Raw genomic sequence first — 57671 nt, forward strand, 5'->3', positions numbered from 1 at the left:
AGCCATCGAGCCACGCATCCGGTTGGTCCAGGGCCAGGGCACTGACCCCGGCCGGGATCGGCAAGCGCGCCAGCAACGGTGCCTGGGTCAGCAGCAGGGCCAGGCCGCTGTCTTGCATCATGTAGGCTAGGCGTTCCTCGGGGTACGCCGGGTCCAGTGGCACATAGGCGCCACCGGCCTTGAGAATCGCCAGCAGCCCGACCACCAGGTCAACGCTGCGTTGCACCGCAATCCCCACCAGTACATCCGGGCCGACACCGGCCTCGATCAGTCGATGGGCCAGGCGGTTGGCCTGCTGGTTGAGTCGGGCAAAGGTCAATGACTGGGTGTCGAAGACCAACGCCACGGCATCCGGGGTGCGGGCGGCCTGGGCTTCGATCAGGTGGTGGATGGCACTGTCGCGAGGGTAGTCGGCAGTGCTGGCGTTCCAATCTCGTAGGATCTGCTGTCTTTCCATATCACTGAGCAGCGACATACTGTTGATTGGCTGCTGTGGCGCTGCAATGCAGTGTTCCAGCAAGTTCAGCCAATGTTTCCCAAAGCGCTCAATGGTGCTGGCGTCAAACAGGTCGGTGGCATAGTTCAGCGTTGCAGACAGACCCTGTGCTGATTCAAAGGTGTTGAGGGTCAGGTCGAATTGAGCGGTATGGTGTTCTCTGCTCAGACTCTCGACGTGCAAGGCGGAAGGTGATGACGGCTGGCCGGCTGAGGCGCCCTGGTGTTCGCTGAGGTGGTTGAACATCATCTGGAACAAAGGGTTGAGGCTCAGGTTACGTTCCGGCTGCAGGGCTTCGACCAGTTGCTCGAAGGGCAGGTCCTGGTGGGCTTGGGCTTGCAGCGCAGTTTGCTTGACCTGTGCCAACAGTTCGCTGAAGGACAGCGGTTCATCGAAGCGTGCCCTGAGCACTTGGGTGTTAACAAAAAAGCCCAGCAAACGCTCGGTTTCTACCCGGTTGCGATTGGCCACAGGCACGCCGACACGAATGTCGGCCTGACGGCTGTAATGGTGCAAAAGTGCCTGGAACGAGGCGAGCAGCAGCATGAACAGTGTCACATTGCTCTGCTGGGCAAGCTGCTTGAGTTTTTGTGCCAGCGCCGGGGGAACCGTGACCGTGATGTTCGCCCCACGATAGCTCTGCACGGCAGGTCGCGAACGATCTGTGGGCAACTCCAGGACCGGCTGTTCGCCGCCCAGTTGGCCCTTCCAGTAAGCCAGCTGGCGTTCACTTTCCCCTGCCTCCATCCAGCGGCGCTGCCAGATCGAATAATCGGTGTATTGAATCGGCAGTGCTTGCAGCTCGACGGATAGGCCCTGGGAATAGCCACCATATAGTTGAACCAGTTCCTGGACCATCATGTGCATTGACCAATCATCGGAGACAATATGATGCTGGACCAGCAGCAGGACATGATCCTCTTCAGAAATGCGTAGTAACTTCACCCGCAGTAACTGATCACGGCGCAGGTCGAAGGGTTGACGGCTCTGCTGTTCAACGAAGTCCTTGATAAAACTATCTGTGGCGCCGTTCTTGCTAATGACGTCGAGGAACAGGCCGCTCAGGGGGTCGATCACCTGTATCACGCCTTGAGGTTCTTCGACAAATCGGGTGCGCAAGCTTTGGTGGCGTTCGATCAGGGTATCGAAGCTGCGTTGCAATGCATCGACGTCCAGTGGTCCCCGCAACCGCAGTGCGGTTGGCAGGTTATAGGCGGCGCTGGCAGGATCGAGCAACCACAGAAACCACTGGCGCTCCTGGGCAAACGACAAGGGTATTTGCGCAAAGAAATGCCGGGTTTGTGGGATCGGCAAGCGCGACAAGCTCATGCCCTTGGCGCTCATTTGCTCATAGAGGGTTTTGCGCTGGGTAACTGGCAACTTGATAAAGCGGTCTATCAAGTCATTCAGGGCGTTGGATTGCATTTATTGGGTCTCCAGCACATCGAGCAGATCAAACAGATCATTCAATGAGTCATCAGGGGCTTGTTCGCCAGCGGGCTCGATACGGGATGCATAGTCTTGCAGCGAGGCACTTTCGAAAATCGTGGCCAGTGGTACCTCAATACCCAGGTGCAGGTGCACGCGGGACGTCACCTGCGTGGCCAGCAGCGAATTGCCACCAAGGGCGAAGAAGTTGTCATCCAGGCCAATACGCTGGGTTTTCAGCACTGCTCGCCAGATATCGGCAATGTCGCTCTGCAACCCGCTTTGCGGTTCACGGTGTTCCTGGGCTTCGCTTTGCACGTCTACGCAGGCCAGAGCCTTGCGGTCGAGCTTGCCGTTGGGGTTGCGTGGCATCTGCTCCAGCACATGCACCTGGGCAGGAATCATGTAGGCCGGCAGGCGGGCCTTGAGGAAGGCCCGCAGCGCATCGATGCCTGAGTGAGTGTCACCTTCTTCCAGGGTCAGATAGGCAATCAACTGCTTGCCCAGCGGGTTCTCGCCGACCAGTACGGCCGCTTCGCGAACCCCGGGGAACAGCGCGATTTGCGCCTCGATCTCGCCCAGCTCTATACGGAATCCGTAGATTTTTACCTGCTGGTCCACACGCCCCAGGTACTCCAGGGCGCCGTCTTCCTTGCGTCGGCGCGCCAGGTCACCGCTCTTGTACAACCGCTCGCCCGGTATCAGGGCAAAGGGGTTGGGCACAAAGCTGGCGGCGGTGCGCACCGGGTCACCACAGTAGCCGCGCCCTACGCCGACGCCGGCAATGCAGATTTCACCCGTTGCCCCGGTGGGGATCGGCGACAGGTCGTCGTCCAGCACATACAGACGATTATTATCGGTTGGGTAACCGATCGGGATGTAGGTGCGTTGAGTCGAGGCCGGGTCGATGTTGTAGAACGCCACATCATCAGAACACTCAGCCGGCCCGTAGGCGTTGACCAGCTTGATGGCCGGGTAGCGTGCCAGCCAGTCGGCGGCAGTTTCTGCCGGCAGCGCTTCGCCCGTTGGTAGTAGCCAGCGCAGGTCGGGAAGGTCGCTGTGTTGTTCGATTAGCAGCGCCTGGATCAGCGCCGGGACAATTTCCAGCACGGTAATACGTTGTTCTTCAACGTGCTTGAGCAGAGCCTGAGGGTTCTTCGAAATGTCGTCAGCAAAAATACATACCTTGGCGCCGCACAGCAGTGCGGTGAGGAACTGCCAGACAGAAATATCGAACGACTGGGAAGCGGTCTGCGCGATGATGTCCTGCTCGGTCAGTTGCAGGTAAGGCACTTTGCTCAACTGATTGTTGAGCATGCCGGCCTGTTCCACCATGACCCCCTTGGGCTGCCCGGTGGAGCCTGAAGTGAAAATCACATAAGCCAGGTTGTTCGGGCCGCTGTAGCGTCCTGGGCGTTGCCGGTTGGCCAAATCAGGCGGCAGATCTTCCCAGACCAGCAGGCCCACGCTATGTTCGGGGGCGCTGATGGCCAGTTCGCCAAGCAGCATCTGGGCCTGCTCGCGGTACTTGGCCGTGCAGACCAATAGTGGCGTCTTGCTAAGGCGCAGGACGCTCTTGATCCGTTCGCCAGGATGGCTTGGGTCCAACGGAAGATATCCTGCGCCGGCCTTGAAGGTGCCGACAATCATTGCCAGCAGCTCCAGGTCGCGGTCGGCCAGCAGGGCCACGGGTTGGTCCAGGCCCACGCCGCGCTCGATCAAGCGATGGCCGAGGATGTTCGCCTCATGGTCGAGTTGCTCGTAGGTCCAGGCACGGTCCTGGCAAACCGCTGCCACGCGTTGCGGGCTGGCATCGACGTGCTGTTCGAACTGCTCGACAAATGAGCGCTGCAGATCGTGGGGCACCTGCGATTGATTGTGTTCAAGGGCCCACTCACTTAGACGTTCCGGAGCCACCAGAGTGATCTGGGCCAACGGTTGGTGCAGGTGATGACGTAGGGCGATCAGCCATTGCTTGAACTCTTCGAGCAAGCTGTCCATGGTCGACTGCTCGAAAAAGCGGGTGTCGTATGACAGATGCAGGCCAATCTTGTCGCTTGGGTAGACCACCACGGTCACCGGATAATTAGTGTGGGTCCGCGAAGATTCGGAGATTACGCCCATGTCCTGAGCGTCCTGGCCGACGGAGTCTTCCATCGGCGCGTTTTCGTAGACGAAGAGGCTGTTGAACAGCGGCTGGCCTTTGAGGATCTGGCTACACTCCTGAATGTTGACCAGGGGCAGATAGTCATATTCACGCACTGACACGTTCTTGTGCAGGATGGTTTGCAGCCAGGCGAGGGTGCTGAGTTGACTGTCCGGGGTGGGGATAGCGACCCGCAACGGTACGCTGTTGATAAACAGCCCTACGGTATTTTGCATCTCGGGAATATGCGCTGGGCGACCGGAAACCGTAACACCGAACACTACGTCCCGCGAGCGACTGTGGTTATGCAGGGTCAAGGCCCAGGCAGCCTGGACGAAGGTGTTGAGCGTGAGGTGGTGGCGCGTCGCGGCCTCTTGCAGTGCGGTGCTGTCTTGCTGGCTGAGCCAGGTGTAGTTGTCGCCAATCACCGACACCGAGTGCGCAGGCACTTGCGGATGATCCACCGGGAGTGACGTGGTGTGCTCCAGGCCTTCCAGTTGATCTTGCCAGAACGTCGTGGCGGCGGTGCGATCCTGTTGTTGCAACCACTGGATAAAGTCGCGGAAGCGGTAGGGCGTGGCGAGCTCACAGGGTTTACCCGCCAACATGGCGTGGTAGATCTCGAAGAAGTCCGACATCAGCAACGAGCGGCACCAGGCATCTAGCAGGATATGGTGGTTGCTCATGACAAACCGGTGGGAGTGGTCGGCCAGCAGGATCAGCTTGAAGCGGATCGGAGGCTGCAAGGCTAGATCGAAGCCGGCTTCCCGCTCTACCTTGAGCAAGTGTTCGATCTGTGCTTGTACCCGGTCCATCGGCACATGGCTCAAGTCCAGCCGTTCGACCTGCACGTTGCTGTTTTTGTGGATGACTTGCAGCAGCGTGCCGCCGGTATTCCACAGGAATGACGCCCGAATCGCTTCATAGCGTTTTACCACCTGCTGCCAGGCCGCCTCGAAGCGCGGATAGTCCAGCGTTTCCTTGATGGTGTAGCACTCTTGCATGAAGTAAATGCCGGAGTTTTTTTCCAGTAACGTGTGCACCAGCAAGCCTTCCTGCATCGGCGACAACGGGTAAATGTCTTCGATCTGCTGGACCGGGATGCTCAGTGTGTCCAGTTGTGCCTGGCTCAACCCAGCCAATGGGAAGTCAGAGGGTGTTGCACCTTGGTGATCGGTATCGCAGCAATAGCCGATCAGTTGCTCGAGCGCATGCAGGCAGTTGTTGGCGAGGTTCTGGATGACTTCAACAGGGAAGACGTCGTCGCTGAACGTCCAGCTCATGCTCAACTGGCTGCCATAGACCTGGCTATTGATGGTCAGCCAGTTGCCCAAAGGCGTTTCGCTGCTTTTTTCGGCACCACGCTCCTCGCCAGTAGGCACAAACAGCGCGCCTTCGGCACTGTCGAAGCTACCGTCGAACTGGCCCAGGTAGTTGAAGGTAATACGTGGCACGGGCAATGCGCTCAGGCGTTCCCGAGTCTGAGCGTCACCCAGATAGCGTAGAACGCCAAATCCAATGCCTTTGTCAGGAATGGCCCGCAGTTGTTCCTTGACCTGTTTGATTGCTTCGCCCAAATCCGGATGGGCGCTCAACTTGACCGGGTACAGGCTGGTGAACCAGCCGATGGTGCGGGTTAGGTCAATGTCATCGAACAGGGGTTCGCGGCCATGGCTTTCCAGTTGGATCAGCACGTTGTCGCGCGTGGTCCATTGGCTGACTGCACGGGTTAGGGCCGTCAGCAGCAGATCATTGATTTGTGTGCGATAGGCCGCGGGCGCGACTTGCAACAGTTGTTGGGTCAGGGTTTTGCTCAACAGGATATCGACAGTCGTTGACCGGCTATGCTGCTGGCTGCCGTCAGGATTGGATTGCGGCAGGTCGTGGCTGGCGGCGTCCAGTTGCTGTTCCCAGTACATCAGTTCCTGTTGCAACTCGGCACTCTGCCCATAGCCCCGCAACCTTTCGCCCCATGTCTTATACGCACTGGTCTTCTCCGGCAATTCAATCGCCTGGCCCGCCTGCACTTGCCGGTACACGGTTTGCAAATCATCAAACAAAATCCGCCACGACACGCCATCCACCACCAAGTGATGAATCGCCAGCAGCAAGCGCTGGCTACCGTCACCCAGGCTGACCAGCACCGCGCGCAGCAGCGGCCCGTCTTGCAGGTTGAGGCTGCGTTGGGCTTCGTCGCCCAAAGATTGCAGTTGCGTTGTGTCCTCAATCCGGGTCTGCCACAACACCGACGCCGTGGCCGGGCGGTATTCGGCGTTCCAGCCAGAATCAGCCTGAGTGAAGCTCAGGCGCAGGGCGTCGTGGTGTTGGATGAGGGCGTTGAGGGCCTGTTCCAGCAGGTGCGGGTCCAGGGCCGTGGCGGGCTTGAGCAGTACCGATTGATTCCAGTGGTGGCGCTCGGGGATCTCGGTATCGAAGAACAGGTGTTGGATCGGCAGCAGTGGTGCGCTGCCGGTGACCGGACCTTGATCGATCGCGAGGCCCTGGCCGTGGGTTTTCGCCACGCTGGCCAGGCCCTGGATGGTCTGGTGCTGGAACAGGTCCTTGGGGGTGAAGTGGATGCCGGCCTGGCGGGCGCGGCTGACCACCTGAATGGAGATGATCGAGTCGCCGCCCAGTTCGAAGAAGTTGTCGTTCAGGCCGATTTTTGCAAGTTTGAGCACGTCTTGCCAAATGGCTGCGATGCGTTGTTGCAGATCGTTTTGCGGGGCCACGTAGGCGTGCAGGGCCTGGCTCGCGTCGGGGGCGGGCAGGGCCTTGCGGTCGAGTTTGCCGTTGGGGGTCAGGGGCAGTTGCGCCAGGATCAGCAAATGACCTGGGACCATATAGTCTGGCAGCTGTTCGCCGAGCCAGGCTTTTAAGACCTCGCGCAAGGCGTCCTGGCGGTTAATGTCTGTTGCCGGTTCCGTCGGCACCACATAACCCACTAACTGCGCGCCGCCCGGGGTTGGGTGGGCGATGACCACGGCTTCGCGCGCCGCCTTGTGTTGCAGCAGTTGCGCTTCAATCTCTCCCAGTTCGATACGCAGGCCGCGGATTTTTACCTGATGGTCGATACGCCCGATGTAGTCGATGACCCCATCGGCACGGTAGCGCGTCAGGTCGCCGCTGCGATACAGGCGTGCGCCATTGCCTGCAAACGGATCGGGAATAAAGCGTTCGGCGGTCAGTCCCGGGCGCTGGTGGTAGCCCTGTGCCAGGGAGTCGCCGCCGATCAGCAGTTCGGCGCTGGTGCCCACCGGGCACAGCTGCAGGTCGTGGTCGAGCAGGTAGGTACGCACGTTGGCGAGGGGGCGGCCGATAGGGGCGATGGCGCCTTCGGGCAGGCTGGCGACATCAAAGAAGGTGGTGTCGATAGTGGCTTCGGTTGGGCCATAAAGGTTGCACAGGCGGCCGTTCCAGCGTTCGCGCAATTGTGCGACCAGCGGAGTACCCAAGGCTTCGCCGCCCAGCAGCAGCAAGCGCAGGGATTGCATCTGCGCGCCCTGTTCGTCGACGAGCAAGGCTTGCAGCAGGGAAGGGGCCATTTGCAGCACGCTGATGCGCTGGGCGGCTACTTCCGACCACAGCACTGACAAATCGTCGGACAACTCGCGGGAGGCGAGGACCAACTGCGCACCGTTGAGCAAGGGCAACCAGAACTCCCACACCGAGGCGTCGAAGCTGAAGGCGGTTTTTTGCAAGACCCGGTCCGCAGCGTTCAGGCCCAATTCGCCCTGCATCCACAGCATATGATTGGTCAGAGCGCCGTGGCGCACCTGCACGCCCTTGGGCTGCCCGGTGGAGCCAGAGGTATAGATCATGTAGGCCAGATTTTCGGCGCTGACTGTTAGCTGCGGGTTGGCGCTGTCATAGCCTTCCAGCCAGTCGCTGTCCTGGTCCAGGCACAGGGACGGCAGGCTGTCCGGGGCGGGCAATGCCAGGCTGCTTTGGGTCAGCAGCAGGCCGATGCCGCTGTCGTTGATCATGTAGGCCAGGCGGTCAGCGGGGTAGGCCGGGTCCAGCGGTACATAGGCGCCGCCTGCCTTGAGCACGGCCAGCAGGGCGATGACCATTTCCAGGCTGCGCTCAAGGCCCAGGCCCACGCAGACGTTGGGGCCAACGCCCAGCTCCAGCAGCTTGTGAGCCAGTTGGTTGGCGCGACGGTTGAGCTGATCCAGGGTCAACTGCTGCTCGCCGAGCACCACAGCGGCGGCATGTGGCAGGCGTTCGGCTTGCTCCGCGACCAACACATGCACAGGGGCTGCGTTGAGGTAGTGGACGGCCGTGGTATTCCACTGCCCCAACTGCCGCTCACGCTCCTCATCACTGAGCATCGCAAGCTCGCCGATCAGTGCCTGCGGTTGCTCAACCATGGCTTGCAACAGGTTCTGCCAGTGCCCGGCCAGAGTGGCGATGGTCGCCGGGGTGAAGCACCCGGCGTCATAGTCGAAATGCGCGGTGATCTGCTGCTGGCTGTACTCCACGTCCAGCGACAGGTCGAACTTGGCCTGCAACGGGTGGCTGTCCATAAACGTCAGTTGCAACGGGCCCAGGTGCAGGGGCGCGTCCTGCGCGGCGCCGGCGCGCCAGTTGAACAGGGTCTGGAACAGCGGGTTGGCCTGGGGGCTGCGTTGCAGGTGGAGGTCTTCGAGGATCAGCTCGATGGGGTAGTCGGCATGTTCCAGGGCGGCGAGGGATTGCTGGCGCAGGGCCTGGAGGAACGCGCTGCACGATTGCTCGGGTGCCAGTCGCGCGCGATACACCTGGCTGCTGACGAAAAAGCCCACCAGGTCCTGGATCTGTGCCTGGTTGCGTGTGGCGTTGGGCACGCCGACGGTGAAGTCGGTCTGGCCGCTGTAGCGTCCCAGCAGCAATTGCCAGGTGCCGAGCAGTACTACGAACGGGGTCAGGCCCTGTTGCTGGCAAAAGCTCTGGAGCTGCTCGTTCAAGTATGCAGGCAGGGTGTGGGCATGATGGCCGGCACCTGCGTGGTTTTCCAGGCGCTCGCGAGGCAGTGTCAGGGCCGGGATATCATTGCCAAGGATGGCCTTCCAATACTGGGCGGCTGCGGCGTGTTGCGGTGTCAGCGGGTAGTCTTGGCGTTGCCACTGGGCGTAGTCGGCGTACTGGATGGACGGGCGCGGCAGGGCCCGGCCTGGTTGGCCAAGGGCGCTTGCCAGGTCGTGCATCAGGATCGGATTGGACCAGGCGTCCGAGACGATGTGATGCATATTGAGCAGCAGCACATAATCCTGCGTGGCGCGCTTGAGCAGGGTGCTACGAATCAGCGGCGCCTGGCTCAGGTCGAAGGGCTGGGTGGCGTGCTGGCGGATGCGATCTTGCACTTGCTGTTCGCGCTGGACGCTGTCCAGGGCGCTCAGGTCCTCTTCGAGCAGGTTCAGCTGTGCGCCCTGGTCGATGACTTGTAGGGGCGTGCCGTCGGTGTTGCGAAAGGCGGTACGCAGGATATCGTGGCGATTGATCACCTGGTTAAGGGCCGCTTCCAGGGCGCACGCGTCCACCGGTCCCTTGATGGCAATCGCCCGTGGCAGGTTATAGGCATGGCTTTGCGGATCGAACTGTTGCAGGAACCACAGACGCTGCTGGGCGAACGACAGCGGCACCGGATCACGCCCGGCGAGGCTCTGGATGGACTGCCCGGCGCCGGCTTCATCGGCCAGCAACAAGGCCAGCAGGTCGTCATCGGGAAGTTGGTTCAATTGGTTCATGATCGATCTCGTCGCCGTCGGCAGAGGAAATAAGCTGTGTCAGGAAGACGAAGTTCGATCAATGAGATTTAGGTGCAATAGCAGGCGGGGAGCGTTGTAGTAGCCGGCAAGCCGGCTGCTACAGGGGAGGTCAGGCGCAGGCTTTTTCAGTGATGACTCGGCCGGCCTGCATGCGTACCAGTTGGTCGGCGACGTCGAAGTAACGGTCGTCGTGGGAGATGACGATGATGGTCTTGCCCAGGCGCTTGAGGTCCGGCAGCAGCTCGGTGTAGAAAATCCGCCGGAAGGTCGGGTCCTGGTCCGCCGCCCACTCGTCGAACACCAGCACCGGGCGCTCGTCGAGCCAGGCGTTGACCAGGGCTAGACGCTTGCGTTGCCCGGTGGACAGGTCGGTGGTGGTGAACGCGCCGTCGCGCACGCTGACCTTGTGGGCGATTTCCAGGCGCTCCAGGTATTGAGTGGCGTCGTCGGGCAAGGCCTTGTCGTTCTGCACCAGGTCGTCGAACAGGAAGTAGTCGGCAAAAATCGTGGTGAACATCTGCCGGTAGTCATCCAGCCCCAGGGCGTCCACGGGCAGGCCGTTGAGACGGATTTCACCTTGCTGCGGGGTGTACAGGCCCAGTAGCAGCTTGATCAGGGTGGTCTTGCCGCAACCGTTTTCACCGACGATAAACAGAATTTCCCCAGGCTCGATGCTCAGGTTGACCGGCCCGAGCTTGAACGGCTCGCTGCCTTCGACCGTTGGGAAGGCGTACTGCACGTTGCGCAGTTCCAAGTGCTTCATCACGGGCACGGTTTTGTCGGCGTCATCGAGCAGCAGGTGTGGTTCCGGCGAGGAGAAACGCTCCGACAGGTCGGCAATGCGGCGGAAGGCAATTTGCGCGCGGCTGATGATCGGCAGGTTGCCGATCAGGTTTTCCAGCGGACCTTTCATGTACAGCAGCACCAGGACAAAGCCGCTCATCACCGCCGGGTCCGAACTGGGCCAGAATTGTTGCAGGGTCAGGGCCAGACCGATAACCACGAAAAACAGCATCGAGCCCAGGCTCTTGGCAATCACGAAGATATTGATCGAGCGGATGTGGGTGTCGCAGATTTTGTCGGCGGTGCCCTGGATATTACGGGTGTGCATGGCATGCCGACGTGGGCGGTGGATGCGCAGTTCCTTGGCACCCTCGGCAATCGCCGAATAGTGTTTTTGCAGGTTGTCTTCGGCGTCACGTGCCGCGTAGAACCCTTTGATGCCTTTGCTTTGAGCCACGTACTGCACCGCCGAACCAATGCCGATGGCCAGCAGGGTCATCAGGAAGATCGGCCAGGACAGCACCGCCAGATAGCCCAGGCAGCCCAGGATCACTGTGGTGGAAATCGCCAGCGGGGCGAAGGCGAAGGCAAAGTCGCTGATGGTGTCCACGTCGTGGGTCAGCACCGGGATCAGGCGGTGAGTGCGGTAGCGCTCGATCTGTTCGATGGGGGCGGCGAGCACTTTGGCGCCGAGGTCCTTGCGCAGTTTGGCAATCACCTTCTGACCGACGAAATTGGTGCCGATGTCGGCGCCGATACTGCTGAGCAGGGCCAGTAGGCACAGCCCGGCGAAGGCCAGCACCACGCCGGTGCCCATGCCGTCGGCGCTGTGCAGGCCGCGGTTGACCGTGGCCAGCAGCGCCGTGACGCTAAGGCCGCCGATGATGCCCAGCGTGATGGAAGAAATAACAATCCGCCGATAGGGCTTGAGCAGGCTCAAGAGTTCTCGAATGGCGCTGCGCGGTGCTGCGGTCATGAAACTACCTCGATCGCGACGTGGCTACGTGCTGTGGGCAAGTGAAGGCCTGCGCGCGGAGGTTTACCGTTGGCAGGCCGATAGTAGGAGGACGAGTCGGGCGGGGCGCGATTTAGCCGCGTCCCGAGGTGCGTAGGCTCAGAGATCCCGTGCCACGCGAAAGCCCAGCCAGTCGCCGCGCACGTTGGAGTTGAGGCTGTTGCGGTTGCCGGAGCGGGAAAACACCGGCGCTTCGCCCCAGTCGTTGCCGCGAATCTGCCGCACTTCGCACTGCCCGGTCAGCCAGGCGCTGCCATCGCTGGGCGCACCGACATAGCTGTCGTTTTCACAGTCTTCGACCCATTCGTAGACGTTGCCATGCATGTCATACACGCCGAACGCATTGGGCGCATAGCTGCCGGCCGGTGCGGTATAGCTGTAGCCATCCGCCGGCCCGTAGGTATTGGCGTGCTTGGCGATGCTGTATTCCTTACCCTCATCGAATGGAAATGGGAACGGGCCGGAGGTGCCGCCACGGGCGGCGTATTCACGCAGGGACTCGCTGACCATGCGGTACTGCTTGCCGGTTTTCTTCGACAGCCAGGCGACATAGGCATTGGCTTCTGCAAAGTCCATGCACACTGCCGGATGTTTGGGGCTTGTCTTGTAGGTGGGTTTGCCGGCCGTGCATTTGCGCCCTGGACGGTCGTCGCCGTCGGGCATCTTGTAGCCGGTTTCTTGTACGTAACGGTCCCATTCGCCGGCCAGCACCTGGAAGCGGCTGATGGCCACGGGTTTGGCGAAGGTCACGTCATGGATCGGCCCTTCATCGGGCTGGCGACCGACCTCATCATCCGGGGTGCCCATTTTGAACGTGCCGGTGGGCAGCACCACCATTTCCGGGCAGTTTTTGCAGTCCTTGAACACGGTGCCGGGCTTGGGCGGTGTCGCGGCTTGGGCGGATGGCAACAGGCAGGCCATCAATGCCGTCAGGGCCAGGGATTTGAGGAGCGTCGGGGTGAGCGGTTCATCGTTCATGAGTCGTCTCTTGGGCAAGAAAAAAGGGTGTCAGAGGGCTTTGTCGAGCAGGACCAGGAAGCGGTCGACTTCATCTTCGGTATTGAGCAAGCCGGGTGCGGTGCGCACCACCGGGCCGACGTCGCGGTTCACTGCGTCGCTGACCACACGGTTGCGCATCAGGTAGGCGGCCACCTTGTCACTGTCCTGGCCCTTGACCCGAAAGAAGCTGAAGCCGGCTGAGAGCTGCGGGTTGTACGGGGTGACCAGCTCGATGTTCGGTCGCGCTTGCAGGCGGTCCTTGAGGTAGGTGTTGAGGCTGTGGATACGCTGCTGAACCTGGGCCTTGCCCAGCTGCAGGTGCAGCTTGAAGGCCTCGTCCAGCGCCCAGCGGTGTTCATAGGCGTGATAGCCACCGGGGGAGAACGAGGTGGCGAAATCACTGTCTTCGGAGAAGGTCGGCACGCAGGGGGTGAGGGTGGTCACCTGCTCTGACGCGGCGCATACCAGGCCGGTGCCGCGTGGGCCGAACATCCATTTATGGGTGCCGGCGATAAAGAAATCGCAGTGCATGTCGGGGAAGGCCAGGTCTTCGACGCCAAAGCCATGCACGCCATCGACTACGTAGAGAATGCGGTCTTTTTCTTCGCGCCCCTGGTTGTGGCGCTTGACCAGTTGGCCGATTTCGCCGATCGGCAGCTTCACGCCGCTGCCCGATTGCACCCAGGTCATACCCAGCACCCGAGTGTTGGGGCGGATATTGCGCTCGATGGCCGTTAGCACCTCATCGATCGACACTTGATTGGCGTTGGCGAACAGCTTGATCTTGCGCACCTGAGTGCCGTCGCGCCGGGTGCGGAACCCCAGGATGCTGTCGGTGGAAAAATGCTCGTGCTCGGTGGTGAGAATCTCCTGGTCGGGCCGCACATGGATGCCGCCGTAGATCATCGCCAAGCCCTCGGTGGTGCTGCCGGTGAGGGCGATCTGGCCGGGTTTGGCTTGCAGGTAACGACCTGCCCATTCGCGCACCTGGCGTTCGCGTTTCCAGGGTTCCTGCAGGTCCCAGTCCATGGTCAGGCCGGGGTTGCGGTCAATGGCGGCGCGGTGCCGTTCGATGGCCTCGCGCACGGGCCTTGGGTGTGAGGTGATCAGGAAGTTGGAGAAGTGGATGTAGCTTGGGTCCTGGTCGAACAGGTGGCGCATGCCCGTCCATTTGTCTGCGGGTGCCGGGATGGGGGCTGCCTGGGCCTCAAGGCCGGCCCCCAACGGCAGGCTGGCGGCGAGGATGCCGGCCTGCTTGAGAAAGGTACGGCGGTCGGTCATGGCGTCGGCTCGCTTGGCAAGACGCCAGGTTTGGCGGATTTTTGCGTCTGCTCCCACACCCGCAGGAAATTGCCGCCCCACAGCTTGGCGATATCGGCTTCGGAGTAACCGCGGGTGATCAGTTCGGCGGTCACGTTGCGTACTTCGCTGACATCGTTCCAGCCTTTGACGCCGCCGCCTTCGTTGAAGTCCGAGGCAATGCCGACGTGGTCGATGCCGATTTTGCGCACGGTGTAGTCGATGGCATCCCCCAGGTCCTTGAGGCTGGCCTTGGGTTCCTCTTCGAGAATGGCGTAGAGCTCGCTGGCGTATTCACCGAACTTCTGTTCTGGCCAGGCGGCGATGATCGGATCCCCCGGCATCAATGCCATCGCCAGGTTGGGCAGTGGCGGTAGGTCGAAACGCGCGCGCAGTGCGTTGAGCTTGTCCTGGATCGGCTGGCTCAACGGTCGCAGGTAACCGCCGAAGGCCACCACTTGCACCACGCCGCCGCTGTTTTTGATCAGTTGCAGTTCTTTGTCGCTGAGGTTGCGTGGGATATCCACCGATGCGCGGGGCGCAGAGTGGGAAGCGACCATGGGGGTGCGGCTAAGCTGGGCGACTTGCTCGAGGGCGGTGGTCGACATTTGCGATACGTCGATGATCACGCCCAGGTCGTTCAGGCGCTGTACGGCTTGCTTGCCGATATCCGAAAGGCCGCCGAGGGCGTCCGGTGAATCGTTGAAAAACGGCAGTGGGCGCGAAGAGTCCGACCAGCTGTTGTTGCCGATGTAGCTGAAGCCGAACATGCGCATGCCGCGTGCGGTCCACATGTCCAGCAGGTTCAGGTCATTGCCCAGCGGGTAGGCGTTGAGCATGCTGATAAAAATCGCAAACTTGCCTTCGCCATGCAGGCGGCGAAAATCGGCGGGGGTATAGGCAATGCCGACCTGGTTGGGAAAGTCGCGGACCATACCGGCGATGATCTTGTAGCGCACCTCTTGCTGATGCCGGGCCTCGTCGACAAAGCCTGCGGTCGGTTTGTGGGGCGCGTTGGCGCCGTTCCACAGTTCGGGCCAGCCGAAAATCGTCAGCGCCGCCCCCGACAGGCGTCCGCGACTGGCCTTGGCCAGGTCGAACTGGCCGCTGCCGTCCTTGTCCGCTTCATGGCCTGCGGTGCCGAAGTCCAGGGGCACGGTGATATGGCTGTCGAACGAGATCAACCGATCTTGCAGTTCATTGGCTTGCTTGATCACTTCCAGCGGGTAGCCGGCATTGCCGCGAAACCAGTGATCCCAGGCAAAGCCTGCGCCGGCAGCAATGGCCAGGGCCAAGGGCAGGCCGATGGATAGAGCCTTTTTCGAACGTGGTTTTGTCATTGCCATCTCAGTCGGTTCGCCTTTGAGGTGCAGGCGCAAGGGGCCTTTGCTATCTGGGAAGAACGAGTGATGGGCAGGGAAATTTAAGCGCGCCAACGATCACCTGCAGGAGCCGGCTTGCCGGCGATAGCGGTGGGTCAGGCAGTGATGCATCGACAGGAAGACCGCCATCGCCGGGCAGCTGGCGCCTACAGTAAATTTGCCACCCGGCTAAACGTTCTAGCTTGGATAAAGCCTGCTCCAAGGCTGACACAGGTAGGAACATGACGATTTCTCGACGAGGGTTTATCGCAGGCCTGGCGCTGACCGGCGCCGCCGTACCTGCGGCCTTTTATGCCCATCGTGAGTTGACGCGTGAGGAATTCCCCATCACGCCCGAAGAGGCCACGGTGGACCTGGCGGACACCGCCGGCCAGCAATTGGCGGACAGCCTGCGGGGTGTCTGGAGCCTGCGCCTGGAAGGGGCTGATGCCGGGCTGCAAGGCTTGCCCCTCGACGGCCTGGAACTGTTTCTTGATATTGCGCCGCGTGGCCGAGGCCTGCGTGGCTACCTGGATACGGCCGGGCAACTGCGCGCAGAGGGTGAGCCGCGCTATCAGGTGCTCGGCGACCTGGCGCCAGGCAATGCGGCGCTGCTGTACTGGCGCCTGATTGACCGCGACTCGCCAGACGGCAGGCCGGCCTATGAATTCAAGATGCGCCTGGACGAAGTCTGGGGCAGCTTCGGCAATGCCGGTAGCGGCACCCTTAGCGGGCAGATCCTCAGTCTCGACCGCCCGCTGGCGCTGCTGGAGCGGGACAACCGTTTTGTCGCTACCAAGCAGCTTTTTCCCGAAGCCCGCGAGCGTATCGGCCTGAACCCGACGCTGCTGGCGTGGTTGGTTGCGCCCGAGCACCGCCTGTTTCATCAGCTCTGGCACGCCTCGCGGGACCAGTGGCACAAGCTCCCTGAAGACAAGCGTAATGCCCTGCGCGGTATCGGCTGGCAGCCCGGGCCACGAGATAAAGAGCGCGACGCCCGTGGCCCGCGCAAGGACCGCAACGGTTCGGGGATCGACTTTTTCTTTATGCATCGGCACATGCTCGGTACTGCGCGCTCCATGCAGGACTTGCCGTCATGGCCACGTTTCCCTGGGCCGCAGCCGGCACTTGAGGCTGATCGCCGGGGTTTTGCGCGCTACTTCGACAATCACGATGGCTTTGCGCTGCCACCCACTTGGATGGCCAGCGGTGACGAGCAGTACACCCAGTGGGTCAGTGAGATCAAGGCGGCCGAGACTTATCACAGCAACTTCCAGGTGTGGGAGTCGCAATACCGTGACCCGCGTTACCTGGCCAAGTTGACTCTGGGTCAGTTCGGCTCGGAGCTTGAGTTGGGGTTGCACGATTGGTTGCATATGCGCTGGGCTTCGGTGCCGCGCGATCCTTCCAATGGTGCGCCCGTGCCATTTGCGCGAGATCCGGCGGACTTCGCGGCGCGTTGGTATGAGCCTGAGAATGACTTTTTGGGCGATCCGTTTTCCTCCCATGTGAACCCGGTGTTCTGGCATTTTCATGGTTGGATCGATGATCGGCTCGAGGACTGGTTTCGCGCCCATGAGCGCTTTCACCCGGGTGAACTGAGCCGCCTGGAGGTCAACGGTGTGCCGTGGTTTGCGCCGGGGCGCTGGGTCGAGGTGGGTGATCCGTGGCTGGGGCCGGACACCCATGGTTGCAGTACCACCCCGGGATTGCAGATGGGGCGCACCGTGGAGATGGATCCGGAAACCATGAAGCTGGCCTTGCGCATCACCTTTGGCGCTGATGATGACAAGTTACAGGACTTGTTCCGCAAGGTGCCGAAACGGCCGTGGTATGCGCGGCATTTGAAGGTCAGGGAGCGGATCATTTGACCGACGCGCCATCAACCTGAATGCACACTAAACCATGTGGGAGCTGGCAAGCCAGTTCCCACATTAGATCTTCATCGTTGAAGGTCGGGTGCCTGCCAGCCTCCACCCAGCGCCTTGTACAGCGCCACACTGGCCTCCAGCCGCGCCTGGCGCAGTTGCACGTTCAGGTCCTGGGCGGCATACAGTGTGCGCTGGGTTTCCAGCACCGTCAGCAAGTCTTCCGCGCCGGCCTCATAACGGCTTTGGGCGATGCGGAAGGCGGTCTGTGCCTGGCTCAACTCCTCACGCTGCCACTGGCGTTGTTCGTCGAGCTGGCGAATGCTGCTCAGGGCCTTTTCCACATCGGCAAAGCCATTGATGATCGCCCCGCGATAGGTGTGCAGCAATTCATCCTGGCGTGCCGTCGCTCTGTCGCGTTCGGCGCCGAGGCGACCGTTGTTGAAGATTGGCGCGACCAGCCCGCCCGCAAGGTTGTAGAACGGGTTGCGCAGCATATCGGCAGTGCGATTGGCGCCGGAGCCGAGGTTGGCGGTCAGGGTGACTGTGGGCAGCATGGCGGCGCGGGCGACGATGATGTCGGCCTGGGCCGCCGCCAGTTGTGCTTCGGCGCGGGCGATGTCCGGGCGACGGCTGAGCAGGTCGCTGGGTACTCCGGCGGCAATGCTGGGCCAGCGCAGTTGGTCAAAGGATTGATCGGTAAATTGCAGGGTCTGTACCGGTTGGCCGAGCAGGGCGGCCAGGCTGATCCGGGCGGCTTCGGTGCGTTGACGGACTTCTGGCAGCTGCCGTTGTTGCGCGGCGACCAGGCTCTTTTGCTGCGCAAGTTCCAGCTGGGTGGCAGAGCCGGCGTCATGGCGGGTCTGCACCAGTTTCAGGACGCTTTGCGCATTGGCCAGGTTCAGTTCGGCGATACGCTGTTGTTCATGCAGTGCCAGCAGTTGGGTGTAGGTCGTGGCCACGCCGCTTAGCAGGGTCAACTCCACCGTGGCGCGCTCGAATTCGCTGGCGCGCACGGCCAGTTCCGCGCTGTCGCGTGCAGCACGCTTGCCGCCCCAGAAGTCGATTTCGTAGGTGGCGGTGAGGTTTGTACTGAAGTAGTCCCCCGCGTCTTTGTTGCTGTTGCTCTGCGGTGGGTTGTTGCCCGTGCCACGCAGCTGTTTCTGCCGGCTGGCGTTGAGCCCGCCGGTGAGCGCGGGCAGCAAGGGCGCGCCGGCGACCACCGCGCTGGCCTGGGCCTGGCGTACCCGGGCCATGGCGCTGGCCAGGTCGTAACTGCCGGCGCGGGCCTGTTCGATCAATTGGTCGAGTTGCGGACTGGCAAATGCCGTCCACCATTGCTGGTTGACGTGCTGGGCCTGGGCCTTGCTCGCCGTGTCCCACGCGGGCGGTGGCTGCAAACCGCTCTCCGGGCGCTGCGCCGGGCTGCTGCACGCGGCCAGCAGCAGGCTGGCGGCAACGAGGGTCAAGTGCGCTTTCATAGGGCGATCATTCACTGGTAAGGGCCGTGACCGGGTCGAGCCGGGCTGCTTTGCGGGCCGGCATAAAGCCGAAGATGACGCCGGTGACCAGCGCGCAGGCGAAGGCGCCAAGGGCGGCTGGCAGCGAAAAGGCGACGGCCACGCTGCTGAGGATCAGCGCGCCGCCGACCAGCAGGGCCAGGCCGATCCCCGCCACCCCGCCGACCACCGTGAGCATCACCGCTTCGGTGAGGAACTGGCGCAGGATGTCCCGCTGCCGGGCGCCGGTGGCCATGCGGATGCCGATTTCCCGGGTGCGTTCGCGCACGGTCATCAGCATGATATTCATCACGCCAATGCCGCCCACCAGCAGCGAGATGGCGGCAATCGAGCCGAGCATCAGCGACAGGGTGTTCTGGGTGCGGGCCTCGGCCTGGATCATCGCGGCGTTGTTGGTCAGTTCGAAATCCCGCTTGCCGTTGTGCAGGCGCAGCAGCAGTTGGTCGATGGCTTTTTCCGCTTCATGCACCTTGCGTGCGTCGGCGGCGGCAATCACTACATATTCGGGGTTGTAGGTGCCAAACAGGCGGATACTCGCGGCGGAGTAGGGGATGGCGATACGGTCGTCGCTGTCCTTGTCGCCGGAGCTGGCGCCTTTTTCGGCGAGGACGCCGATCACCTGGAACGGCACGTTTTCGATGAGGATGTATTGGCCGATGGGGCTCGGCAGGTCCTTGAACAGCTTGTCGCGCACCCGTTTGCCAATCACCGCGACGGTGGCGGCGCTGCGTTCGTCGGCTTCGGTGAAGTAGCTGCCCTCGACGACCGGCCAGTTGAAGATCGCCGGGAAGTTGGTGTCGTTGCCGCCGACATAGGCCATGTGGTCGACATTGCCGAAGCGCACCCCGGCTTCCGCGCCGTTGACCGGCATGATGCGCTTGACCTGGGGCAGGGCAGCCATGGCGCTGACGTCGTTCATGGTGATAATGCCGGGCGGCGTCCGCGGGTTGGGCGCCGAGCCACTGACATAGAGGATATTGGAGCCGAAGGCGCCCATCTGCGCCATGACCTGGCGCTTGCTGCCTTCGCCCACGGCGAGCATCACCACCACCGAGGCCACGCCAATAATGATGCCCAGCAGGGTCAGGGCGGTGCGGAAGCGGTTGATCCACATGACTCGCCAGGCTGCTTGTACCGCGTCCAGCAGTTCGCCTTTCCACGCACCATTGTGCTCGGCGCCATCGGCCAGGCGTTGGCGCAGGTCCACGGCTTGCAAGGCCTTGGGGTTGGCGTCGGCGTTAGCGTGGGAGTGGGGGTTGGGGGTGTCGCTGATGATCAGGCCGTCGCGGATCTCGATGATGCGCTTGGCCCTGGCCGCCACTTCGCGGTCGTGGGTGATCAGGATCACCACGTGCCCCTGGCTGGCCAGTTCGTCGAGCAGGGTCATGACCTCGGCGCCGCTATGGCTGTCGAGGGCGCCGGTGGGTTCGTCGGCGAGGATGATATGCCCGCCGTTCATCAAGGCTCGGGCAATCGACACCCGTTGTTGCTGGCCTCCGGACAACTGGTGCGGGCGGTTGCCGCTGCGCCCGGCCAGGCCCAGGCGGGTGAGCAGGGCGGCGGCGCGGGCATGGCGTTCGGCGGCCGGCGTGCCGGCATAGATCGCCGGCATCTCGACGTTTTCCTGGGCCGAGCCGGACGGGATCAGGTGGTAGCCCTGGAACACAAAACCAAAGGCTTCGCGGCGCAGCCAGGCCAGTTCGTCGGTGTCCAGTTGTGCGACGTTTTCCCCGGCGAACAGGTATTGGCCGACGGTGGGGCGGTCGAGGCAGCCGAGGATATTCATCAAGGTCGACTTGCCTGAGCCGGAGGCCCCGACAATCGCCACGAATTCCCCGGCATGGATCGACAGGTCGATCCCGCGCAATACGTCGACCTGGGGCGTATCACCGCCACCGTAGGATTTGCGGATATCCCGAAGTTCGATCAGCGGCGTCAACATTCAGCCTCCGCTGCTTTCGGCGGGGCCGATCAGCAGGTGATCGCCTTCGTTGAGGCCATCGAGGATCTGGATGCGCAGGCGGTCGCTGATCCCCACCCGTACTTCACGGTCTTCGATGCTACCGTCCTTGGCCACCACTCGCGCCAGTTGCGTGTCGGGCCGGGTGCTGCCTTGCAGGGCCGCGACGGGTGCAGTCAGCGCATCGCTGACGCGGCTGGCGACGAAAAACACCTGGGCGGTCATTTCCGCCATCAGTGCGTTATCGGCGTTATCCACATCCAGCAGCACGGTGTACAGCACCACCCGGCCGCTGCCGCTTTTGCTCGAGCTGCTGGGGCTGCCGCCGCCCTGGCTGGTTTCGTTGAGGGGCTTGGGCGGCACCGGCAGGATCTGGCGCACAGTGCTGGTCCAGCGCCGGTTGCCACCGCTCAGGGTGGTGAAATACGCCTGCATGCCCGGTTTGACATGGCCGATATCGGCTTCCGAAACTTCCGCCCAGACGGTCATGGGTGACAGGTTGGCGATGCGCAAAATCAGCGGCGTCTGCTGCTGGCTGTTGAGGGTCTGGCCTTCACGGGCATCCACGGCGACTACCGTGCCGGAAATCGGTGCATAGATGCGCGTGTAGCCCAGCTCGGCCTGATCAACCCGCAGCGTGGCCTGGGCCTGGCTGATCTGCGCCTTGAACATGTTGATGCGCGCCTGGGTGGCGTCCAGTTCGGCCTGGGCGGTCTGCACGTCTTCATCGCGGGTCGCGCCACCGGCGGCCAGGCGTTGCTGGCGCTGGTATTTCTGCTGTGCCAGGCGGTTTTGCGCGTGCTGCTCCTGCAGTTGCGCCTGCAGATTGGCGATGGAATAACGGGTGGCGTCGAGCTTGGCCTGCTGGGTAGCCGGATCGATCTCTACCAGCAGATCGCCTTGCTTGACCTGGGCGCCGGCTTCAACGTGAATCTTGCGGATCTGCCCGGACGCCTGCGCGCCGACATCCACGTAACGCCGTGGTTGCAGGGTGCCGAGGGCGGTCACGCTGCTTTCGATATCGCCCCGGCGCACTTCCAGGGTGGCGAACTGATCGCGGCCGGGCGGGATCAGTTGCCAGGCGGCGAAGGCGACCACGGGGATCAGGCAAAGTGCTGCCAGCAGCGCGCGCCGGGTGTGTCGAGGACGGTTCATGCACGGGTTCCAGCCAGGAAAGTTCGGACCGCTGCTCAAACGCCCTTGAGGGCAGAGACAGAAGCGGGAAGCTGTCAGGTAAACGAGGTATTTGCCCTGAAATTTAAGTGCTTACATACGGCGTTACAGCTGGGCGAAACGCCAGTATTCGAGCGCGTTTACCAGTCTGTTTAAAGCCACATGAGAATAATTCTAAGTTAGATGACTTCAAACTGCCATTACTGCATTGCCACAGCCGTCGCCGCCACGCCTGCCCGGACGAATCCTGCACCGGGCTTAAATTTTTTTTCATTGTCCTCGTTTCCTATCAACACATGGCCTGTTGTTCAGCAGGTCGCCCAGGCTTTCCGCCCCACTGCCACGGGGCTTATCCAGAGGACACTGGAATGACACAGGCAATTGCATCGCCCGCGGTTCACGACCTGATCGGTATTGGTTTCGGTCCTTCGAACCTGGCGCTGGCCATCGCCCTGCAAGAGCGCGAGAAAGCCCAGGGCAAGCTCGATGTGCTGTTTCTCGACAAGCAGGCCGACTACCGCTGGCACGGCAATACCCTGGTGAGCCAGAGCGAACTGCAGATTTCCTTCCTCAAGGACCTGGTGACCCTGCGCAACCCCACCAGCCCTTATTCCTTCGTCAACTACCTCAAGGTCCATGGGCGTCTGGTGGACTTCATCAACCTGGGCACGTTCTACCCGTGCCGCATGGAGTACAACGACTACCTGCGCTGGGTCGCCGGGCAATTTACCGCGCAGAGCCGCTATGGCGAGGAAGTGCTGGCCATCGAGCCGATCCTGCATCAGCAGCAGGTCGAGGCGCTGCGGGTGATCTCCCGTGATGCCCAGGGCGAGCAACTGGTACGCACCGCGCGCTCGGTGGTGGTCAGCGCCGGTGGTACGCCACGGATTCCCGAGGCGTTCAAGGCGCTCAAGGACGATGGGCGGGTGTTCCACCATTCCCAGTACCTGGCGCGCATGGCCCAGCAGCCGTGTGTCGAGGGCAAGCCGATGCGCATTGCAATCATCGGTGGCGGGCAGAGCGCGGCCGAGGCGTTTATTGATCTGAATGACAGCTTCCCCTCGGTGCAGGTGGATATCATCCTGCGCGGTTCGGCCCTCAAGCCTGCCGACGACAGCCCGTTCGTCAATGAAGTGTTCTCCCCGGAGTTCACCGACCTGGTGTTCCAGCAGCCCAGCAGCGAGCGCGAGCGCCTGGTCAACGAGTACCACAACACCAACTATTCGGTGGTGGACCTGGACCTGATCGAGCGCATCTACGGGATTTTCTACCGCCAGAAAGTCTCCGGCATCGCCCGTCACGCCTTCCGCACCCTGACCACCGTGGAAAAAGCCAGCGCCGGGCCCCTGGGCATCGAGTTGCTGGTGCGCCATAACGCCACCGGTGAGACGGTGCTCAATCACTACGATGCGGTGGTCCTGGCCACCGGCTATGAGCGCCAGATGCATCGCCAGTTGCTGGCGCCGCTCGAGGCCTATATGGGTGACTTTGAAGTGAACCGCGACTACCGCGTGGTCACCGACGAGCGTTGCAAGGCGGGTATCTACATGCAGGGCTTCAGCCAGGCCAGCCATGGTTTGAGCGATACCTTGCTGTCGATCCTGCCGATTCGCGCCGACGAGATTGCCGCGTCGCTGCATGAGCATGATCGCAGCCGCGGCCAGGACCGTTCGGTGCGTGACGTGCTGCTGGCCACCGCGAGCTGATACCGGCTGCCGGTCGCTCCCGCGCCTGCGGGGGCGACCCTGGCTGAACCCTTGCTGAAGAACCCGACGATTCGCCGCGCTGTCACTTTCCTCCTGCAGACTGCAGGCGTAAGCTGCGCCGGTTTTCAACCATAGCGCAGACCTTCGTGAACAGACTTTCGAGTGACAGTTGTCGACCAGGCTTGGCCAGCTGACGCGCATCTCCATGCCGTTGCCTCGCCGAGCAAGCGAGAAGCGGCCTTTCGGTAGCGAACCGTCCTGGTTCCTGCCTGATCCCCCTTTTTTCGACGCTGATTCTGCGGGCAATCAAAGGGAGATTTACCATGCAAGCCCTCAACAATATCAATCTGGATTCCTTGATCGACACCGTGGTCAGCCTCAGTGCGGCCTTTATCCTGGGTGGGCTGATCGGCTTTGAGCGCCAGTTCCGCCAGCGCACGGCCGGGCTGCGCACCAATGTGCTGGTGGCGGTGGGGGCGGCGATCTTTGTCGACATGGCCAACCGCCTGGCCGGGGCCGAAGGGGCCGTGCGGGTAGTGGCGTATGTGGTGTCCGGGATTGGCTTTCTCGGCGCCGGGGTGATCATGCGCGAGGAGGGCAACGTACGCGGGCTCAATACCGCCGCGACGCTGTGGACTTCTGCCGCCGTGGGCGCCTGCGCCGGTGCCGACCTGATCCTCGAGGCGTTCCTGGGCACCTGTTTTGTGCTGGCGGCCAACACCTTGCTGCGGCCGATCGTCAACAACATCAACCGCCAGCCCCTGGACGTGGTGTCGGCGGAGGTCACCAACATCCTCTACGTGATTGCGCGGCGTGCCCAGCAGCAGGCGGTAATGGCCCTGCTGGAATCGGAGCTGGCGCGCTGTAACTACCCGGCCAGCGATGTCGATGTGCGGCCCTTTGGCAGTGAGGAAGTGGAGATCGAGGCCACCCTGGCGGCCAACTCGGTCGATGGTGACGAACTGGATGCCCTGGTGGCGCGGGTCTCCCAGTCGACCCTAGTGGTGCAAGCCTTCTGGAGTCCCAGCACCACTGATTGACAACCCCCCTTTGTTCGGCTGGAAAAGCTGCCTCCCGTCATGGGGGGCGGTTTTTTTCGGTGATTTTGACTACGCTTTAGTGAGGATTAATCCTACATATGCGCCGGATTTTCCCTTCGGGCGAAACATCATTCCGTTGTTAATGTTGAGCCGTTGCACCTAACCAAATTCCGTTGAAACGTTCTGTGTAGACAGTACCGCTGGTCGGAACTGGTACTTCTCACAGGTACAGGGGTTTCGTGTGATGTGTAAGGGTATTGGCGCCCTGAAATGAGTGGTCGCCAATGAAGCAACTAAACAGTCGTGGTGTTCTGCCAGGGAGTCGCATGAGCAAAGCGCTAATTGTGGATGATCATCCGTTCATTCGTGCAACCGTCAAGTACCTGTTGCGCCAGGAGGGCTTCGAGAAGATTTTCGAGGCTGCCAATGGTGCCGATGCATTACAGATTGCCAGGGAGGAACGGCCAGACCTGGTCATTCTCGACCTGGCCATGCCCAAGCTGGGCGGGCTGGAAGTGATCAGCCGGATCAAGGCCTTGGGCCTGCCCTGCAAGATACTGGTCCTGACCTCCTATCTGGCGGTGTTTTTTTCGACGCGTTGCATGCGGGCCGGGGCGATGGGGTTTGTCGCGAAAACCGGCGAGCTGGATGAGCTACAAAAAGCCATCAAGGCCGTCATGTCCAACTACAGCTGCTTCCCCAGCCTGCCCACCAGTTCCGTACGCAAGGACGACTTGCAAACCACGGAACAGCAACTGGTAGAAGCACTCTCTGACCGGGAGTTGATGGTGCTACAGAAGTTGGCCCTGGGTTTGGGCAACAATGAAATCGCCAAGGACATGCTGTTGAGTCACAAGACCATCAGTACTTATAAAACCCGGTTGAAGGAGAAACTGCGTATGTCGTCGGTGGTGCACTTATCCAAGTTCGCCCAGCGTAATCATCTGATCTGACATGTCGAGATCTCTGGGGAAATGGCTCACCGCACTCTGGCTGGTGGGTCTGGCGCTCACCGTCAGTGTGGCTCAGGGTGAGCCACACCCACTGCGTTTGCTGGGGCACTCCACCCTTGACACACTGCAAGTGAACCTGGATGAGGCCGACTGGCGCTGGCTGCGCGAGCGCCGCACATTGGTGATGGGGGTTTCCGCCCCCGATTATGTCCCCTTCGATGTGACGGGCAGCAACGGCGAACTGGAGGGGATCACCGCTGATTATGCGGCGCTGCTCGCTGAGCTACTCGGCATCCCGATCCAGGTGCAGTGTTACGAGCACCGGGATCGACTCATCGCAGCCCTTAAACGCGGCGAGGTGGACTTTGTAGGCACGGCCAATGGCTATGAGGCGGCGGACCCTCAGTTGGCACTTTCGCGCTCGTACGCCAACGACCAGCCAACCCTGGTGACGCGTATTGATGACAGTCAGGCGCTGAGTGCCGATCTCGACGGTAAACGCCTGGCCATGCTCTCCCACTACATGCAGCCCGAGGTGGTAGCGGCCTTTTATCCCAATGCCTCCTTGCAGACCTACCCGTCGACTTTCGAGGCGATTGGGGCCGTGGCCTTTAGCCAGGCGGATGTCTATCTGGGCGATGCAATCAGCACCAACTATCTGATTAACAAGAACAACCTCAACAACGTGCGGATGGCGGACTTTTCCAGCTTGGAGGTCAACCCTTTCGCGTTCGCGCTTGCCCGGGACAATATCCGGCTGCTGCATATCATCAATGCGGCACTGGCGGTGATTCCGGCCGATGAACAGATGGAGATCCTGCGCCGCTGGAGTGCCGGTAATCTGGGGATCGTTGGCCGTGAACGCCTGCGTCTGAGCGACAGTGAACAGCGCTGGCTGGACAAGCATCCAAGGGTCAGGGTGACGGCACTGGACAAGTTCCTGCCGTTGTCGTTTTTCAATGATCGAGGGCAATTCCGGGGCTTGAGTGCCGATGTCCTGGCCCAGATCAGCCTGCGTACGGGCTTGAAGTTCGATGTGGTGCGCGCAGGTTCGTTGCCCCGTCAAATCCAGCAGGTCAGCGATGGCGAGGCAGAGATGATCGCGTTCATCACACCGAGTGTGGCTCGCGAGGAAAAGGTCCGTTTTTCCCGGCCCTATTTGAGCAACCCATTCGTGCTGATCACGCGTGACGATGGCAGCACTCCGGTCACACTCGACGATATGGCGGGCAAGCGCCTGGCGGTCATTGGCAGTAGCGTGCAGCGGGAAATCATCAGCCGCGACTACCCCAACGTTCTGTTGGTGAACGTGGAGAATTCCGCGCAGGGCATGGCTTTGGTCGCCAGCGGGGGTGTCGATGCCACGGTCAACGCACTGATCATTGCGCGCTACATGATTGCCCATCAATACCGTGACCGCCTGCGCATCACCAGTACGGTGGGCTCGCAGCCGGCGCGAATCGCTTTTGGCGTGGGGCGCGGCCAATTGGAGTTGTATTCGATCCTGGACAAGGCGCTATTGAGCATCACCCCCCAGGAGATGGATGAGTTGACCAACCGCTGGCGCAGCGAGTTGTTGATCGATGACAGCTATTGGCTACGCCACCGCAACACGATTATCCAGGGCTTCTCCCTGGCCGCCGTGTTGTTGCTGATCACCCTGGGCTGGGCCATTTACCTGCGCAGCCTGATCCGCAAACGTGCCCAGGCCGAGCGCGCCCTGAGCGACCAGATGCGCTTTATGAGCGTGCTGATCGACGGTACGCCGCACCCGATCTACGTGCGTGATCGCCTGGGGCGGTTGATGGCCTGTAACAGCGCCTATCTCAATGTTTTCGGCTTCCGCCTCGAAGACGTGATCGGTAAGACCGTGATGGAGACCGACACGGGGAACCAGCCCCAGGCCCAGTCCTACCATGAAGACTACTTGCGCTTGATGGAGCGCGGCGAACCGCAGATTCACGACCGGGTACTCAAGGTGCCCGGCGGCGCGACCCTGACCATTTATCACTGGATGCTGCCGTACCGTGACGGGGACGAAAGGGTCGTGGGCATGATTGCCGGCTGGGTCGATGTCAGCGAGCGCCAGCGTTTGCTGGGGCAGTTGCAGGAGGCCAAGGAAGGGGCCGACGCCGCCAACCGCGCCAAGACCACCTTCCTGGCGACCATGAGCCATGAGATCCGCACGCCGATGAATGCGGTGATCGGCATGATCGAACTGGCCTTGAAAAATGCCGAGCAAGGGCGTATCGACCATGACGCCCTGGCAGTGGCTTCCGACGCTTCGCGCGGCATGCTGGAATTGATCGGCGATATTCTCGATATCGCGCGGATTGAATCCGGCCACTTGTCCCTGACCCTGGAGCCGTCGAACCTGCGCGAGCTGCTGGTTTCGGTGGGGCGAATCTTCGAAGGGCTGGCGCGCACCAAGGGCCTGGTGTTGCAGGTGGAGCTGGACCCGCTGGTCGATCGCTACGTGTTGATTGATCCGCTGCGCTTCAAGCAAGTGGTCTCTAACCTGTTGAGCAATGCCATCAAGTTCACCGCCCAGGGCCATGTGCGCTTGAGTGCCAGTGGCTCGCCGGCAGTTGCCAGTGGTTACCTGAGCCTGCGGCTGGTGATAGAGGACAGCGGCATCGGGATCAGCGTCGAGGACCAGATGCGCCTGTTCAACCCGTTTATTCAAGGGCGTAACACTGACCAGTCGGCGCGTAGTGGCTCAGGGCTTGGGTTGGTGATCAGCCGCAGCCTGTGTGAAATGATGGGGGGCCAGCTGAAATTGAGCAGCGTGCTGGGGCAGGGCACACGGGTCGAGGTCACACTGCCATTGGCGGTGGCCACCTCGGCCAGCGCACCGTCCGAACCGGTTGCTCTGGAGGCGCCGCCAGCCCATGCGTTGAATATCCTGGTGGTGGACGACTACCCCGCCAATCGTCAATTGCTGACCCGCCAACTGAGTTTCCTGGGGCACCGGATCACTACCGCCAACGATGGTGTGCAGGGCCTGGAGCGTTGGCAGACCGAGCGTTTTGACGGGGTGATCACCGACTGCAACATGCCGCTGAAAAATGGCTATGAGCTGGCCCGAGACATCCGTGCCGATGAGCGGGCCCGCGGCTTGGCCCCTTGCCTGTTGCTGGGGTTTACCGCCAATGCGCAGCCGGAGGAAACCGAGCGTTGCCTGGCGGCGGGGATGGACGGCTGCCTGTTCAAACCCACCGGGCTTGAGGACCTGCATGCCGCACTGGCTTCTCGCACGGCCATGCCTTCGGTCAATGAGCCGGTGCAGGCCGACCCGGTCAAGGCCCTCGACTTGAGCCGCTTGTTGAAGCTGACCGGCTCCGACACGGGGGCCGTCAAGGAACTGCTGGCACAACTGCTCGACAGCCTTGCTGCAGACCGTACGCAACTTCAGGCATTGCTTGAAAAACACGACTACGCCCAGCTACATGACCTGGCCCACAGGACCAAGGGCGGGGCGCGTCTGGTCGAGGCGCAGACCTTGGTGAACCACTGCGAAGCGCTGGAAGCGGCTTGTGAACAGCGCGATCCCGAGGCACTGGTTTGTGCAGTGGCGGCTGTGCAAGAGGCCATTGATCAATTGCATCAAGCCCTGACGGATTACTGCAACCAGGCATAGAGGCAGGTCCGGCGCAGGGAATTTGGGAGAACTCCTACATGTAGAGGGAACTACGCTGATTTTTTCGTCGAAATATGTCTGGAAAAGTAGGCCGCTCCTTCCTTCCGCGAGCGATGCCTGCTCAGGGACTTGCGATGCCAACCAAAGCACTGACCATCCTGATTGCCGATGAACGGCACCTGCAACGGTTGCACATCGAAAAAATGCTCAACCAGCTGGGCTATTACCGGATCGTCCCGGTGCAGACCTTCGATGAAGTGCTGATCCTGACGGATATCCCGGCTGAGCCATTTGACGTGTTGATTATCCATGCCGGACTGGCTGCCGCCGCGGGCGGCGCATTGGCGTTCCAACAGCAACATCCGCAGGTGCGCCATGTGCTGGTGTATGACGACCAGGACCTGGGGCCGTCTGCTTGCGTGGTGCCCCTGGCCCTGGTGCGTTTGCCGGGAGCGCCCGACAGCATCACCCTGGAACACTTTATGGACATCGTCGACCCGCCGTCACCAGCCAGTGGCTTGCGGGTCTTGCCCTGGCTGCGGGAGCTGGCGCGCAACCCGGCGGTTTAGCTCAGTCCCACTGCGGCGCAATACCCTTGGGGCTGGTCAGGCGATGGCCGCGCTCGAGGCCCTCGATTTGCGCCATATCGGCTTGGCTCAACGTCAGTTGCACAGCCTTGAGGTTGCTCTGCAGGTTGGCGCGCTGGGTCGAGGACGGAATCACCGCATACCCCAGCTGCATGGCCCAGGCCAGGGCGACCTGTGCCGGTGTGGCCTGGTGGCGTGTGGCGATTGCCTGGATCACCGGGTCTTTCAGCACTTCGCCGTAGGCCAGGGTCATGTAGGACGTAATCTGGATACCGTGACGCGTGGCGAAATCCACCACCTTACGGTTTTGCAGGTAGGGGTGCAGCTCGATCTGGTGGGTGGCGATATTCTCGGCACCGACGGCGGCGATGGCTTCTTCCATCAGCGCTACGGTGAAGTTGGAGATGCCGATCTGCCGGGTCAGGCCCAGGCGCTTGGCTTCCAGCAACTGCCCCATGAACTCGGCGACGGGTACCTGGTTTTCTGGCGACGGCCAATGGATCAGGGTCAGGTCCAGGTAGTCGGTCTGGAGCTTGCGCAGGCTTTCATTGAGGCTGGGGATCAACTGGCCTTCGGCAAAATTGGCGATCCAGATCTTGCTGGTGATGAACAGTTCATCGCGGGGGATACCGCTGGCAGCGATGGCCTGGCCGACCTCGGCTTCATTGTCGTAGATCTGCGCGGTGTCGATGACCCGGTAGCCGAGATCGAGGCCGGTGCTGACGGAATCGATGACCACCTGGCCCTGCAGGCGGAAAGTGCCAAGGCCGAATGCGGGAATAGACATGTGTGACTCCTGTTGTGGCATGGACAATGGCGTTGAGTATCGGCTGCCGGCGCCAGGCGAAACACCCATGCTTGTTCAAATGACTCTTGACCAGAAGTCATGAGTGGCCCGCGCCTACAGGGTGTTGAGCTCGTGGGCCAACTCCAGCACCACTTTGCCGCTGCCGACAGTGGGCACCAGGTGCGTAAACGGGATATCGATCATGCGGTTTTCCCGCACCGCCCGCAGGCGCGACAGCACCGGGTCGCGGGTCAGCAACTGGCGTTTGCGGCTGGCAGGGGACCACACGGCGTCGGCCAGCAGGATCACATCCGGGTCGCTCATCAATAACGTCTCACTGCTGACCGTGACCCGGTACTGGTTGATCCCAGCCAATATATTGTGCGCTCCGGCAGCCGCCAGCAGGGTGGTGACGAAACCTTGCCGTCCTTCGCTGTCCAGGCCGTTGACTTCACTGTCGAGGTAAAACACCGACAGCGGCTTGGCGGGCTTGGCCAATGCCTGGGCGCTGGCCAGGTCGGCGTCCAGGGCGTCAATCAGCTCGCGGGCCCGCTGCGGTGTATGCAGCAGCTTGCCCAGGGTCAGCAGGTCATTGCGAATGTGCCCGAAGTAATCCAGGGAATGCCCGGCACACGCCGACTCCAGCAGATACGAAGCCACGCCATTACCCGCCAGCCCGGTGCGTGAAGTAATGCCGCTGCCAAAAGCCGTGGCAAAGCCGCCCACTACCAGGTCCGGCTGTTGCCCGTACAGCACCTCGCTGGCCGGGTAGCGCGGAGCAATCACCGGCACAGCGAAATATGTGCCCTGCTTATGCGCGGCGCCGTTGTCATCCAGGTACGCCACGCCCACCAGCGCCGGGCCGGCCTCCAGGGCCAGCAGCATATCGGCGGCGTGCTGGTTGAGGGCGACAATCCGCGCCGGCGGCGTATGGGGCAGGTGCCACTCCTGTTGGCAATTGCGATAACTGTCCGCCAGGGCCGAGGCGCTGCACACCAGGGCGATGGCAAATCCTCCCAAGCGTTTCATGGGCGCTCCCGGATCAATAACTCTTCGAGCACCTCGCCGCCCACCAGGTGCACATCCACCAGGCGTACGGCATCGGCCTTGCTGCGCACTCCGTACCAGCAGCGCTCCGGGTACACCGTGAGCACCGGCCCCAGGTTGCAGGGGAACTGGCAATGGGTGCGGGTCAGCAGCACGCCGCCGGGCACTTCGATGTGCTGGTGTTCCAGCAGCCGTCGGCGCAGGGTTTTCCAGAGCTGCAGGGCGCCGCGCTGGGTGCAGCGCGGGCCGGTGCACAGCAGCACATGGCGGGCATGCTCGGGGATATGGGACCAGTCGGGGTGGCTGTCCACCCCGTCGATTTGTGTGATTTCAGTCATCAGAAGCGATACGTGTAACGCACCTCCGTGGTGAACGGTCGGCCCAGGTTGTCGACATTGCTGGAGCGGCTGGTGACATAGTCGCGGTCGAACAGGTTCTCTACCAGCAGGCTCACGCGGTGTTGGTGGGCGTTGTCGAGGTAGCGGTAGGCGTCGGCGTCCACCACCGAATAGTGGCCGTATTCGACTCTTTTCGAGCTGATCACATCGTGGATATAGCGGATGGCCGCGCCGGCGCCCCACAGGCGATTCTGCGACTCGAAACCCACCCGTGAACGGGCGAAGAAGCTTGGCACATCATTGAGAGTGACGCCGGCGCGCGACTCGGTCAGGTTGCGGGTCATGTCCGCCTGCAGGCTCCACTGCTGGTTGAGCGCCAGCTTGGCGTCGGCCTCGAAGCCACGCACCTGGATCTGCCCCTGGCCGTTGACCCAGTGGCTATCGTCGAGGGTGATCAGGTCGGTGATCTTGCGCTTGAACAGGGTCACGCTGGCGCTGAACTCGCGGTCGGCCAGCAGGCCCTTGTAGTCCAGGCCCAGCTCGGCGTTGCGGCTTTTTTCCGGCTTGAGGTTACGGTTGCCGATCTCGTCGCCGGGTTCATTGACAAACAATTGCTCGGCATTCGGCAGCTTGTAGGCGCTGCCGTACTGGCCGCGCAGGGCCCAGTTGGCATTGAGGTCGTAGAGCGAGGTGAGCATGCCGACCGTGGCACTGTCGCCGCCGCTCATGGTTTCGTGGCGCAGGCCGATGCTCGGGTGCCAGTCGGGCAGGGCGTCGATCTGCGGGCGCAGTTGGCTGTACAGGGCGTGGGCTTCGGCCTTGTTGTTGTCGATGATCAGTACATCGTCCTGGCCCTTGAACCACTGGTTGTCGGAGCCGAACACCAGCACATGGCCGCCTTCAAGCTCAGCCTTGCCTTCGGCTTGCACGCCCCAGTCGGTGAACCCCCAGTAGTCATCGCGGTTACGCACCACGGTGCCACCGTCGGCGGTGTTGTTGATCCGCGAGTAACGCGTGTCCCAATCGTTGATATGGCCCTTGACGAAGTAACTCAGCCGTTCATTGAGGCGTTGCTCGAAGGTCGCCGTGGCGATCTGTTGCACGCGGTCGTTGGTGGTCTTGCGGTTGTTGGTGGCGCCGGCGAAGTCCAGGTTGGCGTCGGAGTACTGGTAGAACAGCTCCAGGCGCGAATCATCGCCCAGGGACTGGATGGCCTTGGCGCCGAAGGTGGTGACTTCGTAGGAGCGTTTCTTGTCGCTGACGTTGCTCATGTCACGGTTGCGAAACGGCTGGTAACCCTCGGACACGTTGTGGCTGACGTACGCCAGCAGGCCCAGGTCGCCCAGGCCGTTAGTGAAAATCCGCTCGGCCCGGGCATCGCCGGTGGTGCCGCCAAAGGTATCGACGCCCAGGTTGGTTTCGCCGGACACGTCACGGGTCTGCGGGCTGCGCGTGACGATATTGATCACACCCGCCACCGCCTGGGTACCGAACAACAGGCTCTGGCCGCCCTTGAGCACTTCGATGCGCTCCACGGCGTTGGCCGGCAGGGTGTCCAGGTACAGGCCGCCGTACAGGCGGTTGTTCAGGCGCACGCCATCGAGCAGGATCAGGGTGTCGTCATTGCGCCCGCCCAGCAGGGAATAGGTGCCGTAGTCGAAGGGGCCGTTTTTCGGCGCAACGTAAAAGCCGGGAATAAACATCTGCATCGCCCGGGTGATATCGGCGCTGGGGCCGGCGCGTTCGATCTGTTCGCGGCTGACAATCTCGACTTTGCTGCCGTATTGGGCCATATCGGCCACGGTGGTGGATTCCACCGACGGCGCAGAGACGATCTGCTGGTTGAGCACCAGGGCTGTGTCATCGGCGAGCAGCAGCGGGCTGAACAGGCAACCCAGGAGCAGGGTCGGGCCAGAGGTAGAGCAACGTTGGAAAATCATAGTCTTCTCGAAAGTATCTTCGCAGAAGCACGCAGGAGAAGGCACCGGGCACACACCGATACCGGCCCATGCCCGCCCACCGCAGGATTATGCCAAACAGAAATTCCAGGCCGGTCTCCGGGCTCTCGCGTATCGAACCCTTCACCTTCCCATGGCGCTCTGGCCACAGTGGTGTGTCGAAGGGGTCACGCGAATACCGTTGCGGGGGCAGCACCGGACTTGCTCGAACGAGCGTACCGGTTTCCCGTTTCACCCTATGCACGGCGGCATAAGGCACCTGAAACAGGGCGGCATCTGAACATTCGCAGGCCCTTTCGTCAATCTGGCGCAGCGATTGTGCAGTGCCGCCAGTGTGCTGGTGCTCAGCGGTTTGCCGCGGTGGCGCCGGTGCGGGGCGGGAAATACACGGGGTAGTAGGAGAAGAGAATATATTCGAGCGGGTTGCGGATCAGGGAAATACCCGTGCGGTCCTTGACCGTGTCCACGCTGTCGTATTGGGCGTAGGTGTCACTCACCAGTTTTGGGCCTTTCTGCGCCCCATGCATCTGGATGCCGGTCTTGAACTCGGCGGTGACCAGCTCGGGGCTTGGGGTCACGGTCACGGTGCCCACGAAGGCCTTTACTGGCTTGTTGATCAGCCGCTGGAACTCGGCGGCGAAGGAGTTCTCGGCGCCATTGCCGGAGTAGCAGACAAGCAAGCGAACGTTGTCGAACTGGCTGGGATCAATGCCTTTGGCGAGCAAGTGGGCATGCAGTTGCTCGGCGGTATGCTCAGCACCGTCATACAGGATGGTCGAGCTTTTACCGGACAGTTGTTCCCTGACGCTGAGGTCGCGACCATGAGCGTTGATGTTGAGCCGAGGTTTGCCTTTGTATTCATCTTCAAAGCTGAACAGGTTGCCTTTGATCAGTTGCATCTTTTGCATGTTGCCCTTCATCACGATCAGGCGCCGGACCTTTTCGCCATTCGGCGCCTCGATGATGCTGTTGTGGCTGCCACTGCGCAGCGCTGCCAGGGTCACCTCCGGCGTCGGTGGGGGATCGACCGGCCTGCGTGAGGAGCGTGCTCGAGAGTGGGTCACCAGCATTGCAAAGTTGAGCAGCAAATCCGCCATGGCCGTTTCTTTGTCCGGCGTGGCGTTGTCCGCCAGCGTTTGCAGGTCGCTGAGAATGCCCTGGAACTGCAGCGCCGTGCCAATGGCAGCGCCGGGGCCGCGCAGGGCCGGCAGTACCGCGTTGAGCAACAGATAGCCGCCTTCCTTGAGCGTTGCCCAGCGACTTTCGGCGTCGGAGACAGATTGTTGTTCGGCCATGCTGATCAGACCCTGGGCATTGGCGTCGTACAGGTGGTTCATCAATTGCCCGGTTTGCAGTTTGGCCTTCAGGGCATCGGCAGCGGCATAGCCGCCCACCGCCAGTGTGGGCGCAGCGGGAACGGTTTCTCCGTCGCCCACGCCAAACAGGCTGGTGGTCTGGGTGGAGGGCTCCTTGAAACTCCATGCCTTGTAGTAGTCGCGGGTCGCGTTGTCGGGAAACCAGGCCAGGATGTCGTTTTGCAGGCGCCCCGGTTGCTGGATGGCCTCCAGCAAGGCCTGGCGGGTGGGGAATTGCAGCAGCGGTGCGTCGGCGATCAATGGGCGGTAGAGAATATGCGGGCCGCCGCTGCTGTCCTCGGGTTCGATCAGGTACATGTTGTCGACCACCTCGGGTGTGGCGCCTGGCCCGGCAATGAACGCCAGCGGGCGGACGACGATCTCTTTGCCATCGACGGTCTGCGCACCGGGTTGCGGGTTGATGGCCGCCTGCACGTAGCGCAACCCTGTGGTATCGACCCCCGATTGTTTGTTAACCGCCAGCTCCAGGGCCTTGATCTGCAGTTCCACGGGGACTTGCTGGGCAAACAGGGACTGGCGTTGGGCTTTTTTGACGGGATCGTCCAGCAGTTCGCGCTTGAGCAGCTCGGGGTAGCTTTTACCCACGTCGACCTTCTCGATCAGTTTCTGCAGTTCGCCATCCTTTTCCAGCTCCGGAACCCGCGTGTTACCCGGTTTGAGATAAACCTCCACGTCGCGGCTGGGCAGCCCCGACAGGTTTTTCAGGAGCACGTCGGTCATGCTCATGCGTTCGCGATGGAGGCTGCCGCTGACCACCCCACCTGGCGAGTTGCCGCCGACGGGCACCTTGAACACCACCTCCAGGTTTTTCGCCGGGTGGCTCACCGCCTTCAGTTGATCGAAAGCCTGTTCGGCAAAGGGCCGGATATCCGGGATATCGCTGTTGTAGGTCCGCCCTTTATTGCGCTGGGTGATACTCGCCAGTTGCAGGCTCAGTTCACGCAAGACAACACGTTCGGCCTCGGTGGCGTTGCTGACCCAACTGGGCATCTTGCGTGAAGGCTGATCCAGTGTGTCCAGGTTCAGCCAGTTGGGGTCGGGAGCAAGGCTGTTATCCAGACGCTGAGTGATCACCGTCTCGGCCTGGGTCTGGAAAGCATTGCCGTCGATCTTACGCAAGGTGTTGAGAAGCCGTTGTTCAGGGGCCTGCGCTTTGAGCTGTTGCTCCCGTGCCGCGTTGAACGCTGCGTAGGAGTCATAGGGGGTGACTTTGCCGCTGGGTTCGCACAGCAGCAGAATCGTGCGCTCGCCGACATGGCGCTGAATCAGCAGGTTGGCTGAAGTGGACTCTATCGCGCCCTGGTTGGGCTCTGAAATGCTGCCGAGGTTGAATACCGTCACCTCGGCACTGTCGTTGGAGCCTGGGCGCGTCGATCCGTTGGGGTAGCGCACCACCAGGTCCAGGGTTTCGCGCTGCAGATCGTCCAGGCCCGGCTGCTTGAGTATGGCCAGTCGCAGGTTGTCCCGTAACAGGTTACTGATCAGTGTCCGGCGACTGCCGGCAAACGGGCTGAGGCTTGCACGGGTGGGGGCGCCGAAGGCGGGCTGGTCCCAATAGTTGGATACGTCGGTTGTCAACGCCTGCGCCAGTTGGCCTGGCAGCGCACGGAATGCGCTTTGGATCGCGCCCATGTCAACGGCGAGTGGGGTGTCCGGGGTGTTGCCGGTATGGGTCAGGACGTCTGGGCGGGTGTCGACCAGTTTGCTGTTGGCGGGCAAGTCGGGGACCGCACCGTCTACCAGGTATTCCAGGGCCAGCGTCGTCAGCGGCTTGCGTTTGAACTGACCCGGGTTGTCCGGGTCGGGCTGGGCCAAGTCGACCTGATTGATGTCGAAGTCCAGCCCGGGTGATGCACTCTTTATGGCGTCCGTCAGCAGCCGTCCCACGACCGCTTGCAAACCGGGCTCGCCGGCAAACTGCTGCCTGGCGATCTCGGCGGTCGGGGAGCGGCGGGGAGGGATGGTGATGGGTTTATCGGCGGCAGCTTGCTGATCGAGTTGTTGTTTGACGGCCAGTTGGTTTTGCTTGACCTCCCGTGATCGCGGGTCGTGCGCAGCGTTGGTCAACGCGCTGAAGCCGTTGCGATTGAGGGCCGAGCTCTGCTTGAGCACGCCTTGCAGGCTGGGATCCGCTGGCGGCTCGCCATAGAAACTCAGAACCTGGCCCAGGCTTGCGGTTTCAACGTTGAAGCACGGTACGAGCGCCCCGGTTCCGGCACTCAGTTTTTTCGCCAGCGCCACTATGGCCGGGGCCACCTGCGCCCAGCCTGACGAGTCATCGTGCGTGAACATCTTGGGCGGCGCATCGGAGCCTTTGGGGCTGCGGACCAGCAGGTTGCCGGTGGTCGGGTCCACCCTGAGGTTGGCAACGACCAGGTTGTTTTTTTCGACGAAATCCAAAAAAGCCTCACTGGAGAGGGCTTCGTTAAATGCCTTGAATGTTTGGGCCAGTGTCGAAAGGGGCGGCAGTTCCAGAAACAGGCGCCTGGCAGGGGGCAGGGCAGCAGCGGGGCGCGTTTCTTTGCGCAGCGTCAGCAGGGCTGTCGCGGTGTTCTGCGCCAACTCCCGGTCAGCCTCATCAACCTGCGCGGACGGCGTTTGCTCAAGAGGCACTGAGGCGGGTTCTTTGGCGAGGACCTCTGCGGTTTGGTGTTGCTGTTCGACGATATGTGCAGCTTGCAGGCTATTGGTGTTTGCCGGCAGGAGGGAGGGAAACGATTGCTGGGTCAGCAACTGCTCGATTGAGGCTGACCGCTGGCTTTTGGTGCTGTAGGCGTCATGGCCGTAGAAGTCGCCGATCAGCGCCAGCGGAGCACTGTGTTCCCCGGTATGCGCGAAGGAGTGCTCAGCGCTGGGTTCCAGTGCTCTTGCTGCAGCGGCAACGTCTGCGGATGCCGCTTCCCACCCGGGGGTGTATTTCGAGAAGTGGCCAGACGCACCGCGAATTTCGAAGTCCAGCGACGCTGAGCTGGGGGTCCAGGTAAAGTTTTGCGTATTGATGGTGTTGTTTTTGGCAAATGTTGCAAAAGGCTCTGCTTTCAAGGCGTCGTTGAATTTTTTCCAGGCCCTGCCGAATGTGGAGTAGGGCGGGATGTTGTTAACGGTCATTTTGCTCGGGTCGAAGTCTGCAGCAGGCTCGTTGGATGTCTCGTGAAAGGCCAGGGTCAGGGCGTACTGTTTCGCCAGTTCGCGGTCACTGTCTTGCACAAGTTGCCGGGCATTCTCCAGTTCGTGGGCAGTCACATCCACGGGGTCGCGCCGGGATCGACTTGACGTGCGGGCTGCGCCCGATTCCGGCGGGGGTTCTGCGAAGGAGCGTGTGGCATTGGAAAAACTAGGTAGGCGTGATTCGATAGAATTCATGGACACGTCCTTGAAAATAAGGGGGGGATGATTCTTTGAACGCAGTGATTCAGCGGCCAGGGCAATGACTGGGTGATGAGCGACGAGCATCAGTTCCGCTGCAGGTTGTAAGCGCCTTCAAGTGCGATCCACAGGGGCTGGTTTACGGCGTGTGGGCGGCCTACAGTGGCGCGACTTGCCTGGATCGCTGTGACATCTAGAAATCACTTAACCCGTGGAGCTTTGTATGCCGGCCACTCGCTTGACCCTGATTGCCCACGCCAGCACCCAGGCCCGCAAACGCTCGCGTTTTGCCTTGGATGAACCGTTGGAGACGGAGGGGCAGCAGATGCCGTTGGCCCAGGCAAAGCGCTTCAAGCGCGCCCCCCGTTTGCTGTGCGGCCCCGAGCTGCGCACCCGGCAGACGGCCCTGCTGTTTGGCGAGCACCCGCAGGTAGACGAGGCCCTGCGCGACTGTGATTTCGGGCGATGGCGAGGGCAGCGCCTGGATGAGATAGAGCAAGCCGAACCCGAGGCTTTGCAGGCCTGGTTGACGGACAGCACGGCCGCTCCCCATGGCGGCGAATCCGTTGCACAAGTGTGTGAACGGGTCGGGCAGTGGCTGCACACCCTGGAGCAGATCCCGGGCCATGTCGTGGCGGTGACTCACCCCTTTGTGATCCGCGCCGCGTTGCTCTGCGTCATGCAAGGCCCGCTGGCGATGTTCAACCGGATAGATGTGGAGCCGTTGTCCTCCACCGAACTGCGTTTCAACGGTGTGTGGCGCCTGCGCCTGGAAACACGTGAGACCTGAGCCGCGCGAACATGGCAAAATCGCAGCCCCGCACTGAGAACCCCTTCATGAAAAAGATCCTGATCATCGGCATTGGCGCCGGCAACCCCGACTACATCACGATGCAGGCGGTGAAGGCGCTTAACCGCACCGACGTGTTTTTCCTGATGGACAAGGGCCAGAGCAAGGACAAGCTGATCGACCTGCGCCGGGAAATCTGCCAGACCTATATCGACGCCGACCGCACCTATCGCTTTGTCGAAGCCGACTGCCCCGAGCGTGTGCGTGGCGAGGTCGACTACACCACGGCCGTGCAGGATCTGAATCGCGACAAGCAACAGACGTTCGAGCGCATGATCAACCAGGAAATGGCCGACGGCGAAGTGGGCGCTTTCCTGGCCTGGGGCGACCCGGCGTTGTACGACAGCACCATCCGCATCCTGCAGGCGATCCTGGCCAGTGGCGGCAGTGAGTTTGAGTTCGAGGTCATCCCCGGGATTACCAGCGTCCAGGCCCTGGCGGCCCAGCACAAAGTGCCGTTGAACCGCATTGGCCGGTCCATCGAGATCACCACCGGGCGCCGGCTCGCGGCGGGGCAGGCCAGCGATGCCGATACCCTGGTGGTGATGCTCGACGCCGAGGACTCCTACCGCAGCGTCGCGGACCAGGACCTGGAGATTTACTGGGGCGCGTACCTGGGCACGCCGGATGAAATCCTGATCAGCGGCAAGGTGGCCGAGGTGGCCGAGGAAATCGAGCGCGTGCGCAAGGCGGCGCGCCAGGCCAATGGCTGGATCATGGATACCTACCTGCTACGCAAGCCGTAGGGGGGAATGCAATAAACAAAGTGGGAGCGGGCTTGCCCGCGATGGCGGCGTGTCAGTCAGCCTATGTATTGGCTGATACACCGCGATCGCGGGCAAGCCCGCTCCCACATTGGATGTGTGGTTCCTAGGGGGATGTCACTTGCCGCTGGTGATCTGCCTGACCAGCAGTCCATGCCCGGTCACATCCTCGGCCCGGGAAATGGCCTGGATCACCAGCAACCGGTTGCCGGAGCCTGCGAGGAAGGTCGAGTTCAAGGTCTTGCCGCCGCCCATGGTGGCCGTGCCATCAATCTGGCGCAGGCCCACGCCTTTGATCAGCAGTTTTTTCTGCGTCAGTTTCTTGTAGTCCGGCAGGCGGGTGCCGACGTCCTTGAGGAAACCCTCGACCGCGCTGTCGAGAAACAGCGGTTCGTCGTCCTTCAAGTCGATCCCGTCATTGCGCAGGGTCTGGGCCACCACCACCACGCTTTTTGAGGCCTGGTTGATATACATCGTGCCGTTGGCGCCAGCGGTGCCCTGGGCTTGCGCGCCGGCAGGCAGGGCATCGGCGACATAGCCCTTGGGCAGGGTGAAGGTGAATTTGCCGTCCAGGGTCGAGACGATCTGGAAGTCGTCCGGCGGCGCGGCGGCCGGCTTGGCTGCCGCGAACAGCGGGCTGGCGCCCAGGCTGACGGTCAGCGCCAGGGCCAGGCGGGTGGCGATTTTGCTGAGGGTGAGCATGAGGTCTTCCAATGGATGAACGAAATTGCGCCATATTCTGTCAGAAAATTCGCAATTTCGTTCGGATCCATCCTCAGACCTTTGCGGATTCCTCTTCGAGGCGGTCCATTTCAAACAACCGCGCCAGTTCCGCACGGGCTTCCTGGGCCGACTGCATCACCTTGGCCGCGTCGTCGTACACCGCGTGCTGGGCCGCCAGCAATTGCAGGTCGTGGTGCTTGAAGCGGTTGATCCGTGCATCGGCCTGGGTCTCGCTCAGGCCCAGGCCGACCAGGGTGCGGCGGCTCATTTCCAGGCTGGAATAGAAGGTTTCGCGCACCGGTGACGCGTCCAGGTCCACCAGGCGGTGTACGTGCTGGCGGTTACGGGCGCGGGCGATGATCTTCATGTGCGGGTACAGATTGCGCACCAGCTCGGCGGTCTTGATGTTGATTTCCGGATCATCCATGGCAATCACGAAGTACTCGGCCTGGTCGACCTTGGCCGCGTGCAGGATCTCTGGGCGCTGGGGATCGCCGTAGAACACCGGCATGCCGCCGAAACTGCGGGTCAGATCGATGGTTTCCACCGAGGTGTCGAGGGCGATAAACGAAATGTTCTGCGCCCGCAGGATCCGCGCCACGATCTGCCCCATCCGGCCCATCCCGGCGATCACCACGCGCGGCGCATCGCTCTCGATCGCGCGGTATTCTTCCGGCACGTCCACCGGCTTGGTCTTGGGCCGGAACAGCTTCGGGCACAGCAGTAGCAGGAGCGGGGTGAGGGCCATGGACAGGGTGATGGTCAGCACCAGCACATCGTACAGGTGCGGGGCAAACAGGCCTTGGTCGCGGCCGATCTTGAACACCACAAAGGCAAACTCACCGCCGGCCGCCAGGACCACGCCCAGGCGCACCGCGCTCTCGCGGTTCAGCTCGCCGACCATCTGCCCGACTGCGTACAGCAGCGGCAACTTGATGGCGATCAGCAGCAGGGTCAGGCCCAGCACCACGAAGGGCGTGCTGAACAACAGGCCGATATTGGCGCCCATGCCCACGCTGATAAAGAACAACCCCAGCAGCAGGCCCTTGAACGGCTCGATCTGCGATTCCAGTTCGTGGCGGTATTCCGAGTCGGCCAGCAGCAGGCCGGCGAGGAATGCGCCGAGGGCCATGGACACGCCCACCAGCTCCATCAGCCAGGCGGTGCCGATCACCACCAGCAGCGCGGTGGCGGTGGACACTTCGCGCAGGCCGGTCTTGGCGACAATACGAAACACCGGCCGCAACAGGTAGCGACCGCCGATGATCACCACGGCGATGCTGCCCAGTACCTGCAAACCGTGGTTCAGGTCCTGGGCGGCAGTGGTGGTGTGGTCGCTGCCGGCCAGCAGCGGCACCATGGCGATCAATGGGATCGCCGCGATGTCCTGGAACAGCAGGATCGCAAAGGCCAGGCGCCCGTGGGGGCTGTTCAGTTCTTTGCGTTCGGCCAGGCTTTGCAGGCCGAAGGCGGTGGAGGACAGCGCCAGGCCCAGGCCCAGCACAATCGCGCTATTCCACGACTGACCAAAGGCCCAGAGCGCTACTGCACCTATCACCATCGCGGTCAGCAGCACCTGCGCCAGGCCCACGCCAAACACCGCCTTGCGCATCACCCACAGGCGTTTTGGCGACAGTTCCAGGCCGATGATGAACAGCAACAACACCACCCCCAGCTCGGAGAACTGCGCGACACTTTGCGGGTTGCCCACCAACCCCAGCACCGAGGGGCCGATGATCACACCGGCGAACAGATAGCCCAGCACCGCGCCCAATTGCAGGCGCTTGGCCAGAGGCACGGTCAGCACCGCCGCCAACAGGAAAACTACGGCCGCTTGTAACAGGTTGCCTTCATGGGGCATCGCTTACTCCAGAATCTTTGAGGCGAATCGACAGGGCGCTATTAGAGCGCGCTTTTACGCTGTTGAATCTGAATTTTTGCCAAGGCACGACGCATTGCGCCAGCGCCTGTTGAGCCAGGAAAGCCTGGCCAAGGCATTAGATATCAACCAGGCGGCGGTTTCCAAGATGGAGCGTCGTACCGACCTTGCGCAACTACATCCGGGCGACGTTCCCGGACGGGTAGGTCAAGATCGACAACTTCGCCACCTGTTGTGCTGGATGCAGTCCTTTACAGGGCCAGGTCCTGCGCCAATTCTTGTTACTATCGCCCTGCGTTTTCACCAGGAGCCAACGCCTCATGCAACACCAGTGGGATGAAATGCACCGCACCCGCAAGCCCTCGTTCGTGCTGTGCGGCGAGCCCCAGGGGCAGGTGCTCAATCTCTATGTCCATGGTTATTCTGCGTTTTTCAACCAGCAACAACTGGCCAGTTTCCAGGCGCAGCTGGCGGGGATCGAGGGTTCGACCAACCTGATGCTGTTCTGGCCGGCCGGGCATTTCCTGGAAAACCTCTTCGCCCCCTTCAAGGACATCATTACCTCGATGCTCGGCGGCGGCAGCCTGGGCGCGGCGACCGTGGGTCTGGGCAAGGCGGTGGGTTATTTTCTCGATCACTACAAAAGTGTCGAGGCGCGGGTGGACGAGGTGGCCAGGACGCTGTTGGCGGAGCTGGCCAACTACCTGCACGCCGAGTCGATCGAGGTCCGTCAGATCAACTTGATCGGCCACTCCCTGGGCGCACGCCTGCTGGTCAAGAGCCTGTTGGCCAGCCCGGAGCTGGCCCGGGAACTGCCCCTCAATCACCTGTTGTTGATGGGCGGGGCGATTTGCACGTCCAGCCCCTGGGAGCAGGTGTCGGCACCACTCAAGGGGCGCGTGATCAATTGCCACTCCAGCAAGGACTGGGCCCTGGCGCTCAAGCCGGATACCGAGCGCTGTATTGGCCGCTATGCCATCCCCCTGACGCCATCCCTCAAGGGCAAAGTGACCAATGTGCATCTGGTCACGTTCGACCACGCTGCCTACTGGCCGCAGTTGCAGACCGTGGTGCAGTACACCGACTTGCTGCAAGAGCGCCGAGGCATGATCCGTGCGGACCAGCGCAGTGCCGAGGTGCGCTTTGCCGAAGAGGATGTGGACCTGTATCCGGTGCTGCTCCAGGCCCGGGCGCCAGAGTTGCAGTTCCTCGCCGAGCTGATGGCCGCCAAGCGCAGTGCGACCATCGCTGCGGATGTGCGCGACCCACTGCAGTTGGCCATCGAGTTGCAGCGCATGGGCGGTGACAGCTTTATGAACCTGGCCCGTGGGCACGGCGTGAGTTACCGCCAATTGGCCCAGGACGTGGCCCTGCGCGTCGGTATCAAGTTTGACCAGCCGATCGACAGCGTGGCCCTGGTGAGCCTGGAAGAGCGGGTCGCCGAGACCCTGATCGAACAGTACAAGGACAAACTCAGCCAGGCCGACCGCCAGGTGTTCGAGGCCGAACTCCGGGCCGCCGCGCAAAAGGAACAGGGGTTTTTCCACCGTTTCGATGTCGGCCGCTCGGCCACCACCGCCTTGAGCGGAACGGCGCTGGCCGGGTTGACCGGGTTTATCCTGCGGCGCGGTGCGGCCACGGCGATTCCGGTGGTGGGGCAGGCGCTGGCGGCGGCCATGCTGCTGGTGAGCGGGGTACGGGCGTTTTCCGGGCCGGCGTATTCCATCACGACCCTGGCGGTGCTGGTGCTGGGGGTGATTCGCCAGCGCATGGAGCGCGAGGCGTTGAATCAGGAAATGGACCTGGTGGTGCAGGTGGTCGAGGCGTTCGACCTGCCTCGGGAAACGCTGATGCGCACGGTCTCGCCTGACTGCTAAGCTGCGTCCTTGTCTTGTGTGTCTGCCGGGTACCCCGCGTGAAATTCAGCCTGCCGAAAATTGCGACCGCCCCGTTTTGCCCTCCGGAAGTGGCGGGCACCATCCCCGTCGATCCCCGTGCGCCGTTTTTCAAACGGGTGCTGCAGTTTGCCGGTCCCGGCCTGCTGATTTCCATCGGTTACATGGACCCCGGCAACTGGGCCACGGCCATCGAGGCCGGGTCGCGCTATGGCTATAACCTGCTGTTTGTGGTGTTGCTCGCCAGCCTCGCGGGGATGGCGGTGCAGTGCCTGTGTTCGCGGCTGGGCATCGCCACCGGCAAGGACCTGGCGCAGCTGTGCCGCGAGCGCTACAGCCGGCGTTCAGCGCGTACGCAATGGGTGCTGGCGGAAATCTCGATTATCGCCACCGACCTGGCCGAAGTCCTCGGCTGCGCCCTGGCGTTCCACCTGTTGCTGGGGGTATCGCTGACCACCGGTATTGTCATTACCGCGTTTGACACGCTGCTGATCCTGGCCCTGCAAAACCGCGGCTTCCGGCGCCTGGAAGCGATCATGCTGGCGCTGGTGGCGACCATCGGTGTGTGTTTCTTTGTCGAACTGGTGTTGATCAAGCCCTATTGGCCGGACGTCATGCGTGGCTTCACCCCGTCGCTCTCGGCGATCAGTGATGCGGCGCCGTTGTACCTGGCCATCGGTATCCTCGGGGCCACCGTGATGCCACATAACCTGTATCTGCACACGTCCATCGTGCAAACCCGGCTGTTCGGCAAAGACCTGGCCAGCCGCCAGGACGCGGTCAAGCTGGCGCGTATCGACACCATCGGTTCCCTGGCCCTGGCCTTGCTGGTCAACTCGGCGATCCTGGTGCTGGCCGCCGCGGCATTCCACCAGAGCGGTCATACCGAGGTCGTGGAAATCCAGGACGCCTACCACCTGCTGGACCCGCTGGTGGGCGGCGCCTTTGCCAGTATCCTGTTCGGCATTGCCTTGCTGGCGTCCGGGCAAAGCTCGACCTTCACCGGCACCATCGCCGGCCAGGTGATCATGGAGGGTTACCTCAATCTGCGCATTCCTTGCTGGCAACGCCGCCTGATCACCCGTGGCCTGGCGCTGATCCCGGCGTTTCTCGGGGTGTGGTTGATGGGCGATGATGCCATTGGCAAGTTGCTGATCCTCAGCCAGGTGGTGCTCAGCCTGCAGTTGCCCTTTGCCCTGTACCCGTTGATCCGCATGACCGGCGACCGGCAACTGATGGGGCCGTTCGTCAATCGCCTGCCCACCAGGATCCTGGCCTGGAGCCTGTTTAGTGTGATCAGCGGCGCCAACGCCTGGCTGATCGGCCAGTGGTTGTTCTGAGTCAGCGGTCCCAGTAGGGCACGCTGCCGAAGCGTTCGACAAAGAAGTCGATGACCGTGCGCACCTTCACCGACAACCGCCGGCTGCCGGGCCACAGCGCGGCAATCTGCTGCGGCTCCAGGGTGGTGGCCACTTCATATTCGGTCAGCACCGCCTGCAAGCGTCCGGCGCGCAGGCTGTCGCCGATCAGCCACGAAGGGAACACCACGAACCCCAGGCCCTGTTCGGCGGCGCGCGCCAGGGTGTCGGCATGGTTGCCGGTGATCGGGCCCCTGACTGTATAGGGCGTCCAGTCGTCCTGGGCGCGGCGGAAGAACCAACGCTGCTGGCCGTTCACGCCCTTGTACGCCAGGCACTGGTGATTGAGCAGCTCATCGGGATGGCGTGGAGTGCCAAAGCGCGCCAGATAGTCGGGGCTGGCGGCAATCCTGTAGCGCTGGGGCGCGAAAATACGCGCCTGCATTCCGGAATCGTTGAGCACACCGATACGGAACAACAAGTCGGCGCCTTCCTGCAGAGGATCGACGTAGGTGTCGGTCTGCTGGATATCCAGTTGCAGCTTGGGGTATCGCTGGCACAACTCGGCCAGCCAGGGTGACAGGTGGCGCTGGCCGAACACCATGGGCGCATTGATGCGCACCAGGCCGCTGGGCTCGCTTTCCTGTTCCTGCAGGGCCTGCCCGGCTTCTTCCAGCTGTTGCAGCATCAAGCGCGCATGATGCCCGAGCAAGCGCCCGGCTTCCGTGGGGCTGACCGCACGGGTATGCCGATACAGCAATTGCTGGCTCAGGGCCTGTTCCATCAACTGGATCTGCCGGGAGATGGAAGAGGGCGCCAGGCCTTCGCGGCGTGCGACTTCAGAGAAGCTGCCGTGGTCCAGCACCGCGACAAACAGGCGTAGCGCCTTGAAACTCAGCTCGTTGAAGCCCTGCATCGTCACTCCATGCTGTGCGTATTACGCAAAGGTGTTGTCCGCATGCTCCCATTTATCGCACAGGTGTGCCACCGGATAATGCGCGTCATTGTTCTTCTGACCTGTAGGTGCTGTATGCAAAGTTCTTCTCTTGAGGCCGCGGCCCAGGCCCGACCGAAAAACCGCCTGGGGCTGCTGCTGTTGCCGCTGGTGATCCTGGCAGGCATGGGCCTGTCGGTGGAGGCCGGGTTGCTGGGGCCGTTGGGTGCCCAGGTGGGGCACTTATGGGCGACCTTGAGCATCTTCGCGGTGGGCACGGCGATCCTCCTGTTGCTGCTGCTGTTCAGCGGCCCACAACAAGGTCCGGCCCTCAACGAGCTGCCGCGCTGGCAGCTGATCGGTGGGTTCCTGGGGCCGATGTATGTGGTGGTGCTGACCCTGGCCACGCCCCATATCGGCATTGCCATGACCATGATCGCGATCCTCTCCGGGCAGGTCGGCAAGAGTGTACTGATCGACCACTTTGGCTGGTTCGGCACTGCCCGCAAGCGGGTCAACGGTGAACGCTGGATTGCGCTGCTGTTGATTGTGGTGGCTCTTGTTTTGATTGCGCGGGGTTAAGGCAATGAATCTGCTTCTATTGTTGGTGCTGGTGGTTGCCGCCGGCGCGGTGTTGAGTGTGCAAGCGGCGATCAATGGGCGCCTGGGGCAAACCGTCGGTGTGCTGCGCAGCAGCCTGGTGACGTTCTCGGTGGGCACGCTGGTGACTGGCCTGCTGATCCTGTTCTTCGAACCGGCCCAGGCCGTCAGCCTGTTGGAGGTGCCCAAGTGGCAACTGACCGGGGCGTTGTTCGGTGTGGTGTACATGATGGTGATGGTCGGTGCGGTGCCGATCGTGGGCACGGCGGTGGCGACGGTCGCGGTGATCGTCGGTCAATTGGCCATGGGCATGCTGATCGACAACTTCGGCTGGCTGGGCAACACCGCCATCGAACTGTCCGGCAGCCGGGTCCTGGCGATGCTGTGCCTGGCGTTGGCACTGGTGTTCATGTACCGCAGCAGTGCACGCCAGGCTGATTAACGGCGCTGAACCTTGGGTGGCGGGCGGGAGTCACTGCTTAAGGTGCCAGCATTCGCTGCACCAGGACGACCATGAAAAAGGAGTCTTAACATGCCAGATCCAACCTGTGCTTGCCCGCATTGCAAATGTGTACTGGGGCCGAACGCTGTGATCAAAGACGGCAAGGGCTATTGCTGCCAGGGTTGTGCCGAGCACCATGCCCATGGCGAGCCGTGCGAATCGGCGACCGGCTGCGAGTGTGCCAAGTCGGCCCATGGCTGATCGGCCAATAGCGCCAACACCACCAGGCAGCGTAAGCTGCCTGGCTTTTTCCCCTGTCGTGGAGTTTTATCGTGGCCAAAGCAACTGCTGTCATTGAAATCCCGGTCTCGGCCGATCAAGTCTGGCAATTGGTCGGCGGGTTCAACTCGTTGCCTGACTGGCTGCCATTGATTGCCAAGAGCGAGCCGGGTGAAGGCGGGCGCGTGCGTCACCTGCAAACGGCGGATGGCGCCGTGGTGGTCGAGCACTTGCAGACCTTTGACAACGTTGCGCGCACCTACAGCTACACCATCAGCGAATCGCCGTTTCCGGTCAGTGCCTATTTGGCGACATTGCAGGTTGAAGCGTTGGGTGAGCATTCGGCCAAAGTCACTTGGTCCGGTGTGTTCACTCCGATTGCCGGTGTGACGGATGCCGAGGTGGAAGAGCTGTTCAGCGGCGTCTACACCGGCGGCGTCGAGGCCCTGCGCAAAAACTTCCCGGCCTGATCCGCCACTATCGCCGGCAAGCCGGCTCCTACAGCGGCTGTTGTGTGCGGCACTCCAGGGTCAACCGCGCGCCCCCACGCTCGCTACTGCCGACTTCCAGGCCGAAGCCATGCAGGTTGACGATCGCCGCCACAATCGACAGGCCCAGGCCAAAGCTGCCCTGCTGACCACCGTCGACCCGGTAAAACCGCTGGAATACCACCGCGCGTTCCGTTTCCGGGATTCCCGGGCCGGAGTCCAGTACCTCGATGCGCGCACTGCCTGCCTGGTCGAGCCCGCGCAGAATCACTTCGCCGCCCGGCGGGGTGAACTTGATCGAATTGCTCAGCAGGTTGGCCAGGGCCTCGAACAACAGTGCGCGGTCACCGGTGATCGGCGGCAATGATTCGGGGACTTGCAGCAGCAGCTCCAACTGGCCTTCTTCCGCCAGTGGCAGGTAGAAATCATGCAGTTCCTGGAGCAAGGGCAGGGGATCGAAGACCAGGAAACCGGAGCGTCGTTGACGGTCTTCCAGCTCGGAGATGCGCAACAGGCCGCGAAAGCGCGCCATCAGGGTGTCGGTCTCGCTGATGACTTCATCAAGCTGCAGGGCCTGCGGCGAACCTTCATCGGTCTGCTGCTTGATCCGGTACAGCTGCGCACGCAAGCGGGTCAGTGGGGTGCGCAGATCGTGGGCAATGTTGTCGCACACGCCCTTGACCTCGTTCATCAGCTTTTCAATACGCTCAAGCATGGCATTGACGATGGCCGCGAGCATGTCCAGTTCATCGCGGCGGTTGGACAGCGGCAGGCGGTGGGTCAGGTCGCCGGCGACGATGGCTTCGGCGCTGGCCTGGATCCCGCGAATCCGCCGCAAAGGGCGCCGGCGCAGCAGATGCCAGCCGGCGACGCCGGGGATGATGGTCAGGGAGATCGCCCAGAGCAGGGCCTGCAGGATGATCCGCGTCACGCCCAGCAACGAGCCGTTGTCGCGCACCAGCACCAGCCAGCGGCCATCCTGGGTGTGGGTCGCCACGGCGTCGCAGCTGCCCCGGGGCAGTTTCGGGTCATCCGATTCGATGCAGTTGGCCAAGGCATGGATGCGCCCGTCCAGGGGCAAGCCTGCGGGGATCTGCTGGAGCGGGCCGCTGAGGGGGCGCTGTTGCCCATCGAACAGGCCATAGGCATCCATGCCCTTCATATCGAAGGTCATGCTGGTGGCCAGGGCTTCATCCAGTTGCGCGCCGTTGAAACGCTGGAACAGATGCTGACGCTGCATCAGCGAGTGGCGCGACAGGTCGCCCAGATAACCCGAGACCTCGTAATACAGCACCCCCATGAGGATGCAGCTCCAGGCCACGAACAGCGAGCTGTACAGTGCCAGCAGACGGCTGCTGGACGAGCGCCAGCCGTTAGACGGGTTCAGCAATGACATAGCCCGAACCTCGTACCGTGCGGATCAGCGGCGTCAGGCCCGGCGGGTCGATTTTCTTGCGCAGGCGGCCAATGTGCACGTCGATCAGGTTGGTCCCCGGGTCGAAGTGATAACCCCAGACTTCCTCGAAGATCATCATCCGCGAGAGGATCTGCCCGGTGTTGCGCATCAGGAATTCCAGCAACTTGTACTCGGTCGGCAGCAGGCTCAGCGGCTGGTCGGCACGGCTGGCCTCGCGGCTGATCAGGTTCAGTTCCAGGTCGGCCACGCGCAGGGCGGTTTGCGCGGCCTTGACTGCGTTGTTGCGGCGCAGCAGCACCTCGACCCGCGCAGCCATCTCGTCGGAGGCAAAGGGTTTGGTCAGGTAGTCATCGCCACCGGCGCGCAGGCCGCGTACCCGTTCATCCACGTCGGAGAGGGCGCTGATCATCAGGATCGGCGTCGACACGCCGAGGGTGCGCAAGGTGGTGACAATGGCCAGGCCATCGAGCTCCGGGAGCATGCGATCGAGGGTGATCAGGTCGTAATCGCCACTGACTGCCCGCGTCAGGCCTTCGCGGCCGTTGTCGACCCAGTCCACGTCCAGTCCATGACTGCTTAACTCAGCGACGATCTCGCGGGCCGTCACGGCGTCGTCTTCGATGGTCAAAATGCGGGTCATACAGGTTACCTGGTCACACGGGAGTGGGGCATTTTGCCAAGAAATGCCAGCGAGGTTTCTAAAAGAAAATTCATGTAGGCCATTCTCAAGGTCGCCTCGGTCAAATGTGGGAGCCGGCGTGCTCGCGATAGCGGTAGATCAGCCCAAGCATTTGGTGACTGACACGCCGCCATCGCGGGCAAGCCCGCTCCCACAGGGGTTGGCGGTGCCGGTCCTGGGAGTGCATAACGCCCGCCCTCTATGCCTGGTTCTTGCAAGTTGCATGATTCTTGGAAGTTCAACTTGCTTATCTGATTGAAATTAATGGGTTTTTATTTTCAAGGCGACTGGCACGGCGTCTGCACTGTCCGTTTCGACAGATGTAACACCATTTTTCAATGCCTGGAGCACAACAACAATGATGACATCCTCATCCACTTTGCAAGAGTCGAGCACGCTCTCCGGGGTTTCCTGGGGGGCGATCTTTGCCGGGGCTGCGGCCGCCGCTGCGTTGTCCCTGGTCCTGGTGCTGCTGGGCTTCGGCCTGGGCTTTTCGGCGGTGTCGCCGTGGGCCGACAGTGGCATCAGCGCCAAGGGCCTGGGCATTTCCACGATTGTCTGGCTGGCCTTCACCCAGATTGTCGCGGCGGGACTGGGCGGTTACCTCGCCGGTCGGCTGCGGGTCAAGTGGGCCAATATGCATGGCGATGAGGTGTACTTTCGCGACACCGCCCATGGTTTTCTCGCCTGGGCCGTGGCCACGCTGGTGACCGCGACCCTGGTGGTCGGCTCGGTCAGCAGCATCGTCGGTGGTGGGGTGCAGGCCGGTGCGAGTGTGGCCTCGGGCGCAGCCAGCGGCTTGACCCAGGCCGCCGGCAATGCGGCCAATGGCGACGATTTCGGCTATTACGTTGACAGCCTGTTCCGCGATGATCGCCCGGCAGCCGCCAGTGATGACGCAGTGCATGGGGTGGTGGCGCGGATCTTCGCCCGCACCCTGGGCAATGACGGCCAGTTGGCCCCGCAGGACCGTGCCTACTTGGCGCAGTTGATCAGCCAGCGCACCAACCTCAGCCAGGCCGATGCCGAACGGCGCGTCGACCAGGTCTACGGTGACGCCCGCAAAGCCCTGGAAGAGGCCAAGTTGAAAGCCAGGCAGGCCGCCGACACCGCCAGCAAAATCGCCGCCGTGACCTCGCTGTGGACCTTCGTTGCACTGTTGCTCGGTGCTTTCTTCGCCAGTTTCGCCGCCACCTTCGGCGGTCGCCGCCGCGACGCCGTGGTGTATCTGGAAACCATTCGTTAACTCAAGGAGAACGTCATGCGCTCATTACTGCTGTGGTTCCTCGGTGTGCCGATCCCGGTCATTATCCTGATCGCGATCTTCATGCACTAACCCGCGTACCCGCTTGATCAAGGCCGCTCCTGCATGGCAGGGCGGCCTTTTTTAGTCGTCAAACCCTACCTGTTCGTGAATCTCATCAACCTTCAGTTCCAGCCGGTACGCCACCGCAATAAACAGCGCCTGGCACAGGCACAGCGTGGCACTCAGCGAGCGGAACGCGAACGACGACCCTTCATTGACCAGCAGCACCGTGTTGGCGCGCTTGGCCAGCGGTGACAGGTTGCTGTCGGTGATGATCAGCGTCTTGGCCTGGTGGTGCTGGGCGATACGCAGGCAGTGCTGGGTTTCCTTGCCGTAGGGCGTGAAGCTGATCGCGATCACCAAGTCATTGGCGCGCACGCTGCGCATCTGTTCGCGGTAGCTGCCGCCCAGGCCCGAGACCAGGTGGATACGCTTGTTGGTGTGCTGCAGGTTGTAGACCAGGTAGTCGGCCACCGCAAAGGAGCGGCGTACGCCGACCACATAGATATTGTCGGCGTTGACCACCAGGTCCACGGCTTTCTCGAAGGCCGCGTCGTCCAGCTCCAAGCCCAGGCGCTCGATGCCCGACAGCGTGGCATTCACGCATTCACGGGCCAGGTCGCCGCCGCTGGCTTTCTGCGACTTGTTGGCGATCATGCTGCGGATGCGCTGCTGGTAGTTCTGCACCGGCGTGGTCTTGTGGGTATACGCCTCGCGAAACAACGCCTGCATTTCGCTGAAGCCGCTGAAACCAAAGCGCTGGGAAAACCGCACGATGGCCGAAGGGTGAACTTCGCATTCCCGGGCGATATCGCTGATGCGGTCGACCATGATCCGATCGCTCTGCTGGCTCATATAGCTGGCGATGCGCTTGAGCTGGCGGGGCAGGCTTTCGTATTCATCGGTGATCAACTGCAACAGACGCTCGGCATTGATCGGAGGACTGGCGAGAACCTCGGTGACCTCGGTCTCGGCGGGAGCCTGCTGATCGGTGCGGGACATAGGCAATCCTTCTGGCTTGTTCTTACGGAGCATGCGGCTGGCACGTCGCCCCTGACAATAGGTCAATGGGCACAAGTCTACAGGGAAGGCGGCAAAAAATATCTTAATGGAAAATATATTCCACATAAAAAATTTATAGAATAAATATTGATTGATGGCGCCGGACGTCCTAGTCTGCATCCACCAAGAGCGTCGCCGTCACGATGGCAGGCGCGGGCTGATAAAAATAACAGGAGCCAGCATGGGCCAGACTCGTTTTGCCAGTGGTCGTCAATTGGATCTGATTTGTCTTGGACGCATGGGCGTCGATCTTTACGCGCAGCAAGTCGGGGCGCGGCTGGAAGATGTCACCAGTTTCGCCAAGTACCTGGGTGGATCGTCCGCCAATATTGCCTTCGGTACGGCGCGCCTGGGGCTTAAGTCGGCGATGCTGAGCCGGGTCGGCGACGATCATATGGGGCGCTTCCTCGTAGAGTCCCTGGCGCGCGAGGGCTGTGATGTCAGCGGTATCACGCTCGACCCGCAGCGCCTGACTGCCATGGTCCTGCTGGGCCTCAAGGACCGCGAAACCTTCCCCCTGGTGTTCTACCGCGAAAACTGTGCCGACATGGCCCTGCGTGCCGAGGACATTCGCGAAGCCTTTATCGCCAGCAGCAAGGCGCTGCTGATCACCGGCACCCATTTCTCCACCGACGGCGTGTACCAGGCCAGCCTCCAGGCCCTGGATTACGCCGAGCAGCACGGCGTCAAGCGTGTGCTGGATATCGACTACCGCCCAGTGCTCTGGGGCCTGGCAGGCAAGGCTGACGGCGAGACGCGTTTTGTCGCCGACCAGAACGTCAGCCAGCACCTGCAAGGCATTCTGCCGCGCTTTGACCTGATTGTCGGCACCGAAGAGGAATTTTTGATTGCCGGTGCCAGCCACGACCTGCTCAGCGCTTTGCGTAACGTGCGCCAACTGACGGCGGCGACCCTGGTGGTCAAGCTCGGCCCGCAAGGGTGCACGGTGATTCATGGGGATATACCGGCGCGCCTCGAAGACGGTGCGATCTATCCCGGCGTGCGCGTCGAAGTGCTGAATGTGCTGGGCGCCGGCGATGCGTTTATGTCGGGCTTCCTCAGTGGCTGGTTGAACGACGCCGGTGACGCGCGTTGCTGCCAACTGGCCAATGCCTGCGGCGGGTTGGTGGTGTCGCGCCATGCCTGCGCCCCGGCAATGCCGACTCCGGCGGAGCTTGAGTATCTGTTCAACAGCCCGGTGCCTATCACCCGGCCGGATCAGGATTTGGTACTGCAGCGTTTGCATCAGGTCAGTGTGCCGCGCAAAACCTGGAAGCAGCTGTTTGTGTTCGCTTTTGACCATCGCTGGCAATTGCTGGAACTGGCGCAAAAAGGCGGCCAGGACCCGGCGCGGGTCAGCGCGATCAAGCAGCTGTTTATCCAGGCAGTGGAGCGTGTGGAGAGCAAGCTGGGCGAGCAGGGGGTGGAGGCCGATGTGGGCATTTTGGCCGACCAGCGTTTCGGCCAGGATGCGCTGAACGCCGCCACCGGCCGTGATTGGTGGGTGGCGCGCCCGGTAGAGGTACAGGGTTCGCGGCCGCTGGCGTTCGAACATGGCCGCTCGATCGGCAGCAACCTGATTGCCTGGCCCCAGGAGCAGATCATCAAGTGCCTGGTGCAGTTTCACCCCGACGACGAGCCGCTGCTGCGCCTGGAGCAGGAGGCGCAGCTCAAGGCCCTGTATCAGGCCGCGCAAACCAGTGGCCATGAACTGCTGCTGGAAGTGGTGCCGCCCAAGGATCATCCCTCGAACTACCCGGATGTGCTCTATCGCAGCCTCAAGCGCCTGTACAACCTGGGCATCTACCCGGCCTGGTGGAAGATCGAGGCGCAGAGTGCCGAGCAGTGGCGGCAGCTTGATGAGCTGATCGAGGAGCGCGACCCTTATTGCCGGGGCGTGGTATTGCTGGGCCTGAATGCCTCGGCGCAAGCGTTGGCCGAGGGATTCCAGCAGGCCAGCCAGAGCCGGACCTGCCGCGGGTTTGCCGTGGGCCGGACGATTTTCCAGGAGCCGAGCAGGGCGTGGATGGCGGGGGAGATTGATGATGAAACCCTGATCCAGCAGGTGCAGCAAACCTTCGAACAACTGATCCAGGCTTGGCGCAGCTCCAGAATTTAAACACGCTCAAAGGTGGGAGCTGGCAAGCCAGCGCCCACAGAAGCAGATATCAGCAGCCTTAAGGTTAAAACAATAAAAGGTGCAGCCATGCCCGCAATCCGTATTGGCATCAACCCCATCTCCTGGAGTAACGACGACCTGCCGGCCCTGGGCGGCGAAACGCCCTTGAGCACCGCGCTCAGCGAAGGCAAGGCCATCGGCTACGAAGGTTTTGAACTCAACGGCAAGTTCCCCAAGGACGCCAAGGGCGTGGGCGATGTGTTACGCCCCTACGACCTGGCACTGGTCTCCGGCTGGTACTCCAGCCGCCTGGCCCGGCGCTCGGTGGCCGAGGAAATCGACGCCATCGCCAGCCATGTGCAACTGCTGCGCGAGAACGGCGCCACGGTGCTGGTCTACGGCGAAGTGGCCGACTCGATCCAGGGCTCGCCGATCCGCCTGATCGAACGCCCGCGTTTTCACAGCGAGCAGGCATGGCAAGCCTATGCCGACAAACTCACCGAATTGGCGCGTTTTACCCTGTCCCAGGGCGTGCGCCTGGCCTACCACCATCATATGGGCGCGTACGTCGAGTCCCCGGAGGACATCGACACCCTGATGCGCCTCACCGGCCCGGAGGTCGGCCTGCTGTTCGATTCGGGGCACTGCTATATGGGCGGTGGCGAGCCGGTCGAGGTGCTACGCAAGCATCTGGGGCGTGTGTGCCATGTGCACTTCAAGGATGTGCGCAAAGCGGTGGTGCAACTGGCGCGCAACCAGCTGTGGAGCTTCCCCGACTGCATCGTCAATGGCACCTTCACCGTGCCGGGCGATGGCGATATCGACTTCGCCGAGTTGCTGGATGTGCTGCTGGGCGCCGGCTATCGTGGCTGGCTGGTGGTGGAAGCCGAGCAGGATCCGGCCGTGGCACCCAGCTATATCTATGCGAAAAAAGGCTTCGATACCTTGCGCGCGCTGCTGGATGCGAGGGCTGCACAATGAGCCTGCTGGTCAAAAGCACCCCGCGCGGGCCAACCATGGTCGCACTGCCAGAGGGGCGCCTGGAGTATGTAGGGTTTGCCGCTTACCGCCTGAGCCTGGGGCAAACATTGCCGGTCAGCGCCGACGACAACGAGCTGTGCCTGGTGCTGCTCAGTGGCCGGGTCACGATCGAGGGCGAAGGGTTCAGTTGGCAGAACCTGGGTGATCGCCAATCGGTATTTGAAGACAAATCGCCGTTCGCCGCCTACCTGCCACCGGGCACCCTTGCCCAGGTGACCGCCCTGAGCGATGTGCAGATTGCCGTCTGCGCCGCGCCGGGCGCCACGGCCGGCGGTTTCACGCCCCGGCTGATCCGCCCTGAGCAGTGTCGGCGTAGCGTGCGTGGCAAGGGCGCCAACACGCGTTATGTCTGCGACATCCTGCCCGACAGCGAGCCGGCCCATTCGCTGCTGGTGGTGGAGGTGCGCACGCCGTCCGGACATTCGTCCAGCTACCCGCCGCACAAGCACGATACCGATGACTTGCCGCACCAGAGCTTTCTTGAAGAAACCTATTACCACCAGATCAACCCGTCCCAGGGCTTTGTGTTCCAGCGGGTGTACACCGACGACCGCAGCATCGACCAGGCCATGGCCGTGGAAAACCACGACCTGGTGGTGGTGCCCAAGGGCTATCACCCCGTCAGCGTGCCCTATGGCTACGAGTCCTATTACTTGAATGTGATGGCCGGCCCCAAGCGCGCCTGGCACTTTCACAATGACCCGCAGCACAGTTGGCTGCTGGACCTTTAACCCGTAGGCGCCGAGGGGACCCAACATGACCACCACCCGATTGACCATGGCCCAGGCCCTGGTGAAGTTCCTCGATAACCAGTACATCGAAGTCGATGGCGTGCAGAGCAAGTTTGTCGCCGGGGTGTTCACCATCTTCGGCCACGGCAATGTGCTGGGCCTGGGCCAGGCCCTGGAGCAAGACAGTGGCGACCTGGTGGTGCACCAGGGCCGCAACGAGCAGGGCATGGCCCATGCCGCGATTGGTTTTGCCAAGCAGCATTTGCGGCGCAAGGTCTACGCCTGCACCGCTTCGGTCGGCCCCGGCGCGGCGAATATGCTGACCGCCGCCGCCACCGCCACGGCCAACCGCATCCCTTTGTTACTGCTACCCGGCGATGTGTATGCCTGCCGCCAGCCGGACCCGGTGTTGCAGCAGATCGAACAATTCCATGACCTGAGCATCAGCACCAACGACGCGTTTCGTGCGGTGAGCAAGTACTGGGATCGCATCAACCGTCCCGAGCAG

Annotated in this window: 39 protein-coding genes, 1 pseudogene and 1 riboswitch (1 of these 41 running past the window's edge); of the genes and pseudogenes, 20 read left to right on the top strand and 20 right to left on the bottom strand. The window is 62.1% G+C overall.

Annotated elements, in window-relative coordinates; translation table 11 throughout:
* From JFT44_RS24095 to pvdM, 6 genes are all read right to left on the bottom strand, one after another.
* Window positions 1–1921: condensation domain-containing protein (locus tag JFT44_RS24095; protein ID WP_198831311.1), on the bottom strand; the 1921-nt coding region annotated here is incomplete at its 3' end.
* Complete coding sequence (locus tag JFT44_RS24100; RefSeq protein ID WP_198831312.1) at window positions 1922–9799, bottom strand: non-ribosomal peptide synthetase; 7878 nt, start codon at window positions 9797–9799, stop codon at window positions 1922–1924.
* 130 nt (window positions 9800–9929) lie between these two features.
* Complete coding sequence (locus JFT44_RS24105) at window positions 9930–11579, bottom strand: cyclic peptide export ABC transporter (protein WP_057959172.1); 1650 nt, start codon at window positions 11577–11579, stop codon at window positions 9930–9932.
* A gap of 138 nt (window positions 11580–11717) precedes the next feature.
* Window positions 11718–12596, bottom strand: coding sequence for a formylglycine-generating enzyme family protein (locus JFT44_RS24110; RefSeq protein WP_057959173.1), 879 nt, complete (start codon window positions 12594–12596; stop codon window positions 11718–11720).
* Window positions 12597–12626: 30 nt separating this feature from the next.
* The gene (locus JFT44_RS24115; protein WP_057959174.1) at window positions 12627–13898 is read right to left on the bottom strand and encodes an aminotransferase class V-fold PLP-dependent enzyme; all 1272 of its coding nucleotides are present in this window, start codon (window positions 13896–13898) and stop codon (window positions 12627–12629) included.
* The gene (gene pvdM / locus JFT44_RS24120) at window positions 13895–15256 is read right to left on the bottom strand and encodes a pyoverdine-tailoring dipeptidase-like protein PvdM (protein WP_057959175.1); all 1362 of its coding nucleotides are present in this window, start codon (window positions 15254–15256) and stop codon (window positions 13895–13897) included. Before pvdM ends, JFT44_RS24115 begins: the two co-directional genes overlap by 4 nt.
* Before the next feature lie 263 nt (window positions 15257–15519).
* Between pvdM and JFT44_RS24125 the strand changes: the two genes are divergently transcribed.
* Window positions 15520–17148, top strand: a complete 1629-nt coding sequence (locus tag JFT44_RS24125; protein ID WP_057959176.1) for a hypothetical protein — start codon at window positions 15520–15522, stop codon at window positions 17146–17148.
* A gap of 71 nt (window positions 17149–17219) precedes the next feature.
* On the opposite strand, the gene JFT44_RS24130 is transcribed toward JFT44_RS24125, so the two are convergent.
* Genes JFT44_RS24130 through JFT44_RS24140 form a run of 3 tightly spaced genes read right to left on the bottom strand, consistent with a single transcriptional unit; the run spans window position 17220 to window position 21780 of the window.
* Entirely contained in the window at window positions 17220–18626 is a 1407-nt protein-coding gene (locus tag JFT44_RS24130) for an efflux transporter outer membrane subunit (RefSeq protein ID WP_057959177.1), read from the bottom strand.
* Window positions 18627–18633: 7 nt separating this feature from the next.
* Entirely contained in the window at window positions 18634–20607 is a 1974-nt protein-coding gene (locus JFT44_RS24135; RefSeq protein ID WP_057959178.1) for a MacB family efflux pump subunit, read from the bottom strand.
* Window positions 20608–21780 carry an efflux RND transporter periplasmic adaptor subunit gene (locus JFT44_RS24140; RefSeq protein WP_057959179.1) on the bottom strand — a complete coding sequence of 391 codons (1173 nt, stop codon included), beginning with the start codon at window positions 21778–21780 and terminating at the stop codon, window positions 20608–20610.
* A gap of 386 nt (window positions 21781–22166) precedes the next feature.
* Between JFT44_RS24140 and JFT44_RS24145 the strand changes: the two genes are divergently transcribed.
* The 5 genes from JFT44_RS24145 (at window position 22167) to JFT44_RS24165 (ending at window position 29706) form a co-directional block, all read left to right on the top strand.
* Window positions 22167–23504 (top strand): lysine N(6)-hydroxylase/L-ornithine N(5)-oxygenase family protein, encoded by a 1338-nt coding sequence (locus tag JFT44_RS24145; RefSeq protein ID WP_057439138.1) that lies wholly within the window; start codon window positions 22167–22169, stop codon window positions 23502–23504.
* A 323-nt stretch (window positions 23505–23827) separates the two neighbouring features.
* The gene (locus tag JFT44_RS24150) at window positions 23828–24544 is read left to right on the top strand and encodes an MgtC/SapB family protein (protein WP_057959180.1); all 717 of its coding nucleotides are present in this window, start codon (window positions 23828–23830) and stop codon (window positions 24542–24544) included.
* A gap of 326 nt (window positions 24545–24870) precedes the next feature.
* Complete coding sequence (locus JFT44_RS24155) at window positions 24871–25497, top strand: response regulator transcription factor (protein WP_057439085.1); 627 nt, start codon at window positions 24871–24873, stop codon at window positions 25495–25497.
* A 1-nt stretch (window position 25498) separates the two neighbouring features.
* Window positions 25499–29137, top strand: a complete 3639-nt coding sequence (locus tag JFT44_RS24160) for a transporter substrate-binding domain-containing protein (protein WP_198831313.1) — start codon at window positions 25499–25501, stop codon at window positions 29135–29137.
* Between the two features lie 134 nt (window positions 29138–29271).
* Window positions 29272–29706, top strand: coding sequence for a hypothetical protein (locus tag JFT44_RS24165; RefSeq protein ID WP_057959182.1), 435 nt, complete (start codon window positions 29272–29274; stop codon window positions 29704–29706).
* Window position 29707: 1 nt separating this feature from the next.
* Here JFT44_RS24165 and dkgB read toward each other — a convergent pair whose 3' ends face one another.
* The 5 genes from dkgB to JFT44_RS24190 all read right to left on the bottom strand — a co-directional run bounded on the left by dkgB (window position 29708) and on the right by JFT44_RS24190 (window position 38479).
* Window positions 29708–30511 carry a 2,5-didehydrogluconate reductase DkgB gene (gene dkgB / locus JFT44_RS24170; RefSeq protein WP_120732522.1) on the bottom strand — a complete coding sequence of 268 codons (804 nt, stop codon included), beginning with the start codon at window positions 30509–30511 and terminating at the stop codon, window positions 29708–29710.
* 114 nt (window positions 30512–30625) lie between these two features.
* On the bottom strand, window positions 30626–31540 hold the full coding sequence (locus JFT44_RS24175; protein WP_120732524.1) for an ABC transporter substrate-binding protein: 915 nt from the start codon (window positions 31538–31540) through the stop codon (window positions 30626–30628).
* Complete coding sequence (locus JFT44_RS24180; RefSeq protein WP_057959185.1) at window positions 31537–31896, bottom strand: ferredoxin; 360 nt, start codon at window positions 31894–31896, stop codon at window positions 31537–31539. The genes JFT44_RS24175 and JFT44_RS24180 overlap by 4 nt, the downstream gene beginning before the upstream one ends.
* Complete coding sequence (locus JFT44_RS24185; protein WP_198831314.1) at window positions 31896–33836, bottom strand: TonB-dependent siderophore receptor; 1941 nt, start codon at window positions 33834–33836, stop codon at window positions 31896–31898. Before JFT44_RS24185 ends, JFT44_RS24180 begins: the two co-directional genes overlap by 1 nt.
* A 90-nt stretch (window positions 33837–33926) precedes the next feature.
* Window positions 33927–34132, bottom strand: a riboswitch (cobalamin riboswitch).
* A gap of 66 nt (window positions 34133–34198) precedes the next feature.
* Window positions 34199–38479, bottom strand: a complete 4281-nt coding sequence (locus JFT44_RS24190; RefSeq protein ID WP_198831315.1) for a hypothetical protein — start codon at window positions 38477–38479, stop codon at window positions 34199–34201.
* Between the two features lie 340 nt (window positions 38480–38819).
* On the opposite strand from JFT44_RS24190, the gene JFT44_RS24195 reads away from it, so the two are divergent.
* Together JFT44_RS24195 and cobF are read left to right on the top strand one after the other, a co-directional pair.
* Window positions 38820–39386, top strand: coding sequence for a histidine phosphatase family protein (locus JFT44_RS24195; RefSeq protein WP_057959188.1), 567 nt, complete (start codon window positions 38820–38822; stop codon window positions 39384–39386).
* 47 nt (window positions 39387–39433) lie between these two features.
* The gene (gene cobF / locus JFT44_RS24200; RefSeq protein ID WP_057959189.1) at window positions 39434–40192 is read left to right on the top strand and encodes a precorrin-6A synthase (deacetylating); all 759 of its coding nucleotides are present in this window, start codon (window positions 39434–39436) and stop codon (window positions 40190–40192) included.
* Window positions 40193–40327: 135 nt separating this feature from the next.
* On the opposite strand, the gene JFT44_RS24205 is transcribed toward cobF, so the two are convergent.
* On the bottom strand, window positions 40328–40912 hold the full coding sequence (locus tag JFT44_RS24205; protein WP_198831316.1) for a hypothetical protein: 585 nt from the start codon (window positions 40910–40912) through the stop codon (window positions 40328–40330).
* A 73-nt stretch (window positions 40913–40985) separates the two neighbouring features.
* Complete coding sequence (locus tag JFT44_RS24210) at window positions 40986–42794, bottom strand: monovalent cation:proton antiporter-2 (CPA2) family protein (protein ID WP_057959191.1); 1809 nt, start codon at window positions 42792–42794, stop codon at window positions 40986–40988.
* 40 nt (window positions 42795–42834) lie between these two features.
* On the opposite strand from JFT44_RS24210, the pseudogene JFT44_RS28795 reads away from it, so the two are divergent.
* The 3 genes and pseudogenes from JFT44_RS28795 to JFT44_RS24220 all read left to right on the top strand — a co-directional run bounded on the left by JFT44_RS28795 (window position 42835) and on the right by JFT44_RS24220 (window position 46047).
* Window positions 42835–43018 (top strand): annotated as a pseudogene (locus JFT44_RS28795) (helix-turn-helix domain-containing protein).
* Between the two features lie 114 nt (window positions 43019–43132).
* On the top strand, window positions 43133–44689 hold the full coding sequence (locus tag JFT44_RS24215; protein ID WP_198831317.1) for a DUF726 domain-containing protein: 1557 nt from the start codon (window positions 43133–43135) through the stop codon (window positions 44687–44689).
* A 38-nt stretch (window positions 44690–44727) separates the two neighbouring features.
* Window positions 44728–46047 (top strand): Nramp family divalent metal transporter, encoded by a 1320-nt coding sequence (locus tag JFT44_RS24220; RefSeq protein ID WP_057444760.1) that lies wholly within the window; start codon window positions 44728–44730, stop codon window positions 46045–46047.
* 1 nt (window position 46048) lies between these two features.
* Here JFT44_RS24220 and JFT44_RS24225 read toward each other — a convergent pair whose 3' ends face one another.
* Entirely contained in the window at window positions 46049–46981 is a 933-nt protein-coding gene (locus tag JFT44_RS24225; RefSeq protein ID WP_128593411.1) for a LysR family transcriptional regulator, read from the bottom strand.
* A 114-nt stretch (window positions 46982–47095) separates the two neighbouring features.
* Here JFT44_RS24225 and JFT44_RS24230 point away from each other — a divergent pair, with 114 nt between their 5' ends.
* The 4 genes from JFT44_RS24230 (at window position 47096) to JFT44_RS24245 (ending at window position 48790) form a co-directional block, all read left to right on the top strand.
* A complete protein-coding gene (locus JFT44_RS24230) occupies window positions 47096–47581 on the top strand; it encodes a DMT family transporter (protein ID WP_057439076.1) in 486 nt (161 codons plus the stop codon).
* A gap of 4 nt (window positions 47582–47585) precedes the next feature.
* Window positions 47586–48041, top strand: coding sequence for a DMT family transporter (locus JFT44_RS24235; protein ID WP_057439075.1), 456 nt, complete (start codon window positions 47586–47588; stop codon window positions 48039–48041).
* Window positions 48042–48131: 90 nt separating this feature from the next.
* Window positions 48132–48302, top strand: a complete 171-nt coding sequence (locus JFT44_RS24240) for a metallothionein (protein WP_081044213.1) — start codon at window positions 48132–48134, stop codon at window positions 48300–48302.
* 71 nt (window positions 48303–48373) lie between these two features.
* Window positions 48374–48790, top strand: a complete 417-nt coding sequence (locus tag JFT44_RS24245) for an SRPBCC family protein (RefSeq protein ID WP_198831318.1) — start codon at window positions 48374–48376, stop codon at window positions 48788–48790.
* Window positions 48791–48818: 28 nt separating this feature from the next.
* On the opposite strand, the gene JFT44_RS24250 is transcribed toward JFT44_RS24245, so the two are convergent.
* Both JFT44_RS24250 and JFT44_RS24255 read right to left on the bottom strand, forming a co-directional pair.
* Complete coding sequence (locus JFT44_RS24250) at window positions 48819–50204, bottom strand: HAMP domain-containing sensor histidine kinase (RefSeq protein WP_186625869.1); 1386 nt, start codon at window positions 50202–50204, stop codon at window positions 48819–48821.
* On the bottom strand, window positions 50182–50865 hold the full coding sequence (locus JFT44_RS24255) for a response regulator transcription factor (protein ID WP_057439073.1): 684 nt from the start codon (window positions 50863–50865) through the stop codon (window positions 50182–50184). The genes JFT44_RS24250 and JFT44_RS24255 overlap by 23 nt, the downstream gene beginning before the upstream one ends.
* A 397-nt stretch (window positions 50866–51262) precedes the next feature.
* Here JFT44_RS24255 and JFT44_RS24260 point away from each other — a divergent pair, with 397 nt between their 5' ends.
* Window positions 51263–52150, top strand: a complete 888-nt coding sequence (locus JFT44_RS24260) for a hypothetical protein (RefSeq protein WP_057959194.1) — start codon at window positions 51263–51265, stop codon at window positions 52148–52150.
* A gap of 141 nt (window positions 52151–52291) precedes the next feature.
* On the opposite strand, the gene JFT44_RS24265 is transcribed toward JFT44_RS24260, so the two are convergent.
* The gene (locus JFT44_RS24265; protein WP_057444762.1) at window positions 52292–53212 is read right to left on the bottom strand and encodes a MurR/RpiR family transcriptional regulator; all 921 of its coding nucleotides are present in this window, start codon (window positions 53210–53212) and stop codon (window positions 52292–52294) included.
* 241 nt (window positions 53213–53453) lie between these two features.
* Here JFT44_RS24265 and iolC point away from each other — a divergent pair, with 241 nt between their 5' ends.
* From iolC to iolD, 4 genes are all read left to right on the top strand, one after another.
* Window positions 53454–55391: a 5-dehydro-2-deoxygluconokinase gene (gene iolC / locus JFT44_RS24270; protein ID WP_057959195.1), complete on the top strand. Its 1938-nt coding sequence runs from the start codon at window positions 53454–53456 to the stop codon at window positions 55389–55391.
* Between the two features lie 87 nt (window positions 55392–55478).
* Entirely contained in the window at window positions 55479–56372 is an 894-nt protein-coding gene (gene iolE, locus JFT44_RS24275; protein WP_057439070.1) for a myo-inosose-2 dehydratase, read from the top strand.
* Entirely contained in the window at window positions 56369–57163 is a 795-nt protein-coding gene (gene iolB / locus JFT44_RS24280) for a 5-deoxy-glucuronate isomerase (protein ID WP_057959196.1), read from the top strand. Before iolE ends, iolB begins: the two co-directional genes overlap by 4 nt.
* Before the next feature lie 25 nt (window positions 57164–57188).
* On the top strand, window positions 57189–57671 hold the start of the coding sequence (gene iolD, locus JFT44_RS24285) for a 3D-(3,5/4)-trihydroxycyclohexane-1,2-dione acylhydrolase (decyclizing) (protein ID WP_057959197.1). Its footprint extends 1449 nt past the window's final position; only the first 483 of its 1932 coding nucleotides appear in the window; its start codon is at window positions 57189–57191; its stop codon lies off the right edge, out of view.

The organism is Pseudomonas sp. MF5691 (genome assembly GCF_016405645.1).
Classification (GTDB): Bacteria; Pseudomonadota; Gammaproteobacteria; order Pseudomonadales; family Pseudomonadaceae; genus Aquipseudomonas; species Aquipseudomonas shahriarae.

Excerpts from the sequence above, each read along its gene's own strand:
- JFT44_RS24180 (WP_057959185.1), bottom strand. The coding sequence starts at position 31,896 with ATGACTGAAATCACACAAATCGACGGGGTGGACAGCCACCCCGACTGG.
- JFT44_RS24240 (WP_081044213.1), top strand. The coding sequence starts at position 48,132 with ATGCCAGATCCAACCTGTGCTTGCCCGCATTGCAAATGTGTACTGGGG.
- JFT44_RS24160 (WP_198831313.1), top strand. The coding sequence starts at position 25,499 with ATGTCGAGATCTCTGGGGAAATGGCTCACCGCACTCTGGCTGGTGGGT.
- JFT44_RS24115 (WP_057959174.1), bottom strand. The coding sequence starts at position 13,898 with ATGACCGACCGCCGTACCTTTCTCAAGCAGGCCGGCATCCTCGCCGCC.
- JFT44_RS24225 (WP_128593411.1), bottom strand. The coding sequence starts at position 46,981 with ATGCAGGGCTTCAACGAGCTGAGTTTCAAGGCGCTACGCCTGTTTGTC.
- JFT44_RS24230 (WP_057439076.1), top strand. The coding sequence starts at position 47,096 with ATGCAAAGTTCTTCTCTTGAGGCCGCGGCCCAGGCCCGACCGAAAAAC.
- JFT44_RS24260 (WP_057959194.1), top strand. The coding sequence starts at position 51,263 with ATGATGACATCCTCATCCACTTTGCAAGAGTCGAGCACGCTCTCCGGG.
- JFT44_RS24255 (WP_057439073.1), bottom strand. The coding sequence starts at position 50,865 with ATGACCCGCATTTTGACCATCGAAGACGACGCCGTGACGGCCCGCGAG.
- JFT44_RS24150 (WP_057959180.1), top strand. The coding sequence starts at position 23,828 with ATGCAAGCCCTCAACAATATCAATCTGGATTCCTTGATCGACACCGTG.
- iolC (WP_057959195.1), top strand. The coding sequence starts at position 53,454 with ATGGGCCAGACTCGTTTTGCCAGTGGTCGTCAATTGGATCTGATTTGT.
- JFT44_RS24155 (WP_057439085.1), top strand. The coding sequence starts at position 24,871 with ATGAGCAAAGCGCTAATTGTGGATGATCATCCGTTCATTCGTGCAACC.
- dkgB (WP_120732522.1), bottom strand. The coding sequence starts at position 30,511 with ATGTCTATTCCCGCATTCGGCCTTGGCACTTTCCGCCTGCAGGGCCAG.
- iolE (WP_057439070.1), top strand. The coding sequence starts at position 55,479 with ATGCCCGCAATCCGTATTGGCATCAACCCCATCTCCTGGAGTAACGAC.
- JFT44_RS24145 (WP_057439138.1), top strand. The coding sequence starts at position 22,167 with ATGACACAGGCAATTGCATCGCCCGCGGTTCACGACCTGATCGGTATT.
- JFT44_RS24235 (WP_057439075.1), top strand. The coding sequence starts at position 47,586 with ATGAATCTGCTTCTATTGTTGGTGCTGGTGGTTGCCGCCGGCGCGGTG.
- JFT44_RS24110 (WP_057959173.1), bottom strand. The coding sequence starts at position 12,596 with ATGAACGATGAACCGCTCACCCCGACGCTCCTCAAATCCCTGGCCCTG.
- cobF (WP_057959189.1), top strand. The coding sequence starts at position 39,434 with ATGAAAAAGATCCTGATCATCGGCATTGGCGCCGGCAACCCCGACTAC.
- JFT44_RS24185 (WP_198831314.1), bottom strand. The coding sequence starts at position 33,836 with ATGATTTTCCAACGTTGCTCTACCTCTGGCCCGACCCTGCTCCTGGGT.
- JFT44_RS24195 (WP_057959188.1), top strand. The coding sequence starts at position 38,820 with ATGCCGGCCACTCGCTTGACCCTGATTGCCCACGCCAGCACCCAGGCC.
- JFT44_RS24140 (WP_057959179.1), bottom strand. The coding sequence starts at position 21,780 with ATGAACCGTCCTCGACACACCCGGCGCGCGCTGCTGGCAGCACTTTGC.
- JFT44_RS24125 (WP_057959176.1), top strand. The coding sequence starts at position 15,520 with ATGACGATTTCTCGACGAGGGTTTATCGCAGGCCTGGCGCTGACCGGC.
- JFT44_RS24165 (WP_057959182.1), top strand. The coding sequence starts at position 29,272 with ATGCCAACCAAAGCACTGACCATCCTGATTGCCGATGAACGGCACCTG.
- JFT44_RS24265 (WP_057444762.1), bottom strand. The coding sequence starts at position 53,212 with ATGTCCCGCACCGATCAGCAGGCTCCCGCCGAGACCGAGGTCACCGAG.
- iolB (WP_057959196.1), top strand. The coding sequence starts at position 56,369 with ATGAGCCTGCTGGTCAAAAGCACCCCGCGCGGGCCAACCATGGTCGCA.
- JFT44_RS24250 (WP_186625869.1), bottom strand. The coding sequence starts at position 50,204 with ATGTCATTGCTGAACCCGTCTAACGGCTGGCGCTCGTCCAGCAGCCGT.
- JFT44_RS24100 (WP_198831312.1), bottom strand. The coding sequence starts at position 9,799 with ATGAACCAATTGAACCAACTTCCCGATGACGACCTGCTGGCCTTGTTG.
- JFT44_RS24135 (WP_057959178.1), bottom strand. The coding sequence starts at position 20,607 with ATGTTGACGCCGCTGATCGAACTTCGGGATATCCGCAAATCCTACGGT.
- JFT44_RS24205 (WP_198831316.1), bottom strand. The coding sequence starts at position 40,912 with ATGCTCACCCTCAGCAAAATCGCCACCCGCCTGGCCCTGGCGCTGACC.
- JFT44_RS24175 (WP_120732524.1), bottom strand. The coding sequence starts at position 31,540 with ATGAAACGCTTGGGAGGATTTGCCATCGCCCTGGTGTGCAGCGCCTCG.
- JFT44_RS24130 (WP_057959177.1), bottom strand. The coding sequence starts at position 18,626 with ATGAAAGCGCACTTGACCCTCGTTGCCGCCAGCCTGCTGCTGGCCGCG.
- pvdM (WP_057959175.1), bottom strand. The coding sequence starts at position 15,256 with ATGACAAAACCACGTTCGAAAAAGGCTCTATCCATCGGCCTGCCCTTG.
- JFT44_RS24105 (WP_057959172.1), bottom strand. The coding sequence starts at position 11,579 with ATGACCGCAGCACCGCGCAGCGCCATTCGAGAACTCTTGAGCCTGCTC.
- JFT44_RS24210 (WP_057959191.1), bottom strand. The coding sequence starts at position 42,794 with ATGCCCCATGAAGGCAACCTGTTACAAGCGGCCGTAGTTTTCCTGTTG.
- JFT44_RS24215 (WP_198831317.1), top strand. The coding sequence starts at position 43,133 with ATGCAACACCAGTGGGATGAAATGCACCGCACCCGCAAGCCCTCGTTC.